Origin of the sequence: Sinorhizobium sp. CB7, from assembly GCF_041357635.1 — a bacterium.
GTDB lineage: Bacteria > Pseudomonadota > Alphaproteobacteria > Rhizobiales > Rhizobiaceae > Rhizobium.
Genome location: NZ_JAULLL010000004.1, coordinates 114,610 through 171,259 on the forward strand (window position 1 = coordinate 114,610; position 56,650 = coordinate 171,259).

General features: G+C 61.1%; 53 protein-coding genes and 1 pseudogene (2 of these 54 running past the window's edge). 28 read left to right on the forward strand and 26 right to left on the reverse strand.

Annotated features, from left to right (window positions below; translation table 11 throughout):
* Both AAE029_RS09620 and AAE029_RS09625 read right to left on the reverse strand, forming a co-directional pair.
* Positions 1-1,193, reverse strand: the 5' portion of a protein-coding gene (locus tag AAE029_RS09620; protein WP_371072604.1) for a PAS domain S-box protein. It extends 730 nt beyond the left edge of the window; the window shows 1,193 of its 1,923 coding nt (coding positions 1-1,193); the start codon lies at positions 1,191-1,193; the stop codon falls past the left edge of the window.
* A 22-nt stretch (positions 1,194-1,215) separates the two neighbouring features.
* Positions 1,216-1,962, reverse strand: coding sequence for a helix-turn-helix domain-containing protein (locus AAE029_RS09625; RefSeq protein ID WP_371072605.1), 747 nt, complete (start codon positions 1,960-1,962; stop codon positions 1,216-1,218).
* Between the two features lie 138 nt (positions 1,963-2,100).
* On the opposite strand from AAE029_RS09625, the gene AAE029_RS09630 reads away from it, so the two are divergent.
* A complete protein-coding gene (locus tag AAE029_RS09630; protein WP_371072606.1) occupies positions 2,101-2,832 on the forward strand; it encodes a response regulator in 732 nt (243 codons plus the stop codon).
* Between the two features lie 44 nt (positions 2,833-2,876).
* Here AAE029_RS09630 and AAE029_RS09635 read toward each other — a convergent pair.
* A pseudogene (locus AAE029_RS09635) lies at positions 2,877-3,218 on the reverse strand (acetyl-CoA hydrolase/transferase C-terminal domain-containing protein); the annotation flags it as partial.
* A gap of 77 nt (positions 3,219-3,295) precedes the next feature.
* On the opposite strand from AAE029_RS09635, the gene AAE029_RS09640 reads away from it, so the two are divergent.
* From AAE029_RS09640 to AAE029_RS09650, 3 genes are all read left to right on the forward strand, one after another.
* A complete protein-coding gene (locus AAE029_RS09640) occupies positions 3,296-3,532 on the forward strand; it encodes a DUF1127 domain-containing protein (RefSeq protein ID WP_371072607.1) in 237 nt (78 codons plus the stop codon).
* Positions 3,533-3,580: 48 nt separating this feature from the next.
* Positions 3,581-4,417: a helix-turn-helix transcriptional regulator gene (locus AAE029_RS09645; protein WP_371072608.1), complete on the forward strand. Its 837-nt coding sequence runs from the start codon at positions 3,581-3,583 to the stop codon at positions 4,415-4,417.
* Positions 4,418-4,618: 201 nt separating this feature from the next.
* A complete protein-coding gene (locus AAE029_RS09650; protein WP_371072609.1) occupies positions 4,619-4,774 on the forward strand; it encodes a hypothetical protein in 156 nt (51 codons plus the stop codon).
* Positions 4,775-4,826: 52 nt separating this feature from the next.
* On the opposite strand, the gene AAE029_RS09655 is transcribed toward AAE029_RS09650, so the two are convergent.
* The 3 genes from AAE029_RS09655 to AAE029_RS09665 are packed head-to-tail and all read right to left on the reverse strand — an operon-like array spanning position 4,827 to position 8,975.
* Complete coding sequence (locus AAE029_RS09655) at positions 4,827-5,897, reverse strand: lipocalin-like domain-containing protein (RefSeq protein WP_371072610.1); 1,071 nt, start codon at positions 5,895-5,897, stop codon at positions 4,827-4,829.
* Positions 5,887-8,295, reverse strand: coding sequence for an ABC transporter permease (locus AAE029_RS09660; protein WP_371072611.1), 2,409 nt, complete (start codon positions 8,293-8,295; stop codon positions 5,887-5,889). The genes AAE029_RS09655 and AAE029_RS09660 overlap by 11 nt, the downstream gene beginning before the upstream one ends.
* Positions 8,295-8,975, reverse strand: a complete 681-nt coding sequence (locus AAE029_RS09665; protein WP_371072612.1) for an ABC transporter ATP-binding protein — start codon at positions 8,973-8,975, stop codon at positions 8,295-8,297. Before AAE029_RS09665 ends, AAE029_RS09660 begins: the two co-directional genes overlap by 1 nt.
* 264 nt (positions 8,976-9,239) lie before the next feature.
* On the opposite strand from AAE029_RS09665, the gene AAE029_RS09670 reads away from it, so the two are divergent.
* Complete coding sequence (locus tag AAE029_RS09670) at positions 9,240-9,443, forward strand: hypothetical protein (protein ID WP_371072613.1); 204 nt, start codon at positions 9,240-9,242, stop codon at positions 9,441-9,443.
* Positions 9,440-10,408 (forward strand): oxygenase MpaB family protein, encoded by a 969-nt coding sequence (locus AAE029_RS09675; RefSeq protein ID WP_371072614.1) that lies wholly within the window; start codon positions 9,440-9,442, stop codon positions 10,406-10,408. Before AAE029_RS09670 ends, AAE029_RS09675 begins: the two co-directional genes overlap by 4 nt.
* A gap of 134 nt (positions 10,409-10,542) precedes the next feature.
* On the opposite strand, the gene AAE029_RS09680 is transcribed toward AAE029_RS09675, so the two are convergent.
* Together AAE029_RS09680 and AAE029_RS09685 are read right to left on the reverse strand one after the other, a co-directional pair.
* Entirely contained in the window at positions 10,543-11,529 is a 987-nt protein-coding gene (locus AAE029_RS09680; protein ID WP_371072615.1) for a zinc-dependent alcohol dehydrogenase family protein, read from the reverse strand.
* A 163-nt stretch (positions 11,530-11,692) separates the two neighbouring features.
* A complete protein-coding gene (locus AAE029_RS09685; protein ID WP_371072616.1) occupies positions 11,693-12,139 on the reverse strand; it encodes a pseudoazurin in 447 nt (148 codons plus the stop codon).
* A 274-nt stretch (positions 12,140-12,413) separates the two neighbouring features.
* Here AAE029_RS09685 and hemN point away from each other — a divergent pair, with 274 nt between their 5' ends.
* From hemN to AAE029_RS09700, 3 genes are all read left to right on the forward strand, one after another.
* Positions 12,414-13,766, forward strand: a complete 1,353-nt coding sequence (hemN, locus tag AAE029_RS09690; RefSeq protein WP_371072617.1) for an oxygen-independent coproporphyrinogen III oxidase — start codon at positions 12,414-12,416, stop codon at positions 13,764-13,766.
* 83 nt (positions 13,767-13,849) lie between these two features.
* The gene (locus tag AAE029_RS09695; RefSeq protein ID WP_371072618.1) at positions 13,850-14,143 is read left to right on the forward strand and encodes a type II toxin-antitoxin system Phd/YefM family antitoxin; all 294 of its coding nucleotides are present in this window, start codon (positions 13,850-13,852) and stop codon (positions 14,141-14,143) included.
* Positions 14,140-14,613: a type II toxin-antitoxin system VapC family toxin gene (locus AAE029_RS09700; RefSeq protein ID WP_371072619.1), complete on the forward strand. Its 474-nt coding sequence runs from the start codon at positions 14,140-14,142 to the stop codon at positions 14,611-14,613. The genes AAE029_RS09695 and AAE029_RS09700 overlap by 4 nt, the downstream gene beginning before the upstream one ends.
* Before the next feature lie 129 nt (positions 14,614-14,742).
* On the opposite strand, the gene AAE029_RS09705 is transcribed toward AAE029_RS09700, so the two are convergent.
* Both AAE029_RS09705 and AAE029_RS09710 read right to left on the reverse strand, forming a co-directional pair.
* Positions 14,743-16,392, reverse strand: coding sequence for a peptidoglycan D,D-transpeptidase FtsI family protein (locus tag AAE029_RS09705; RefSeq protein WP_371072620.1), 1,650 nt, complete (start codon positions 16,390-16,392; stop codon positions 14,743-14,745).
* A 15-nt stretch (positions 16,393-16,407) separates the two neighbouring features.
* Positions 16,408-18,828: a penicillin-binding protein 1A gene (locus AAE029_RS09710; RefSeq protein ID WP_371072621.1), complete on the reverse strand. Its 2,421-nt coding sequence runs from the start codon at positions 18,826-18,828 to the stop codon at positions 16,408-16,410.
* A 223-nt stretch (positions 18,829-19,051) separates the two neighbouring features.
* Between AAE029_RS09710 and AAE029_RS09715 the strand changes: the two genes are divergently transcribed.
* Entirely contained in the window at positions 19,052-19,927 is an 876-nt protein-coding gene (locus tag AAE029_RS09715; protein WP_371072622.1) for a LysR substrate-binding domain-containing protein, read from the forward strand.
* Between the two features lie 162 nt (positions 19,928-20,089).
* Here AAE029_RS09715 and AAE029_RS09720 read toward each other — a convergent pair whose 3' ends face one another.
* Positions 20,090-21,172 carry an ABC transporter ATP-binding protein gene (locus AAE029_RS09720; protein ID WP_371072623.1) on the reverse strand — a complete coding sequence of 361 codons (1,083 nt, stop codon included), beginning with the start codon at positions 21,170-21,172 and terminating at the stop codon, positions 20,090-20,092.
* Positions 21,173-21,272: 100 nt separating this feature from the next.
* Between AAE029_RS09720 and AAE029_RS09725 the strand changes: the two genes are divergently transcribed.
* The 7 genes from AAE029_RS09725 to AAE029_RS09755 all read left to right on the forward strand — a co-directional run bounded on the left by AAE029_RS09725 (position 21,273) and on the right by AAE029_RS09755 (position 28,011).
* Entirely contained in the window at positions 21,273-21,962 is a 690-nt protein-coding gene (locus tag AAE029_RS09725; RefSeq protein WP_371072624.1) for a GntR family transcriptional regulator, read from the forward strand.
* A complete protein-coding gene (locus tag AAE029_RS09730; RefSeq protein WP_371072625.1) occupies positions 21,959-22,942 on the forward strand; it encodes an alpha/beta hydrolase in 984 nt (327 codons plus the stop codon). Before AAE029_RS09725 ends, AAE029_RS09730 begins: the two co-directional genes overlap by 4 nt.
* Positions 22,943-22,962: 20 nt before the next feature.
* Positions 22,963-24,168 carry a sugar ABC transporter substrate-binding protein gene (locus AAE029_RS09735; RefSeq protein WP_371072626.1) on the forward strand — a complete coding sequence of 402 codons (1,206 nt, stop codon included), beginning with the start codon at positions 22,963-22,965 and terminating at the stop codon, positions 24,166-24,168.
* Between the two features lie 93 nt (positions 24,169-24,261).
* Positions 24,262-25,185, forward strand: coding sequence for a carbohydrate ABC transporter permease (locus tag AAE029_RS09740; protein ID WP_371072627.1), 924 nt, complete (start codon positions 24,262-24,264; stop codon positions 25,183-25,185).
* Positions 25,182-26,015 carry a carbohydrate ABC transporter permease gene (locus tag AAE029_RS09745; protein ID WP_371072628.1) on the forward strand — a complete coding sequence of 278 codons (834 nt, stop codon included), beginning with the start codon at positions 25,182-25,184 and terminating at the stop codon, positions 26,013-26,015. The genes AAE029_RS09740 and AAE029_RS09745 overlap by 4 nt, the downstream gene beginning before the upstream one ends.
* A gap of 122 nt (positions 26,016-26,137) precedes the next feature.
* On the forward strand, positions 26,138-27,019 hold the full coding sequence (locus AAE029_RS09750) for a sugar phosphate isomerase/epimerase family protein (RefSeq protein WP_371072851.1): 882 nt from the start codon (positions 26,138-26,140) through the stop codon (positions 27,017-27,019).
* The gene (locus tag AAE029_RS09755; protein WP_371072629.1) at positions 27,016-28,011 is read left to right on the forward strand and encodes a Gfo/Idh/MocA family protein; all 996 of its coding nucleotides are present in this window, start codon (positions 27,016-27,018) and stop codon (positions 28,009-28,011) included. Before AAE029_RS09750 ends, AAE029_RS09755 begins: the two co-directional genes overlap by 4 nt.
* Before the next feature lie 79 nt (positions 28,012-28,090).
* Here the strand turns inward: AAE029_RS09755 and AAE029_RS09760 are convergent, their stop codons facing one another.
* Positions 28,091-28,756: an HAD family hydrolase gene (locus tag AAE029_RS09760; protein WP_371072630.1), complete on the reverse strand. Its 666-nt coding sequence runs from the start codon at positions 28,754-28,756 to the stop codon at positions 28,091-28,093.
* Between the two features lie 200 nt (positions 28,757-28,956).
* Between AAE029_RS09760 and AAE029_RS09765 the strand changes: the two genes are divergently transcribed.
* Positions 28,957-30,246: an amidohydrolase family protein gene (locus tag AAE029_RS09765; RefSeq protein WP_371072631.1), complete on the forward strand. Its 1,290-nt coding sequence runs from the start codon at positions 28,957-28,959 to the stop codon at positions 30,244-30,246.
* 23 nt (positions 30,247-30,269) lie between these two features.
* On the opposite strand, the gene AAE029_RS09770 is transcribed toward AAE029_RS09765, so the two are convergent.
* Positions 30,270-32,222 carry an FAD-binding monooxygenase gene (locus tag AAE029_RS09770; RefSeq protein ID WP_371072632.1) on the reverse strand — a complete coding sequence of 651 codons (1,953 nt, stop codon included), beginning with the start codon at positions 32,220-32,222 and terminating at the stop codon, positions 30,270-30,272.
* Positions 32,223-32,485: 263 nt separating this feature from the next.
* Between AAE029_RS09770 and AAE029_RS09775 the strand changes: the two genes are divergently transcribed.
* Positions 32,486-32,959 carry a MarR family winged helix-turn-helix transcriptional regulator gene (locus AAE029_RS09775; protein WP_371072633.1) on the forward strand — a complete coding sequence of 158 codons (474 nt, stop codon included), beginning with the start codon at positions 32,486-32,488 and terminating at the stop codon, positions 32,957-32,959.
* Between the two features lie 67 nt (positions 32,960-33,026).
* Here the strand turns inward: AAE029_RS09775 and AAE029_RS09780 are convergent, their stop codons facing one another.
* The 5 genes from AAE029_RS09780 to AAE029_RS09800 form a co-directional block, all read right to left on the reverse strand.
* Complete coding sequence (locus AAE029_RS09780) at positions 33,027-34,643, reverse strand: ABC transporter substrate-binding protein (RefSeq protein WP_371072634.1); 1,617 nt, start codon at positions 34,641-34,643, stop codon at positions 33,027-33,029.
* A 32-nt stretch (positions 34,644-34,675) separates the two neighbouring features.
* Positions 34,676-35,788: a mandelate racemase/muconate lactonizing enzyme family protein gene (locus tag AAE029_RS09785; protein WP_371072635.1), complete on the reverse strand. Its 1,113-nt coding sequence runs from the start codon at positions 35,786-35,788 to the stop codon at positions 34,676-34,678.
* A gap of 24 nt (positions 35,789-35,812) precedes the next feature.
* Positions 35,813-37,282, reverse strand: coding sequence for an NAD-dependent succinate-semialdehyde dehydrogenase (locus AAE029_RS09790; RefSeq protein ID WP_371072852.1), 1,470 nt, complete (start codon positions 37,280-37,282; stop codon positions 35,813-35,815).
* Positions 37,283-37,361: 79 nt separating this feature from the next.
* The gene (locus AAE029_RS09795; RefSeq protein WP_371072636.1) at positions 37,362-38,603 is read right to left on the reverse strand and encodes an iron-containing alcohol dehydrogenase; all 1,242 of its coding nucleotides are present in this window, start codon (positions 38,601-38,603) and stop codon (positions 37,362-37,364) included.
* Between the two features lie 20 nt (positions 38,604-38,623).
* Entirely contained in the window at positions 38,624-39,628 is a 1,005-nt protein-coding gene (locus AAE029_RS09800) for an Ldh family oxidoreductase (protein ID WP_371072637.1), read from the reverse strand.
* Between the two features lie 82 nt (positions 39,629-39,710).
* Between AAE029_RS09800 and AAE029_RS09805 the strand changes: the two genes are divergently transcribed.
* Positions 39,711-40,409 carry a GntR family transcriptional regulator gene (locus AAE029_RS09805; protein ID WP_371072638.1) on the forward strand — a complete coding sequence of 233 codons (699 nt, stop codon included), beginning with the start codon at positions 39,711-39,713 and terminating at the stop codon, positions 40,407-40,409.
* A 39-nt stretch (positions 40,410-40,448) separates the two neighbouring features.
* Here AAE029_RS09805 and phnF read toward each other — a convergent pair whose 3' ends face one another.
* On the reverse strand, positions 40,449-41,207 hold the full coding sequence (gene phnF, locus AAE029_RS09810) for a phosphonate metabolism transcriptional regulator PhnF (RefSeq protein WP_371072639.1): 759 nt from the start codon (positions 41,205-41,207) through the stop codon (positions 40,449-40,451).
* A 226-nt stretch (positions 41,208-41,433) separates the two neighbouring features.
* On the opposite strand from phnF, the gene AAE029_RS09815 reads away from it, so the two are divergent.
* From AAE029_RS09815 to AAE029_RS09830, 4 genes are read left to right on the forward strand one after another with little or no spacing between them, the layout of a single operon-like run.
* Positions 41,434-42,681: an extracellular solute-binding protein gene (locus tag AAE029_RS09815; RefSeq protein ID WP_371072640.1), complete on the forward strand. Its 1,248-nt coding sequence runs from the start codon at positions 41,434-41,436 to the stop codon at positions 42,679-42,681.
* Between the two features lie 11 nt (positions 42,682-42,692).
* The gene (locus AAE029_RS09820; RefSeq protein WP_371072641.1) at positions 42,693-43,577 is read left to right on the forward strand and encodes a carbohydrate ABC transporter permease; all 885 of its coding nucleotides are present in this window, start codon (positions 42,693-42,695) and stop codon (positions 43,575-43,577) included.
* Positions 43,574-44,419 (forward strand): carbohydrate ABC transporter permease, encoded by an 846-nt coding sequence (locus AAE029_RS09825; protein WP_371072642.1) that lies wholly within the window; start codon positions 43,574-43,576, stop codon positions 44,417-44,419. Before AAE029_RS09820 ends, AAE029_RS09825 begins: the two co-directional genes overlap by 4 nt.
* Positions 44,420-44,429: 10 nt before the next feature.
* Positions 44,430-45,233 carry a PfkB family carbohydrate kinase gene (locus AAE029_RS09830; protein WP_371072643.1) on the forward strand — a complete coding sequence of 268 codons (804 nt, stop codon included), beginning with the start codon at positions 44,430-44,432 and terminating at the stop codon, positions 45,231-45,233.
* On the opposite strand, the gene AAE029_RS09835 is transcribed toward AAE029_RS09830, so the two are convergent.
* From AAE029_RS09835 to AAE029_RS09860, 6 genes are all read right to left on the reverse strand, one after another.
* Positions 45,230-45,958, reverse strand: a complete 729-nt coding sequence (locus tag AAE029_RS09835) for an SDR family oxidoreductase (RefSeq protein ID WP_371072644.1) — start codon at positions 45,956-45,958, stop codon at positions 45,230-45,232. The two genes, AAE029_RS09830 and AAE029_RS09835, sit on opposite strands and share 4 nt — an antisense overlap.
* A gap of 87 nt (positions 45,959-46,045) precedes the next feature.
* Complete coding sequence (locus AAE029_RS09840; RefSeq protein ID WP_371072645.1) at positions 46,046-47,176, reverse strand: ABC transporter ATP-binding protein; 1,131 nt, start codon at positions 47,174-47,176, stop codon at positions 46,046-46,048.
* Between the two features lie 4 nt (positions 47,177-47,180).
* Entirely contained in the window at positions 47,181-48,026 is an 846-nt protein-coding gene (locus AAE029_RS09845; protein WP_371072646.1) for a carbohydrate ABC transporter permease, read from the reverse strand.
* Positions 48,026-48,967 (reverse strand): carbohydrate ABC transporter permease, encoded by a 942-nt coding sequence (locus AAE029_RS09850; protein WP_371072647.1) that lies wholly within the window; start codon positions 48,965-48,967, stop codon positions 48,026-48,028. Before AAE029_RS09850 ends, AAE029_RS09845 begins: the two co-directional genes overlap by 1 nt.
* A gap of 63 nt (positions 48,968-49,030) precedes the next feature.
* A complete protein-coding gene (locus tag AAE029_RS09855; protein ID WP_371072853.1) occupies positions 49,031-50,314 on the reverse strand; it encodes an ABC transporter substrate-binding protein in 1,284 nt (427 codons plus the stop codon).
* Positions 50,315-50,447: 133 nt separating this feature from the next.
* On the reverse strand, positions 50,448-51,464 hold the full coding sequence (locus AAE029_RS09860; RefSeq protein ID WP_371072648.1) for a hypothetical protein: 1,017 nt from the start codon (positions 51,462-51,464) through the stop codon (positions 50,448-50,450).
* A 494-nt stretch (positions 51,465-51,958) separates the two neighbouring features.
* Here AAE029_RS09860 and AAE029_RS09865 point away from each other — a divergent pair, with 494 nt between their 5' ends.
* From AAE029_RS09865 to AAE029_RS09875, 3 genes are all read left to right on the forward strand, one after another.
* Positions 51,959-53,215 (forward strand): ADP-dependent glucokinase/phosphofructokinase, encoded by a 1,257-nt coding sequence (locus tag AAE029_RS09865; protein ID WP_371072649.1) that lies wholly within the window; start codon positions 51,959-51,961, stop codon positions 53,213-53,215.
* Between the two features lie 11 nt (positions 53,216-53,226).
* Positions 53,227-54,000 carry an SDR family NAD(P)-dependent oxidoreductase gene (locus tag AAE029_RS09870; protein WP_371072650.1) on the forward strand — a complete coding sequence of 258 codons (774 nt, stop codon included), beginning with the start codon at positions 53,227-53,229 and terminating at the stop codon, positions 53,998-54,000.
* Positions 54,001-54,062: 62 nt separating this feature from the next.
* The gene (locus tag AAE029_RS09875; RefSeq protein WP_371072651.1) at positions 54,063-54,896 is read left to right on the forward strand and encodes a DeoR/GlpR family DNA-binding transcription regulator; all 834 of its coding nucleotides are present in this window, start codon (positions 54,063-54,065) and stop codon (positions 54,894-54,896) included.
* Positions 54,897-54,908: 12 nt separating this feature from the next.
* Here the strand turns inward: AAE029_RS09875 and AAE029_RS09880 are convergent, their stop codons facing one another.
* Positions 54,909-56,141, reverse strand: a complete 1,233-nt coding sequence (locus tag AAE029_RS09880; protein WP_371072652.1) for an ROK family protein — start codon at positions 56,139-56,141, stop codon at positions 54,909-54,911.
* Between the two features lie 167 nt (positions 56,142-56,308).
* On the opposite strand from AAE029_RS09880, the gene AAE029_RS09885 reads away from it, so the two are divergent.
* Positions 56,309-56,650: the 5' portion of an FGGY-family carbohydrate kinase gene (locus AAE029_RS09885; RefSeq protein ID WP_371072653.1), read on the forward strand. 1,215 nt of this gene lie beyond the right edge of the window; the window shows 342 of its 1,557 coding nt (coding positions 1-342); the start codon lies at positions 56,309-56,311; its stop codon lies beyond the right edge, outside the window.

Below are 56,650 nucleotides of genomic sequence, written 5' to 3' on the forward strand. Positions count from 1 at the left end.
CGCGGCATCGCATCGCGGGCGTTGAGCACGAGGTTCAGAAGCGCGTTCTGGAGCTGGGAACCGTCGACCAGCGCTTCGTTTGCAGCGCCTGTGACGACCGTGCGGAATTCGACGGTTTCGCCAAGCGTCCGCCGGAGCAGGTCGGAGAAACCGGAAACGAGCTGGCCGACATCCACGAGCTTGGGATTGAGCGGCTGGCGGCGACCGAAGGCGAGCAACTGGCCCGTAAGCCTGGCGCCGTCTTCGGCTGCTCCCTGCGCCTCTCGCAGCAGCGACCGAAGCTTTTCGTCCTGCAGCTTCATCTCGATCATTTCGAGATTGCCGCTGATCACGGTGAGCAGATTGTTGAAGTCGTGAGCGAGGCCACCGGTGAGCTGGCCGATCGCCTCCATCTTCTGCGACTGTCGCAGTTCCTCCTCGATCTTGTGACGGCTGGTGAGATCGCGGATGAAGCCGGTAAAGATGCGCTTTCCATTCGCTATTGCCTCGCCGACAGACAGTTCCATTGGAAAGATGGAGCCATCTTTGCGCTGCCCACTCACCACGCGGCCGTAGCCGATGATCCGGCGCTCACCGGTGGTCAGGTAGCGCGAAAGATAGCCGTCATGCGCCTCACGATCCGGCGAGGGCATCAGCATCCGGACATTCTGGCCGCAGACCTCATCGGCGGCATAACCAAACAGGCGTTCGGCCGCCGTGCTGAAGGAAGAGATCGTCCCGTTGTCGTCGATCACGATCATCGATTCAGGCACCGTATCGAGGATCGAGCGCAGATGCGCCTCCCGTTCTGCCAGATCGTCCTGAATTCTCTTCATATCGGTTACATCGTTGTTGGTTTGAATGATGACCGGCTCGGAAGCGAAAGACGGGTTGATAATCACCCATCGCGTCGCAACGAAAATGGTCCGGCCGTCCTTGTGCCTGTGGACTATCTCTCCCTGCCAGGAACCCCGGTTTCGGACCTCGGCATGTATTTCGTCCAGAGCCTTCGGAAACGTCGTCGAAAGGAGTTTGTGAACGACCTGCCCCAGGGCTTCCTTCCGCGACCATCCGTAAAGGTTCTCGCATCCGCCGGTCCATCGGCTGATGACGCCGTCGAAGCCGTGAACGATGAGATTGGCCTCATCCAGGACACGAGCGATCTCGTCGAGTTCAGTTTCGGTCGTGAGCTTGGTCTTCAGTTCGCCGTCCATTATGCCTTCATCGTTGACAGTCTCAGTGGTGCTGCCGACCTCCGCAGGCGATCAGATCGCCGCGACCGTATTCATCATCATCTCCGGAGAGTTGCGCAAGGGCTCCCTGCTTCAGAATGCGAACGGTGTGGCGGCCAGAGGAAGCGACTATCCCTTTGTTGGCAAGCTTTGTCATCGTACGCGATACGGTCTCGATTGTGAGGCCAAGATAATCAGCGATATCGAGCCGCGTCATCGGCAGATCGACAGTCGCGTTCATACGGCCTTGGGCGAACCCGCGGCGTAGTTCCTTGAGAAGAAAAGTACAAACCCTTTCCTCGGCATTCTTGCGCGACAGCAGCACCATCTGATCCTGCGCGGCGGCCAATTCGTCACAAAGGCGCGCATAAAGCTCGGGACGAAGCTGCGGAGAGTTGTTGACTTCGCTGTCGAAGGCCTTGCGCGAGAAGCGGCGTACCTTCGTTTCGGTGATCGCTTCCGCGCTGTAGAGATAATGGTCCTTCAAAGAGACGCCGACGATATCGCCGGCATTGAGAAAGCCGGTAATCACCCGCCGGCCATCGGAGATGATCTTGAAGACGCGCAGCGTACCTTCAGTCACCTTGAAGAGATGCCGGGCGGCATCGCCTTCGAAGAACAGCGCCTGTCCCGCATCCAGATGTTCGACAGGCTGCTTCCTGAAAATTGCCCGCCAGCAGTCCGGTTCGGAGCCAAGCACGGCTACGTTCGTGATGTCCTTTGCCTGATGAAGCGCGCTTGTCTGCAACATGATTCGTCTCTCCGCTTTGTCGATGAGGACAAATGACCGCACTCAGGTGACATGCGGATGCGCTGCGTGTTAAACACGGTGCCATCGTGTAACAGCGTGTAACAAATCTGCGCCTCGAAGCATTACCTGGACCTAATAATGTCTGTTTCCCGCCGTTACGACGCACATCTTCTTGTGGTCGACGACGATCCCCGAATTCGCCAGATGCTGAGCCACTACTTCGAGGATGAGGGTTACGCGGTGGTCGGTGCGGCAGATGGCGCGGAAATGCGCGCGCATCTGCGCCAGCGGAATTTCGACATCATCCTGCTCGATCTGGTGCTGCCGGGCGGACAGGACGGCCTCGACCTCGCCCGAGAGATCCGCGCACAGTCCGATATCCCGATCATGATGCTGACGGGACGGGACGACGTTGTCGACAGGATCGTCGGGCTCGAGGTCGGAGCGGACGATTATATTGCCAAGCCCTTTCACCTGCGGGAGGTTCATGCCCGCCTGAAATCGATTCTGCGCCGTCGCCAGGCGCCTGCGCGAAATGCCGTAGAAGCTCCAAGAGAGGAAATCATCGGTTTCGAGGATTGGAAGCTGAACCTCATCCGGCGGCAATTGCTTGATCCGGCAGGCGTCGAGGTCGAGCTGACGACCGGCGAATTCGATATGCTGACGGCCTTCCTGCATCACGCGGGCCGGGTCCTCACCCGCGAGGTCCTGATGGATCTGACGCGCGGGCGCAACCTGGAAGCCTTCGATCGGACAATCGACGCCCAAATCGTCAGGCTGCGCAGGAAGATAGAGACGGATCCCAAGCGTCCGCACTTCATAAAGGCAGTCCGCGGCGTAGGTTACGTCTTCACCGGCAAGCTGGACTGACCACATAAGTGCGTTCGATTTGGTCCGCCTGCAACGGGCCGATTTCAAAACCTGGGCTCATGTCGTCCTCCCGGCAGCATGCGTCCGATCCGGCGCAGATTATCGTGCCAGCCGAGCGCTTCCTCGATCAGGTGCGGCATGTGGCCGCCTCGGGCGGCGGCACGCTTGTAGAAATCCACCAGTGCCTCGCGATATGTGTGGTGAATGCAGCTGGCAATGATCGTTGCCGCGCGTTCGCGCGGGGCCAGTCCGCGAAGATCGGCAAGGCCGATTTCGGTGGCGAGGACATCGACATCGTGCTCCGTATGATCGACATGACTTACCATCGGCTCCGGACATCGAAGAGCTGCCGCCTTCCTCTCTCCCTCAATGCACAACGATCCGCTTCCGTTGGATGATCGCTAAATAATCTGACAGCGGAGTCCTCTGCGAAGGGTCAAACTATCTCATCAATACAAGTTCGATGGAGATGATGATGACGATCAGAAGTGCCAATTCCGCGTCTTTCTTCCGGCACGAGGGAACGGGGTCCCCAGCGGCACGCGGGCTGATCTCCATATCGATGTGGCTTGCCGCAAAACTGCAGGCGCGGCGCAACCGCAATGCCCTGCTCGCGTTGTCCGACGATCAGTTGAAAGATATTGGTCTCTCGCGCGGTCAATCCTTTAGCCATGAGCATATTTACACCCGTTACAAGTAAACTGTGCTAAAACCGGAGCGCCCACGCCGCATCATGTCGGAATGCATCATGTCAGGTCTTTCAGTCGACCTTCTTCTTAAAACAAAGACCGTCGCGTTAAGAGACGTCGTCTGTGACGGTGCATGCCGGCATAAGAGCGACGAGGAATGCGCCCATTCGACAAGCCTCGTCTATCCCTATCGCGGCGCCTTCATACGTCATGTCGGGCGCAAGGATTCCGTGGCCGAGGCCAACCAGGTTCTGTTTTTCAACAAGCAGCAGGGATACAGGATCAGCCATCCGATCGAGGGGGGCGATGCTTGCCTCGATGTCGCGATTGACGACGCGCTGCTTGCGGAACTGGTTCCGAAGGATCAACAGCAGACGGCAGATGGGCTCATCTTTCGCCGCCAGCGCCGGAGGATCGATCCACGGGCACAGGCCCTTGTCGCCCTGCTGCGGCATAGCCTCAAGCGCGGCGCAATTGAGGCGCTTGAGGCCGAAACGCTTGCCCTGACGCTCGTCCGGCGCTCGCTTGGCGAAGGGACCTCGCATGCCGCCGGCGCATCAGTGGGCCGGCAAAAGCTGGTTGATCGCGCCAAACTCGTGCTGTCTTCCGACCTCACCCGGCGATGGACGCTGGCCGATATCGCCAATGACGTTGGCGTCTCTCCAGTCTACCTGACCCAGGTTTTTCAGCAAGTCGAGGGCATTCCGCTTTATCGCTACCAGTTGCGCCTGAGGCTTGCGCGCGCGCTTGACCTGCTTGGCGAGTACGACGATCTGACGGCACTTGGCCTGGATCTCGGCTTTTCAAGCCATAGCCATTTCAGCTCCGCCTTCAAGCAGGCCTATCATCGCACACCTGCGGAATTTCAGCGGCTTGCCTCATTGCGTGACAGGTAAATCGCTAAAGAATCTGACAGCGGCGACGCGGGCAAAATGATCTCCTTGCCTCACCCCTAGATCAGGATGATTTCAGGCTGAATCGGCTTGAAATCTGAATCCTGATCTACATCAAGGAGTTAGAGCGGAATTTCAGCCGAAAACCGCGCACACTTTTCGGCACCCCGCTCTATAGGGGAACGTCAAAATGGAGGAATGGAAATGGATCTGCGTACATGCGCTGCCTGCGACTGCGAACTCGATGTCGAGGCGATCAAAGTCAAGCTTGGCGGCAAGATCGTTGAGGTCTGCTGTGAGGAATGCGCTCAAGCACTCAAGGAAGCGGAGACCGCGACCAATACCGGTGATGAGATCTGAAAGGAACGTTCGAAGTGGTTGAGAGCGCCCGAGGCGCCCTCGGCCTTTAAACTTATCTGTAGCCGGTCATTTCCAGGTAGCCCAGTCCCGTCGAGCTCCCGGATATTCGTATCGGCCCTTCCCAATATGGAAACTGGGTTGCGACCCATGCGCCGTCATTGAGCGCCTTAACCGTCGCGTCCAACCCTCGGCTCGGCAGTTCCAGTTGCCATCGGACCGGAACCTTCCTGCCGGCGACAGTCGCGGTGTCCAGCGGCGTGATCTTGAGTTCATCGGCCGCTAGAGGAGAAGGCTTGCCTTCTGCAGATATCCATGTGCCGGACGTGAAGCCGCCGCCGGATGTATCGCGAAGGCGGAACGCCATCAGCTTCTCCCCGTCGTCGAAGTGGAGGGAGAACCAGTCCCAGCCGGTCTGGTTTGAGGCCAACGGCTGGCTCGACCATTCCCGGTCCAGCCAAGCCTTGCCGGTGACCGCCACATTCCTATCCGGCAGGTGCAACGTTCCGGAAACGGCATAGAACGGCTGTGAATAATAATAGCTGGCTTGACCTTCCTTGGACTTCACAGAATAGCCGCGCTCGCCCTGCGGCACGATCGGACCATTGGCATCAAGCTTCAGCTCATAGGCGAAGTCCGCGCCACTTGCCGACATCGTCAAATGGTTGAGCTCGTCGCCTGAGGCGAAAGGCTGGTGCGCCGCCATCGTCCACTCGTCGATCCAGGCTGAAAACGGAGACGTCGTCACGCCCGCCTGGCCCACGCCGCCACGCGCCATGCGCTCGGTCGAGAACTGCTTGTCGGGGGTGGTAACGGCGGCGTTGCCCATCCAGACCTGCGGACTGGACCAGCCTGCACTCTCGCGCGGAGCGACCGCCGAGCGGAACAAGGTCCACTGTGCCCCGTAATTGAGGCCATCGGCCCCTCTGAGGTTGGCCGTCACATACCACCATTCGATACGGAAATCGGGATGCGCTCCATGATCTCGCGGAAACTGTAACTCGACACCCGGCTTCGCTATGGAAAAACCTTCCGCCCTGGTTCCAAGTCCCGCGAAACCCTGGGCATTCGCGCTTCCGAACAGGCATAGCAGTGCTACGAAAATAGCTGGCAGCCTACCGTTCATTGGAAAAGACCATGAGAAGCATGGATGGCGTCACCTTCGAAAGCCGTATCAGAGGAACAGCGATTGACAGAAGTGCTGCGACAAGAGCCAAGCCGGCGAGACGAACCCAATCCGCGGGAAATATGAGCAGCGGCAGGCGCCATCCGAAGGCTTCCACATTCACCACCGCAAGCAACACCCACGCAAGAACGAGACCGACGGGCACCGCCAGGACGAGCGTGATTGCGACGAGAAAAAGCGTACGCCAAAGCTCGAGAAGAGCAAGCTGCCTTCGAGTGAGCCCCATGGCCCAGATCGGCGCGAGTTGCGGCAAACGCATTCCTGACAATGTCGTCATGCTGGCAAAGAGGGCGATCCCGGCGACCGTCAGCGTCAGCACGTTCAAGGCGGCAGTCACTGAGAAGGTCTGCTCGAAAATCTCGATCGACCGGCGTTTCAGTGCCGCCTGGTCGGTGATGTTCTGCGCCGGCAGACCGAACTGCTGTGTGAGAGCCTCTTTCAGGAGATGGACCTTGGCGGGGTCGATCCTCACTCCGAACCGGAGCCGCGGCACCTCCGGAAAATGCCGGATGAGGGCGGAAAGGCTGACAATCGCCTGGGCGGTGGGATTTCCGTAGTCGGAGTATACGCCTGCCACCTTCACTTTCCAGCCACCCGGAAGCGATACCGTGTCCCCAAGGTCGAGATGCTGACGGCGATAGAGCTGTTCGTTGACAAATGCGGCGTCGCCTTTTGAGATCTGTTCCCAGGCATCGGGCTCCGCCAGAATGAACGGCCAGTTGTTCCGATACGTCGGATGGTCGACAATACCGAAGACCTGGCCGGGTTGGCCTTCGATTTCCCCCTCGCTGCTCCATATGGGCAGAACCGCGTCAACGCGCGGCTTCAGCCAGGCGGCCAGCGCATCGCCCTCCGCATCATTGCGCGCCATCATGTAGAGTTCGGCGGCAAGTCGCTGGTCGAGCCAGCCTGTAAACGTGGACCTGAAGCTCGCGACCATGGTGCCGACACCGACATTTGCCGACAGCGCCAGGAGGAGCGCCATCAAGGCCAGTGCAAGCCCGGGGAGCTGCTGCTTCGTGTCCGCCCAGAACCACACGGCCACGGGCCTGGAGGACACGGCCGCCATCACGAGAAGGAACAGCGCAATCAGCCCGGGAAGGAGCAGGGCAGCTCCAAGGAGCAAGCAGCCAAGCACGGCAAAGCCCATGACAAGGCCGCTTCCCCAGACGTTCAAAGCGCCCGCTGCAAGGAACAGCGTGACCGCCGCCACGCCTTGAACCACCAGATCGCGTTGAGACGCCATCGCCCAAGCCCGCGGTTGTGCGGGAGCAAGCAGCGGCATGCGGGCAATACGCCAAAGGCTCTGTGCGGCTGAGACAAGGGTACCGAGGACAGCAATCGCCAGTCCGCTTGCGATCCATGCGGGCCTGAACGCCAGAGCACCCTCGACACTTGCACCGTACAGCGCGCGCAGCGTCGCTGCGACCCCCGGAAGAAGAAACGAAGCGAGGAGATAGCCGAGCGCCACGCCGATGATCCCTGCCAACAGCGCAAACGTGGCAAGCTCGAAGAGCAGCAAACCCATCAGGGTCGATGCGGGAATCCCGAGAGAGCGCAGCGTCCGGAAAGTCGTACGCCGCTGCTCGAAGGCGAGACCGATCGTCGAGTAGACGATGAAGAGGCCGACGGCGAAGGCGAGAAATCCGAAAGCGGTCAGATTCAGATGGAAACTGTCGGTCAGGCGGCTGATGTCGCTGGATGCCTCGGGCTTGCGCAAAACGAGGTCAGGCGCGACGGCCGAAAGCTCTTGGCGCCCCATCGGTTGATCCGGCGAGACGATGAAGCGGGATATCCGCCCCGGCCTGTTGAGGAGCTGTTGGGCTATGCCGATATCGGCAATCGCCGTTCCCGGAAGCATGTCCGCGGCAAGATGCAGCGGCGGCGTCGGCTCTCGCTCCAGTGCGCGGGCAGTCGAGGGAGAGACATAGACAAGGCCGGGCGGCGTGATGAAAGCCAGCAGATCCGATGCCTGTCCGAGAGCGCCTGCCTGCGCGCCCTTGGGAAGACTGACCGGCTCGATCCCGATCAGGTGGATGCGGACCGTTCCCACCCTCCAGTCTCCTTCGAGGACGGGCGAAACCCGCCAGCCTGCGCGGCTCAAGCGGGCAAACACGTCGTCCGCAACGTCCTCGCCGTATGCCGGAAGGAGCTGATCGAAGCGATCCTGGCCAAGGAGGGCGGCTGCGCGATCATAACTTGCCCTCGCCTCCGCATTAATGGCCTGCACGCCCGACCACAGCGCCGTGGCAAGCGACAGCCCAAGAAAGAGCATGGCAAGCTGGAACGGATGACGCCGCCAATGGGAAAGCAGGGCCACGAGTCCTGACGCAACCATCAGACGATCCGCCCGCCGGTCAGCCTGACCTGCCGGTCGAGGCGAGCGGCTATCTTGGCCGAATGGGTCACCATCAACAGCGCCGCTCTCGTTTCAGAGATTAGGCTGAGCATCAGTGACAGAACCGCATCGCCGTTCACCTCGTCGAGGTTTCCGGTCGGTTCATCCGCAAGGATCAATGGAGGGCGCATCGCAAGCGTGCGCCCGATGGCAACGCGCTGCTGCTGGCCGCCGGAAAGCTGTTCCGGATAGCGTGTGAGAAGCGCACTCAGGCCGAGCCTGTCCGCCAGGGTCGCCTCCCAGGAAGGATCCGATCGCCCGGCGAGACGAGCGTGGAAAGATAGGTTCGCGGCGATATCGAGAGAGGGGATAAGGTTGTATTGCTGGAATACAAGCCCGACGAGGCTGCGGCGAACCCGCGCCCTTCCCTTGTCATCCATTTCGGAGACGGCTTGTCCCGCCACTTCGATCTGTCCTGCATCCGGACGATCCAGCCCGGCGGCGAGGTGCAACAGGGTGCTTTTGCCACTTCCGGACTCGCCCGTCAGGGCAAGACTCTGGCCGCTATCGAGGGTCAGATCGATCTCGCTCAAGACGTCGAGCCTGCCTTCCGCAGTATCATAGTGCTTGCTGACGCTCTTCAGCGATAACAGCGTCGGCGATCCTGCATTCGCGGCCATCCGCACCTTCCTAAGAATTTCGAAAGCGTCGATCCGATCTGATCTACATAGACTGCGGGCTGCGCCACAGGAAGCGTTTCTGCCAACGTCCTATCGCCATTTCTCATATGCGGTGCGCACTCGGCTCGCGCCTGGTTATAGGGCTGCAGAGACATTTGCGGATGACCGGGACCGGTCCAGATTCGAAAGCTGACGCCCAAGCTGCGCATGGAACCGAGAGCGGCAGCAGGGATTACCTTACAGAGCATGAAGGGAGAATATCCAATGCCTGACAAGAAATCGCCTGCCGTCAAATCCGTGGAACAGGAGCGAGCCGCTTCGCGCAAGCGAGACAAGAAAGGTGAGCTCGATAAGGGACTGGAGGACACCTTCCCGGCGTCCGACCCGATCTCGACGACCACAACTGCCGTCTCAAGCGGCCGCGCGGACACCGAGGAAGCCGAAAGGGTGAAGCGTAGGGCCGAATGAGGACTCTGTTCCAGCACGGCTTTCGATCACAGATCGTCCGCCACCTCGATGCTTTGGCTGTCCGACTGATGTTTCCTGAGGACCGGCCAAATTTCGACTTCACCCAGCCTGCCGGCGAGCGCGCGCTTGTCGGCCCCGACTCCATTTCGTGGCGTATCTTCAAGAACCCGGTCTCCCTGGTCGTCGGGGGGATCGCGGCCGTCATCCTGGAATTGGCGGAACCTGCTGTCCGCACAGGCGTGTGGGAGCACAGCTCTTTCCGAACTGCTCCGATGAGGAGACTGCAGCGCACCGGGCTTGCAGCAATGATTACTGTCTACGGGCCTCGCAGTGCGGCCGAGAAGATGATCGCCGGCGTCGTGCGCCGGCATGAAACCGTATCTGGAACAACGCCTGCCGGCGAGCTTTACCACGCAAACGACACGCCTCTTCTTGACTGGGTACAGGCAACGGCCACCTTCGGGTTCGCCAAGGCCTACAGCCGCTATGTCTCGCCACTTGGCCGCGAAGAATTCTCGCATCTCTTTTCGGAGGGGCGGGAGGCTGCCCGACTTTATGGAGCCGTCAATGCACCGACTTCGCTCAGCGAATGGGAGCGACTTTTGGAATCCATGAAAAAGCGACTGGAGAGGTCGCCGATCATCTTCGAGTTCCTCGAGATAATGCAGCAAGCCGCGATCCTCCCCAGACCATTTGGACCGCTCCAAAGGATCATGGTCCGCGCCGCGGTCGATATCACACCTCAATGGGTTCGCGAGCGTCTCGGGCTCGGGTCTGTTCATGGACTGCGTACAGGTGAGGACATCTTTCTGCGGTCGGTCGGAGGTGTGGCCGACGAGATCGCACTTCCTTCGGTTCCTCCTGTACAGGCATGTCTTCGGCTCGGGCTGCCCGCGAACTACCTCTACGGCAATTCGCCGGGTCGCGATCGTCGTAGCATGGCGCCTGCAGCGCCGCGCGTCTGATGAGACGCTCGGTCCCGATTTAGGCAACCATCTAATGCATGTCGCGCAAAAGTGTGCAGCGTTTTGCGGCAACGACATGCATGAAAACAACAATCTAAAGCCTGTCGCGTGAATCTCTTTTCACGCGACAGGCTTTAGTCGGGCTTTAGAACGGCCGCACCGCTCAGACGACCCGCGCGCAAATCGCCGAACGCGGCATTGGCTTCACTCAGCGGATAGATAACCGTGTGTGTCTTCACATTCGCCTGCCGAGCGATCGGCAAGAATTCTGCAGCATCCTCGCGCGTCAGGTTCGCAACCGAGACCACGCATCGTTCGCCCCAGAGGAGCGCATAGGGCATTGCAGGAATGTCGCTCATGTGGATTCCGCCGCAAACGACACGGCCGCCCTTTCTGACGGCCTTCAATGCCGCCGGGACGAGATTGCCAACCGGCGCAAAGATGATTGACGCATCGAGCAAGACAGGCGGAGCCTCGTCCGAGCCGCCAGCCCAGGTAGCGCCGAGATCGCGTGCGAAACGCTGCGCCGCCTCGTCTCCGGGGCGCGAAAAGGCGCAGACTTCCCGCCCCTGCCAGACGCAGATCTGCGCAATGATATGAGCCGCCGCACCGAAGCCATACAGCCCTATCCTTCTGCCGTCACCGGCCTTTTTCAGCGAACGCCATCCGATGAGACCGGCGCAAAGAAGCGGCGCCAGTGCAACCGGATCGGCATCCTCGTCGAGAGCGAAGGCATAGTCGGCATCCGCGACGACGTGCGTCGCAAAACCTCCGTCGCGCGTGTATCCCGTGAATTGCGGCTGATCGCAAAGGTTCTCCTGGCCCGTCTGGCAGAAGGAGCAGCATCCGCATGTGTGGCCAAGCCAGGGCACACCGACCCTGTGCCCGATCCGTGAAGGCTCCACACCGTCCCCGACCGCTTCGACGATCCCGACGATTTCATGCCCGGGAACGAGCGGAAGCTTCAGGTTCGGCAGTTCGCCGTCGAAAACATGGAGGTCGGTCCTGCAGACGGCACAGGCCTCCACCCGCAGCATGAGCTCACCCTTTCCGGGCAAGGGATCAGGGCGCTCAATCAGGCGCAAGGGAGCGCCTGTCTCTTCAAGCACCATCGCCTTCATAATCAGGTCACCATAACTGTCAGCCTGGCAAAGAACAGGCTGCGACTACCAGCAAAATACCTCTCGTCAGCATTTCTGACATCTAACAAAATAGTGTCTTTGGCAAACCGCTTCGATGAGCGAACGGGATCGATCTCCGGTCCCGTTCGCCGGTGCAGTCAAGCTATTGGCCAATTTGGGCGATCGCCGCCTCGATCCTCTCCTGCGCCTTCTTCGGCAGCTTCCCGGCCTTGATCACCTCGAGATTGGCAGGCGCATCGCCCACGACAATGAGCCCAACCATACCCATGGCAAAATGGGGAGTGCATTTGACGAGATATGCACCGGGAACGTCGAACGTCACCTTGAGCGTCTCGTTCATCTTGCTTTTGAAGGCAGGCGCGCCATCGGGGATCATATCCTTGACCGTTTCCGCATTGTGCCCCTTGTCCGTCGGGATGAAAGTGACAGTGTCACCCGGGCCAACCTTGGTAAGGGCAGGCTCGAACACCATCGCGCCATCAGCGCCTTTATTCAGCATGTGGACTTCAAAATCGGCTGCCATGGCCGGCACCGCAAAGACCGCCAGTAAAGTCGCAACAGCAATATGTTTTGTCGAAAGAATATGCATCACTTTCTCCTTGATATGGAAATCTTGCGGGATTTCCGTGATCACTGCTTAAGCTGATGCAGAGACCGCTTCTTTGACGTTGCGCAAATTGCGGGGCCGATCCTGGCTGAATGGTCTTGCTGACTGGCGTGGTTTCGATGGTGGAGAATGTCCCGATGCGATCGCGACGTCGGCGCTGAAGACGCCGAAACCGGCCGGTTCATTGAGCTTGCGCAATGTTAAGACGATCAAGCTCTCCTAGGGTGTTTCGATTGAAACGAACAAAGGAGACCGCATGTCACAGGCTCTTATCGAAAAATATGGCGAGGCGCGCCTGCCGCGCTATACCAGCTATCCGACCGCGCCGGGCTTTTCGCCGACCATCGGGCCGGGAACATACGGCGATTGGTTGGGCGCGACGACAGCCAGCACACCTGCCTCGCTCTACCTCCATATTCCGTTCTGTCGCTCGATGTGCTGGTATTGCGGCTGTCACACGACGATCACCCAGCGCGACCAGCCGATCCTCGACTACCTCGACTCGCTGCGCGATGAGATCCGCATGGTCTCGGGCATGATCCCTGAGCGGCTGAAGATCAACCATATCCATTTCGGCGGCGGCACGCCGACGATCATGCAGCCGAAGGAATTCCTTGAGCTCATGGAATTGCTGCGCACTTCTTTTGGCGTCGGCGCGGCAGCCGAGATCGCTGTTGAAATCGATCCGCGGACGCTCGACGACCAAATGACGGTGGCGCTTGGACAAGGTGGTGTCGACCGCGCGAGCCTGGGCGTTCAGAGCTTCGATCCGGTGGTCCAGAAGGCGATCAATCGAATCCAGACGGTCAGGCAAACGGAAAAAGCCGTGACCGGGCTGCGCAAGGCCGGCGTCGGCAGCGTCAACTTCGACCTTATATACGGCTTGCCGCATCAGACAGTCGCATCCTGCGTCCAAACGGTGAAAACCGCCATCCGCATGCGGCCTGAGCGCTTTGCCGTTTTTGGCTATGCTCATATTCCTTCCTTCAAGAAGCATCAGCGGCTGATCAACGAGGAGGTCCTGCCGGATGCAAAGGCCCGCGACGCGCAGGCTGAGGCGATCGCCGATACGCTCGTCGAGGCCGGATATCAGCGCATCGGTCTCGATCACTATGCGCTGCCGGATGATGATCTGGCCGTCGCACAGACGATGGGAAGGCTGCATCGCAACTTTCAGGGATATACGACGGACGGCTGCAAGACGCTGATCGGCCTCGGCGCTTCGGCGATCGGTCGCCTGCATGAGGGCTACGTGCAGAACGAGGTGGCGCCCGGCCCTTATGCGCAACGCATCGCATCGGGACGGCTGGCAACCCTCAAGGGGTACCGATTGACGGCAGAAGATCGGTTGCGCGCCACTGTCATCGAACGATTGATGTGCGATTTCCGGGTCGACATTCCCGCGGTTGCCGCCGCCCACGGATTCGAAGCGGGACCGCTGCTCGACGACAACACGAAGCTCAAGATGCTGGAAGCCGACGGCGTGCTCGATCTTCAGGACGGCGTCATCCGGGTCCGGCAGGATCGTGGCTTCGTCATCCGTGCAGTGGCCGCCGCCTTCGATGCCTATCTCGACCAGGCGGGCCGGACGCATAGCAAGGCAGCATGACCGCATGCGGCTCCGCCAAGCAACAGCTGGCACATTGGCCGGTGATGCATTATATAACTGACTATCTGACTAGGTCGCGAGCGATGGCAAAACACACGGAACTGACAAGAGCAAAAGGCCGGCCGCTGGCGGGACGCTGGAAACTTCAGGACGCGAAGGCACGCTTCAGCGAAGTCGTGCGGCAAGCGCGCGAGGATGGGCCGCAACGCGTCACCATCCGCGGGCACGATGCCGTCGTGGTAATGAGCGTCGAGGAATTCGAGCGACTTGCACCCCAAAAGGCCAGGATGCCATTCGTGCAGTTCATGGAGAGCCTTCATCTAGACGGACTCGATCTTGAACGCGAGCCGGACTTCGGCCGGGATATTGAACTTTGAGGGGCTGGCTGCTCGACACTAATGTGGTGGCCGCATTGATCAATCCGCAGGGAGCGCCATCGGTTAAATCCTGGGCCGCGCAACAGGCCGAAGAGACACTCTACATCAGCGTCCTGACTCTCGTGGAATACGACAAGGGCATTCACAATCTTGCAGAAGATCACCCCGACCGACCTCGCTATATGGCCGCACGCGACGCATTGGCCGGGCGCTTCGGAGAGCGAGTATTGTCACTCACCGATCGCGCCGTTCGACACTGGGGACGGATTTCCGGCGAGGTAAAGCGGACCACTGGTCATCCACCGCCCGTCATTGACACCATGCTGGCCGCAACGGCGATTGAATATGATCTCTGCCTTGTGACACGCAATGTGAGAGACACCAGGCCTTCGGGCGCTGTCGTATTCGATCCATGGAACGATGATCCGGCGCAGTTCCCCTTGAGCCTTCGCACCGGCCGCTCGAGCTAAAACAATTTACGTAAAAACAAATGGTTAGAGCGGTTCTGCGCTTCTATGGAAAGCGGAGCCGCCCTAGGAGCAGATCAGAAACGATAGGCTCCAGCCGTCGTCCCACCTCTTGTTGCAGCCACATAGCCGTTAGCGCAGCGCATGGAAAGGATCGGGCCGCGCGTCAAATGAGGGCAACTCACCGAGAAGTGGGAGCACCCGGCCGAAGACGGCGCCACCAAGGGGGGCTGCGTTCCAGCCGGCGGTGCGGAAGCCGTAGGTTTCCGGCAGCGCCTTCGGTTCGTCGAGTATGGTGAGCAGCAGGAATTTCGGATCGTCCGCGGGAACGATGCCCATAAAGGAAGTAATGTTCAGCGTCTTCGAATAACGGCCGGCAACGACCTTTTCGGCCGTACCGGTCTTGCCGCCGATCAGATAGCCGTCGACCCGGCCGTTTTTCGCTGAGCCGACCTCTGCGTTCAACGTGAAGAGATAGCGCATCACCTCGCCGGTCTGCGGCCCGATGAGATCCGAGGCGATCAGACGCGGCGCGAGCGGCGACGCCTTGATGAAGGTAGGCCTGATCAGACGCCCGCCATTGATCAGCGCCGCCACGCCCATGCTTGCCTGAAGCGGCGTCACGGCGATCCCGTGGCCGAAGGAGGCGGTCGCGATTTCGACGTCGTTCCATCGCTTCGGAAGAATTGGAATGGCCGTCTCGGGCAGTTCCGTGCGCAGCACATCCATCTGCCCAAATTGCCGCAGGAACAACCGGTGGCGCTCCTTGCCGACCGCCATCGCCATCTTGGCCATCGAGATATTGGATGAATAGATGAAGGCTTCGGGCAGCGAAAGCGGCCTGTATTTGCCCTGGAAGTCGTGGATCCTCATGCGGCCGAAGGCGAGCGGCCTGCTTGCGTCAATCATCGAGCGGATCGAGAACTGGCCGGATTCGAGCGCCATCGCCGTCGTCAGCGCCTTGAATGTCGAGCCCATCTCGAAATCAGCGGCCGCGATGCGGTTGATCCGGTCCGGCTTCAGCGCATCGGCGGGGTCGTTGGGATCGAAGCTGGGCAGGGATGCGAGCGCAAAGACCTCGCCCGTCTCGACATTGAGAACGAGCCCCGCACCGGCCTTCGCGTCATATTTCCTCATCGCTCTCTCGATCTCCGCTTCGAGCGCGTGCTGGACGCGAATGTCGATGGTCGAGACGACAGGGGCAAGTGCCTCGCTGGAAAGATCCATGCCGCTTTGGCGAAGGGTCGAAAGCCCATCCGTTTCGATCCATCTCTCAAGACCGGATATGCCGACATTGTCGATATTCACTGTGCCGAGCACATGCGCAGCGAGCGTCCCATTCGGATAGAAGCGCCTTTTCTCCTTCTGAAAGCTCAGGGCGGGAATGCCTGCATTCCACAGCGCCTGCTCCTCCGATGGCGTGATATGCCGCTTGATCCAAGCAAAGTGGGCATCGGATGACAGTCGGTGATAAAGCTCCCGTCGGTCGAGATCAGGAAGGACCGCCGTGATGCGCTCCACCGCCTCATCAACATCGACGATGAAGCGCGGGGCGGCAAAAGCACTGGTGACCGGCACATCCATCGCCAGAACCTGGCCATTTCTGTCCAGGATCGCCGGCCGTCCGTTCTCAATATTCCTGGGCACCTCCTGGGAAGGCGGCGGCGCAAGCAAGCCGAGATAGATCAGACGGCCGATGACCATCAGGAAGGCGGCGCAGAAGACCGACATCAACAATGCGATGCGGACATGCGCGGATTTGTTTCGGAATACCAAATTCATGATCCGCACGCGTGACTAGTAAAGGCCGCCGGTGCTTTGCAGCAGCCGGTCGCGCAGGTCCTCATCGAGACCTGCTCCACCGCCGGCAACATCGAGCTCACCGTCGCCGTCAATCACTTCGCATGACGCCGCGCAGGGGCCGGTACCCGGCTTGAAGGCTTCCAGAATGGAGCCCTCGACCGCATCCGTCTCGTGGCCGCTGCGCCGGTCTATACGGTGCAGGACCATGCCATCAGGAGAATGGAACGGGAGTGCTTTGCGGCCGGCGAGCGCCGTCTTCATGAAATCGATGAAGATCGGGGCGGCTAGGCCGCCGCCCGTTTCGCCGTAACCCATCGGTCGCGGGGTGTCGTAGCCCATGAAGACCCCGGTCACCAATTCGGGCGTATAGCCGATGAACCAGACGTCCTTTTCATCGTTCGTCGTGCCTGTCTTGCCGGCGATCGGCACACCGAGCACCCTGACGCTTCGCGCGGTTCCGCGCTCGACGACGCCCTGCAGCATCGACGTGATCTGATAGGCGGTCATCGGATCAAGCACGTAGTCCTTGTCGTCCACCAGCGTCGGCTCGGCTTGCCCGTGCCATTGCTCCGCGTTGCACGCCTCGCAGGTTCTGCCGTCCTGCTTGAAGATGGTACGCCCGTCGCGGTCCTGAATCCGGTCGATCATCGAAGGATGCACCTCCCGGCCGCCGTTGGCGATGACCGCATAGGCCGAGACAAGCCGCAACAGTGTCGTTTCACCGGCACCAAGCGACATCGGAAGATATTCCTTGAGATCGTCATAAAGGCCGAAGCGCTTGCCATAGTCGGCAACGACATCCATGCCGACGGCGCGGGCAAGACGCACGGTCATCTGGTTGCGGCTGTTCTCCAAGCCGACGCGCAGCGTCGAAGGCCCGTCCGAGCGGCCGTCATAGTTCTTCGGCCGCCATACCCGGCCCGGCCCGTCAGGGATCGCAAGCGGCGCATCGAGCACGAGTGTCGCCGGCGTATAACCGGTGTCGAGTGCCGCTGCGTAAACGAATGGCTTGAACGCAGAGCCAGGCTGGCGATAGGCCTGGGTTGCCCGGTTGAACTGCGACTGGGCGTAGGAAAACCCTCCGGCAACGGCGACAACGCGGCCTGTGCGCGGCTCCATCGAAACAAGCGCGCCTTGCACCTGCGGCGGCTGTCTCAGCCGATATCCGTCGCTAGTCTTCTCGACATAGACGATATCGCCGATCGCGAAGACCTGCGTTGCGTCCTTGAAGCAAAGTCTGCGTCCTTCCGACAATCTGCACAGCGCCCAGCCGATCGCCCGCCGGTCCATGGTGATGGAGGGGGCGCCGCCTTCGAGGCGCAATTCGACATTATCGACATCAACCTTGGAAACGGCGGCAAGCTGCCATTCCGGCACGTCGTCAAGCGGGGCAATTTTGCGAACTGCATCTGGCCACGCTTCGCCGGGTGCAAGGCGCCCGATCGGACCGCGATATCCCTTTGCCTGGTCGTACTCGATGAGCCCCTTGCGCAAGGCCCGCATCGCCGCCTGCTGGAGCAGCGGGTCGAGTGTCGTGCGGACGGAGAGGCCGGACGTATAGAGCGCTGCCTCGCCATACTTCGTCATAAGGAACCTCCGGACCTCCTCGGCAAAGTACTCGGCATCGGTGATCGGCGACCGTCTTTCCTTGAACGCGACTTGCAGCGGCTCAGCGGTGGCCTCTGCCGCCTCGGCTATGCTGATGAAGCCGTTGCGCTGCATCTGTTCGATAACCCAGTTTCGACGGGCAACGGCCCGGTCGTGGCCCTTGATGGGATCGTAGTTGTTCGGCCCCTTCGGCAAAGCCGCAAGATAGGCCGCTTCTGCAATGCTGAGTTCGTCGACCCCTTTGTCGAAATAGGTGAGCGCTGCCTGTGCGATCCCATAGGCCCCTGCGCCGAGATAGATGTCGTTGAGATAGAGCTCGAGCACCTGGTCCTTGGTGAAGGCCTGGTCCATCCTGACGGCCAGAAGCGCCTCCTTCAGCTTGCGCTCGAAGGTGCGGTCGGCGGTCAGCAGAAAATTCTTTGCGACTTGCTGGGTTATCGTGGATGCGCCGACGAGACGCTCACCCGACAGGGCATTGCCGACATTCGACAGGAACGCACGGCCGATACTGATCGGATCGATGCCCGAATGGCTATAGAAGTTCTTGTCCTCGGCAGAGAGGAACGCTGCCTTGACGCGCAGCGGCACCGCCCCGATCGGCATGAAGAGCCGCTTTTGCCTGGCGAATTCCGCAAGCAACGTCCCGTCCCCGGCATAGAGCCGCGAGGTGAGCGCCGGCTGCCACTCTGCGAGAGCGTTATAGTCCGGAAGGCTAGCGGCAAGATCCTCGATCAAGACGAAGGCCGCAAGAGCGAGAACCAATCCCGCGTTGACGGCAAGACTCAAGAACAGTGCAATCAGCTTCATCCCGCGCTCCGCTTCCGCAAGGGGACAACACCCCTTCCGCACGCAGCCACCCACGGCCTAGGGAAGGCCGTGCCGCGTCCTTGAGGAAACGAGGCTGCTGTTCATCTGCATTTGCCCCGACCCCTCAATGGAACGGGCGCTCCGGTGAAGTTTGAGTACAGGGCTTGATAGCGAGGCACAAACGACGTTATTTGGTATCAGATATAAATTTTTTTAGGCTATCATGGTCCGTCCGCATCTTCCGCTCAATGCACTTCGCGCATTCGAGGCCTCCGCACGGCATTTGAGCTTCACGCGGGCCGCGATCGAACTCTGCGTCACACAGGCAGCCGTCAGCCATCAGGTGAAGCTCCTGGAAGACCGGCTGAAGGTCAGCCTGTTCAAGCGCCTTCCGCGCGGCCTCAAGGTGACGGCGGAGGGTGAGGCATTGCTGCCGGTCGTGCGCGACTCCTTCGACCGCATGGCCGATATGCTGGAGCGTTTCGAAGGCGGGTATGTCCGCGATATCCTCTCCGTCGGCGTGGTCGGTACCTTCGCCGTCGGTTGGCTTCTGCCTCGTCTCAATCATTTTCACGACCGCCATCCGCATATCGAACTCAGGCTTTCGACCAATAACAACCGGGTCGACATTGCTGCGGAAGGCCTGGACTATGCCATCCGCTTCGGCAGCGGGGCATGGCACGACACGGATGCGGATCGCCTCTTCGAGGCGCCGCTTTCGGCACTCTGCATTCCCGAGATCGCAAAGAGGCTGCACCGTCCGGAAGATCTCGTCGGCGAGGTGCTGCTGCGATCCTACCGATCGGATGAGTGGACCGGCTGGTTCGAAGCCGCCGGAATGAACAGCGATCCGCCGATTGCGAAGGGCATGATGTTCGATTCCTCGCTCGCGATGATCGAGGCCGCAATACAGGGTGCCGGCGTCGCACTCGCTCCGCCTTTGATGTTCGACCGGCTGCTCACGTCGGGATCCCTGCGCCAGCCGTTCAATGTCTTCGTTTCGCGCGGAAGCTACTGGCTGACATCCCTGAAATCGCGAGGCGAAACGCCGGCAATGCATGCCTTCAAGCAATGGCTTTTCGAAACCGCCGCAGTCTGAAGGCTTTCATGTGCCGCTTCGATGCCTCGACCACGCATGCCTGACGAAGGAAACTTTGGTCAGGCATTAGAAAAATTATTGGGTATTATGCAGAGAGTGCCGGTGATCGTACGGGCCTAAACCCGCTCGGGGAGACATCGATCGCCTGGACCCTCGACGCCGTCAGCGGCAGCCAATCCGTTTGCCGCTGCTCTGCTCGAATAGATGCACGGCATCATTATTGCCTTTGACGTCTACCTGCTCACCCACGCGAATTTCCGCGTTGCGTGGAAATTCCACCGTCAACATTGCTTCGGCACCGATGTCGATATAGCCATAGGTCTGGCTGCCGAGCCTTTCGGCAACGACCAATTCGCCGCTGAACCAGGCTGCCTCCGGCCGACAGGCCGTGAGGTCCTCCGGCCTTATTCCCAGGACGATCTTTTCCTCGGAAAGCTTCGCACTCTGTGGCAGCGATATCCGTCTTCCAAGGATATTGAGCGCCAGACCTGATTCATCCGACGAAAGGACATCGGCGGATATCGTGTTCATGGTGGGACTGCCGATGAACCGCGCGACAAAGAGACTTGCCGGCCGATGGTAAAGGTCGAGCGGTGGCCCTACCTGCTCGATCTGGCCGCCGTTCATGACGACGATGCGGTCGGCAAGCGTCATGGCTTCGACCTGGTCGTGGGTAACATAGACGGTCGTCGCCTTCATCCGGTTGTGCAGCTTGGCGATCTCCAGGCGCATCTCGACGCGAAGCGCGGCGTCGAGGTTGGAAAGCGGCTCATCGAACAGGAAGGCAGCAGGTTCGCGGACGATCGCACGGCCCATCGCCACGCGCTGGCGCTGGCCGCCCGAAAGCTGGGCCGGCCGGCGTTCGAGGAAAGGGCCGATTTTCAGGATATCGGCCGCCTGAGCGACGCGTTTTTCGATGCGGGCGACATCGGCACCGCGCATCTTCAGCCCGAAGGCCATGTTCTCGTGCACGCTCATATGCGGATAGAGCGCATAGTCCTGGAAGACCATTGCGATGTCGCGTTCGGCCGGCGGCAAGTCGTTCATCACCTTGCCGCCGATGTCCAGCGTGCCGCCGCTGATCTCCTCCAGCCCCGCGATCATGCGTAGAAGCGTGGACTTTCCGCAGCCTGAGGGGCCGACGAGAACCAGGAATTCGCCGCTTGCGATATCGATGTCGATATCATGGATGACCTGCAGCGAACCGTAGGATTTCCTGATCTGCCTCAAACTGATTGCTGTCACGACATGCCTCCCGAATGCGCTTTTGGCCCTTGACGCCAATTATCGATATCAATATCAATAATGATAACGCATGCAAATGGAAATCTTCGAAGCGAGATCGATGTCCTATTTTTCCGCCAGACCCCCGGGCAGACCGGCGACGGCAAAGCCGGCAAAATCCACCGGCGCCTTCAACGCGCTGAAGCGGGATATCCTGCTCGGCGCGCTGCCCGCCGGCACGGCGCTGACGGAGCTCGATCTCGCCGCCCATTTCGGCTGCAGCCAGGGCACGGTACGTGAAGCGCTGCTGCAGTTGCAGGAAGAGGGTCTCGTCCTTCGCCAGGGCCATCGCGGCACGCAGGTCTCCGCCTGCACCGAGGACGAAGCCGTCGAGATGTTTCGCGTGCGCCAACAGGTCGAGTGCAATGGTATCGTGCGCGTGCTGAAGGCGCCGAGCCGGACGCTGATCAAGGATCTGCATCAGCTCTTCGAGGACATGCAAGAGGCCGCCCGCCAGGACGACGAGCTGGAACTCGCCTCCTTCGACCGCGATTTCCATCGCCGCATCTTCCAGGATGCCAACTTGCCTGCCCTCGACCCCATCCTGCATCGCTGCCTGGTGCATAACCATCGCTTCAAGATTTCGCGCAGCACGACCCCGCGCGACCTGATGGCGACCGCTCTGCGCCACGGCTCAATCATCGAGGCGATCGAAAGCGGGGATGCGGCCAGGGCGACCGCCGCTCTTCATCATCATATCGCGACCATTGTCGATCTCGGTCCCGATGTCTTTCCGGATGCCAGTCAATGACGGTCACCTCTCCCAAGACCGGCCAGCTGTCGCCGGAAATGGCAGCCCTCATGGCGCGCGTGCTTGCCGAGGACGGTCCGCAGCCGGATTTGACGATGTTGCCCTCAGCCGAAGGCCGAGCGATCTCGGAAAGGAACAATCGGCGCTGGAACCGGGACCTTCCCGTCATGGCATCCGTCCAGGATCTATGGCTTGAGGCCGATGCCAGGCTCGGAGCCGCCCGCACGCGTGTTCGCGTGCTTGTTCCGGAGAAGAGAGCTTCCGGTATCCTTGTATTCGTGCACGGCGGTGGCTTCGCCTTCGGCAGCCCGGAAAGCCACGAGCGCTCCGGTCGCGTGCTGGCGCTTCAGACCGGCATGCCGGTGCTGATGCCGGATTACCGCCTGGCGCCGGAGAACCCCTACCCCGCCGGCCTGATGGATGTCGTCTCCTGCCTGCGCCGGATCGAGGCGGAGCCGTCGGCCTTCGGGATCGAGCGGGGCCCGGTCATCATCTCGGGCGACTCTGCCGGCGCCAATCTCGCCCTTGCGGCCATGCTGCATGAGCAGGCAGCCGGTCGCCCGGCGCTTGCCGGCGCGCTGCTCTTCTACGGCACCTTCGCGCATGACTTCGCAACGCCGTCCTACGCGGAATTCGCCGAAGGGCCGGGCCTGACGCGCGGCAAGATGGAGCGCTACTGGCAATGGTATGCCGGCGATCGCAACGTGACGGCCGATCCGTTTGCCTCGCCGCTTGCCGCTTCCGACGAAGCCCTGCTGGCGCTGCCGCCCCTGCATCTGATGGCTGCGGCAATCGACCCGCTGCTCTCGGACACCCTGCTGCTGCACGCGCGCCTGAAGTCACTCGGCCGCGGCGAAGACGTGACCGTTATCCCCGGCGTCACGCACGGTTTTCTTCAAAATACGATCGACCTGGCTGCAGCGCGGGAGGCGCTGGGGGCCGCAGGACGACAGGCAAAGGAGATGGCGGCGCGTATCTGACCGCCAGGAGGAGGAGAGAAATGAGGAAATTTTTAAAGAGTCTGACGCTCGGCGTGGCGCTTGCGGCAGGCATGGCGGCAAGTGCTGCCTATGCCGAAACGGTCCATTTCTGGTACCATTTCGACAATCCCGAAAACCCGATGGACGAGCTGGTCGCCAAGTTCGAGAAGGCCAATCCCGGCATCACGATCGAGGCCGAGAACGTTCCCTGGAACAGCTATTACGACAATCTCTATACCTCGATCGTCGGCGGCAATGCGCCGGATGCGGCGATGGTTAAGCTCTTCGCGCAGCCGCGCCTCGTCGAGATGGGCGCATTGGAGCCGATCGGCGAACGCATTAATGCCTGGCCGGGCAAGGCCGATCTGCTCGACAACCTCGTCGAAATCAACAAGGGACCGGACGGGCAGCAATATTACCTGCCGATTCAATATGTCGTCCTCTATCTCTATTACCGCACCGATCTCTTCGAAGCCGCCGGCCTGAAGCCGCCGACGACCTGCGAGGAATTCCGCGACGCGGCGATCAAGCTCACCAAGGCGCCCGATGTCTATGGCTTCGGCCTGCGCGGCGGCAAGGGCGGCTGGGACCAGTGGGGCGCCTTTGTGCTCTCCCAAGGCGCGGAGCTGAAACCCGGCGGCCTTACCAAGCCGGAGGCGGTCGCCGCCAATCAATGGCTGATCGACCTCTTCCAGAAGGACAAGGTCATCCCGCCCTCGGCGCCGAATGACGGCTTCCAGGAAATCATCGCCGCCTTCAAGGCCGGCAAGACCGCCATGACGATCCACCACATCGGTTCGTCCAAGGATCTCGTCAAGGCGCTGGGCGACAAGGTCTCGGCCGTGCCGGTGCCAAAATGCGGCGGCGGCCAGTGGACCTCCTATGGCGACGAGTCCTTAGCGATCTTCTCCAGTTCCGAGGTCAAGGATGCCGCCTGGAAATGGATCTCCTTCCTCGCCGAAGGCGACAACAATGTCGAATTCAACAAGGCGACAGGCCAGATGACGGTCACCAAGAGCGGCTCGGAACATTGGACCCTGCATGAGCGCCGCTTCGTCGACGCAACAGTTCAGTCCCTGCCTTTCGCGCACGTGCTGCCGCAGAACACGGCGACTTCGGAATTCGTCAACACCGCCTGGCAGACGGCCATGCAGCAGGCGCTGACGGGCCAGATCACCTCTGAGCAGATGATGCAGCAGCTCGAAGGCCTCTTCGCGCAGCAGTAACAGCCCTTCGGGTGCTCGCTCTGGACGATATCTTTCGCGCCGTTTCGGCGGCGCGGAAAGCTCTCATCGGAATGACAGGTCAGGAAATTCGAAATGTCCGTCAGCACGCTCAGTCCGGGCCGGAATATGGCAAGGCCAAAACTGCTGAACGCCAGGCTGCTGCCCTATATGCTGCTGGCGCCTTCGGTCATCGTCACGCTCGTCATCGTGTTCTTCCCGATGATCCAGGCGGTCGTCACGAGCTTCTACGATCTCGTTCTGTGGAAGCCGAATGCGACGCGCTTCGTCGGCTTCAACAATTACATCAAGCTCTTCCACGATCCGGTCTTCTGGACTGCGCTCTGGAACACGGTCATCTGGATCGGCCTCACCGTGCCCTCGCAGATGCTGCTCGGTCTGGTCACTGCGCTTCTTTTGCAGCGCGAATTTCCCTGGCGCGGCCTTGCGCGCGCCCTCATCATCATCCCCTGGGCGCTGCCGAGCGTGGTCATCGCTCTGATGTGGCGCTGGATCTATGACCCGACCACGGGCGTGCTCAACGACATCCTGCTCTACACTTCCGTCATCCACAGCGCAGTGCCGTGGCTCGCCGACCCAAAATTCGCGCTCTATTCGATCATCGCGACGCTGACCTGGCAGGGCTTTCCCTTCTTCGCGGTCATGATCCTTGCCGGCCTGCAGGGTATTCCGCGCAGCCAGTACGAGGCCGCCTCGATCGATGGCGCCTCGCCCTGGCGCCAGTTCGTGCACATCACCCTGCCCGGCATCGCGCCGGTGCTGGCGACCGCGGGTCTGCTGCGCGTCATCTGGGTCGCGAATTCGATGGATGTCATCTTCGTGATGACCGGCGGCGGGCCTGGCTACGCCACCCACACGCTGCCGCTCTACGCCTTCATTCGTGCCCGCCAGAATGTCGACTTCGGCTACGGCACGACGATCGCTGTTACCTTCACCATCCTGCTCGGCGTCGTTGTCGCGGTCTATCTCGCCAGAACGATGCGGGAGGTCGAACGATGAGAAAACAGAGCACGCTTCGGCGCATCCTGACGACGGACATCCCCGTTCTGATCATTCTGCTCTTTGCCATGGCGCCCTTCGTCTGGATGATCCTGACTTCGCTGACGCCGACAGCCGTCCTCAGCGCCACCGGCGTGTCGCTGACGCCGGGCGGCTGGAGCTTCGACAACTATACCCGGCTGCTCGCCCATACCGCCTTCCTCGGAAATATGCTGGACAGCCTGATCATCGCCGCCGGCACCGTCGTCGTCGGCCTGGTGGTCTCGGTTACGGCGGCCTATGCCTTCTCGCGATTTCGCTTCATCGGCCGCAAGCTGCTGATGCTGCAGTTCCTGCTGATCAACATGTTCCCGGTCGTCCTCCTCATCCTGCCGCTCTTCGTCATGATGCGCAAAGCAGGCATCCTCGATACCCATATCGGCCTGATCCTCGCCAATTCGACGGTCGCGATCCCCTTCGCCGTGTGGATGCTGACGAGCTATATTTCAGCCATTCCGAAGAGCCTCGATGAGGCGGCGATGATGGACGGCTGCTCACGGCTGACGGCGCTCCGCCGTGTCGTCCTGCCGCTCACCATGCCGGGGATTGTCTCGACAGGCATTTACATCTTCATCACCGCCTGGAACGAATATCTCTATGCGCTGACCCTCGGCGGCCGCAACGTCCGCCCCGTTACCGTCGCGATCCAGACGCTGATCGGCGAATACCAGATCGAATGGGGGCTGCTTGCCGCCGGCGCCGTCGTCGGCGCGCTCCCCGCCACCGTGCTTTTCCTTCTCGTCCAACGACGCTTGATCGGCGGCCTGACCCAAGGGGCGGTGAAGGGCTAAGCAATCCAGGAAAAGTGCGAAGCGGTTTTCCGTCCGGATTGCGTGAAAACAGAAGATTAGAGCGGTTCTGCGCTTCCGTGAAAAAGCAGAGCCACTCTGATGCCAAAGAAAGAGGAATGATCATGAACCCCGTCGGGTTGATATCGATGCAATATGCCAGGCCGTTTACGGCCGAGCATTTCCCCCTGTTTAACCGCATGCGCGAACTCGGCTACGATTTCGTCGAGCTGCTGGTGCCCGAGCCTGGCGAGCTCGATCTTACCGAGACGAGAGCCGCCCTCAAGGACGCGGGCCTCGACGTCGTTCTGGCCGCACGCGTCAATCTGCAGCGCAATCTTTCCTCCGCCGAGCCGGAGGCCCATCGCGCCGGCATCGACTATCTGAAATATGCCGCCGATTGCGCGGCAGCCCTCGGCGCGAAGATCGTCGGCGGACCGCTCACGGGCAATCCCCTGGTCTTTGCCGGCCGGCCGCCGCAGCCGGTCAGCGAAGACGAACGTCTCGCCCGCAAGGAGAGGAGCGTCAAAGGTCTGAAGGAGGCCGGAGATCATGCCGCGAGGGCCGGCATCCTGCTTGCCGTCGAGCCGCTCAATCGCTTCGAAAGCGACGTGCTCTGCACGACGCAGCAGGCCATCGAGCTCCTCGATGCCGTCGATCACCCGGCCGTGCAGCTCATGCTCGATACTTTCCATATGCATATGGAAGAGGCTTCCATCGCCGAGGCGATCCGCCTCGGCGGAAAGCGGGTCGTGCACTTCCAGGCCAATGAGAACCATCGTGGTTTTCCCGGTACCGGGGCCACCGATTGGATCGAGGTGTTCCGCGCACTGCACGAGATCGGCTACCAGGGCCCGGTTTCGCTCGAACCCTTCCGCCGCAACGACGACCGGTTCGGCGTTCCCTTCGCGCAATGGCGCCCGCCGCATGAAGACGAAAGCGAGCGGCTCGCCTCCAGCGCCGCCTTCATCAAGTCCCACATCACACTGACGGAATATCGCCGATGACATTGAAGATTGGTTGGATCGGGTGCGGCGTCCACGCGACCCAGATGCTCTTGCCGCAACTCGTTCGCCATAATGTCGAGCTCGTTGCACTTTGCGACATCGACACCAAGCGCCTGGCATCCGCCGGCCGCCAGTTCGGCGTTGCGAGGCTGACGGCCGATGCGAACGAACTGATCCGCACGCCGGGCATCGATGCTGTCGGCATGGCCGTCGGGCCTGACCAGCACCTCGCCTTCGGCAAGGCGGCGCTAGAGCGCGGCCTGCCGGTCTTCATGGAAAAGCCGCCATCGGGCAGTGCTAGCGGCGCCCGCGAACTTCGCGCCGCCTCAGAGAAAGCCGGCAAGCCGCTGCTCGTCGGCTTCATGAAGCGCTATTCCGCCGGCAACAAGATCGCCGCCAACATCCTGCGTTCCGGCCGCTTCGGCAGCGTGCTCGGCCTGACCGGCTATTACATGACCGCACCTGGCTATTTCGTCGGCAATGTCGACTATACCGGCTTCTTCCTGCATCACTGCGTGCACTACATGGACCTTGTCTCCTTCCTGGTCTCGCCGGTGACGAAGCTTTCCGCGCGCAAGGTCGAGAAGGAGCCGGGCAAGGTGCTCTTCCACATCAATTTCGATTTCGAATGCGGTGCGATCGGCACGATCGCCATGGGCACGATCCAATCGCGAGGCGCGCCCGTCGAGCGCATCGAGCTGATGGGCGATCATCAGCGCATCGAGGTCGACAATGTCATCGAAGTGCGCTGGAACCGCAATCCGCCCTTCAAGATCGATGACCCCGAGGCGACCCTCTCCGATACGGTCGACAATCTGACCTGGAAGCCGAACTTCACGGCGGCTGCCAACGAGGATCCCAAAGGCTACTATTCGCTGCTCGCCGATGTCGTTCCGGCCCTTGGCGGTGCTACGACAGCGGCACCTGACATCCATGACGGAGTGATCGCCATGGAGCGGTTGGAAGCCCTTCGCCGCGAGCTATCTCTTTAGCGCCAGGCGCGGCGTGCTGCTGATGCAGCCGCGCCCCGCCTTCCACCATCGTTGTCCGGGTCAGCGCACATGTCCGGTGTCAGGACCCAGCTCGTCGGATGAGCTCTATGACGTCAGCCATTGAATTGGAAAGATCAGCGGCACCGGCGTCGCAGAGCCGTTCCGCCAAACCGTCATAGGCATGCCCGCCGCCGGTAAATCCTATGGCTCTCATCCCAGCGCGCCTCGCTGCCGTGATGCCCGCGAAAGAGTCCTCGATGACAATGCATTCATCCGGATCGAAGCCCATCTGTGACGCCGCGTATAAAAAGACGTCCGGGGCGGGTTTCGGACGCCTGACCTGGCTTACCGAATACACATGCGGCTGGAGGAGATGCAGAAGTCCTGCCTTCTCCAGGTTCGCCGTTAAGCTGGGCAAGGATGTCGACGAGGCCGTGCACACCTGATGACCGAGCGCGGCGACTTCGGAGAGCGCAAGGTCGGCGCCAGGGACTATGGCCAATCCAGTCTCGAATCGGCGGACAGATTCCAGTCGTAGCTGCTCAAACCAGTCATCGGGCGGTTGAAAGCCAATTTCCTCCGAAATCGTCGCCCATGCGTGCCGGTGCGCCATCCCCGCAAACCGCTTTGCGATATCGGCTGCAGTCGTAGGATGGCCAAGCCGGGTCAACGCCTCGGCATCGACCGCGCAGTAGACCACTTCCGAGTCAATCAGAACGCCGTCACAGTCGAAGATCACTAGCATCCGCGATCCTTGCTTCAATATCTGGTGACAAATCTTCTATGCAATTGCGATGGGCCGATCAAACCTTCAGTGGAGCGTTCCCTGTCCGGGACCATATTCTTCGTTGTCGTCGCGCAAATCGAGCGAATCTTTTACCGCTTGTACCTGCGGCAGAGCTGAGCGCGCGACACCTGCGCGCGGTCAAGACGAAAGGAACACGCATGACCTTCGATCTGATCATCCGAAACGCGAACCTTCCCGACGGCCGGACCGCCATCGATATCGCAATCCAGGGCGGCAAGATCGCGGAGATCGCAACCAAAATCGAAGCGCCCGCCGGCGAAGAGATCGACGCCACTGGCCGCCTCGCCACGCCACCCTTTGTCGATCCGCATTTCCACATGGACGCGACGCTGTCGCTCGGCCTGCCGCGCATGAACCGTTCCGGCACCCTGCTCGAGGGCATCGCGCTCTGGGGGGAATTGCGCCCGACGCTCACCCGCGAGGCCGTGGTCGAACGGGCCTTGCGCTATTGCGACCTCGCGGTCTCGCAAGGACTGCTTCATATCCGCAGCCACGTCGACACCAGTGATCCGAGACTGGTAACGGTAGAAGGCCTTCTCGAAGTCCGCGAAAGGGTGGCTTCCTACATCGACCTGCAGCTCGTCGCCTTTCCGCAGGACGGCTACTACCGTTCACCGGGGGCGATCGATGCGCTGAACCGGGCGCTCGACATGGGCGTCGATATCGTCGGCGGCATACCGCATTTCGAGCGCACCATGCAGGAAGGCACCGCTTCGGTCGAGGCACTCTGCCGCATTGCCGCCGATCGCGGCCTGCCGGTCGACATGCATTGCGACGAGACCGACGATCCGATGTCACGCCATATCGAGACCCTGGCGGCTCAGACGATCCGCTTCGGCCTGCAGGGCCGCGTCGCCGGATCGCATCTCACCTCCATGCATTCGATGGACAACTATTACGTTTCCAAGCTCATCCCGCTAATGGCCGAGGCCAGGATCAATGTCATCCCCAATCCGCTGATCAACATCATGCTGCAGGGGCGCCACGATACCTATCCGAAACGCCGCGGCCTCACACGGGTGCGCGAATTGATGGAAGCCGGGCTCAATGTCTCCTTCGGCCATGATTGCGTGATGGATCCCTGGTATTCCATGGGCTCCGGCGACATGCTGGACGTCGGCCACATGGCAGTCCATGTCGCCCAGATGGCGGGCGTCGAGGACAGACAAAAAATCTTCGAGGCGCTGACCGTCAATTCGGCAAAGACGATGGGCCTGGAAGGCTACGGGCTGGAGAAAGGCAAGTATGCCGATCTCGTCATCCTGCAGGCGCGCGATCCGATCGAGGCACTGCGATTGAAGGCAAGCCGCCTCGCCGTGATCCGCCGCGGGAAAATCATCGCCCGTTCCGCCCCGCGCGTAAGTGAACTGTTTATTGATGGCCGGCCGGGGCGGCTCGACGGAGCAGACTATGCCCCGCAAAAATAAAGTCTCTGACCGGATCAACGCACTCAGCTCTGCTGCAGCATGAAGCCCTCGAAGAATGCGGTCAGTTCGGCATAGGCATTGAGCGGAAGAACATGGGCGACATACTGGTCAGGCCGAACCACGACCATGCAGCCTTTTTCCCGGTCGATGCCCCGCATCTCAAAAATGTCGTTGCCGCTCTTCAGATCCGGACAGAAGATTTTTTCATAGTCGCAAAGGCCGTAACGACCCTTGCGCGGCAAAAGGAAGGCAGGCATGGCTTCGACGGCAAACTCGCGATGGCCCTGCTGAAAGATCGCCCGGACATCGATCACGGAATCGATATCTGCCGCGGCCGGCGTGTATCGCCTTCCAGGGGATTCAGGAGACTTGGCGAGAAAGTCGCACAGCGCGTTTATGCCGGAGGAACCAGCAGTCGGATCGTCCGCGCCGGAAAAGGCGAACAGCCGCCAGCGGCCATCGGCCTTGAGCACGTGGCCCAGATGGACCGGCTTGGCATCGGCCAGGCGGATGACCGGTGCGGAATGGAAGCGCATCCCAACCACCAGCCCCCTAGCCAGATTCTGATAGGTCGGCTCGGCGCAGATGATCGATGGAGCGTAGCGGGTTGCGGTCCCCGCCGTGAAGCGTCCCTGCTTGACAAAATATCTCTGAAATTCCGCGGGATCCACACCTTCACCGTCAGCATCGGTCGCTTCTTTGGGCGGGGCGCTGAACATCTTGGCGAATTCGCGATCGAAATCGATCAGTTCCTTGGCAATGGCCCTGCGTTCCGCCGAATAGCTGTGCAGAAGATGCGGCGCGCACCGACCCTGAATTACGGATGCCAGCTTCCATCCCAGGTTGAACGCATCCTGCATGGAAACATTCATGCCCTGACCGGCTTTCGGGCTATGGGTGTGGCACGCGTCGCCCGCGATGAAGACTCGCGGGAGCCGCCCGTCGACCTGCTCTTCCAGTACGTCGTCGAACTTGTCGCAAAGCCGCTGGCCGATTTCATAAACCGACCACCATGCGATCTCCTTCACCTCGAACGAATAGGGATGGAGGATCCGTTGTGCCGCCGCGATCAGATGATCGGCGGTGATATTGCGGCGAGCGATGCGCTCGTCATCCTTCAGCTTGTCGAGTTCGATATAGAGGCGGACCATATAGCCGCCCTCCCGGGGAATGATCAGGATATTGCCTTCATTCGCCGAATGAATGGCTGCCTTTAGCCGGATATCGGGAAAATCGGTCACCGCGAGCACGTCCATCACACCCCAGGCCTGATTAGCCGAATCTCCTTGCAGGGCCCGGCCGAGCGACTTGCGCACCGCGCTACGTGCGCCATCGCATCCGACGACGTAACGCGCCCTTACTGTTTCCACCTGCCTTTTGTGAGCAGGGTCGAGGCGTTCGAGACGCACCGTTACGGGATGATCGGTAGCCCCATCCCCACCGGACGCCGCCGGTTCGATATGAAGATCGAGCAGGCGCCGTCCGTAGTCGGGCTCAAGCCGCAGAGGCGAATGGCGCATCACATCCAGATAGAAATCATGCACCCGCGCCTGGTTCAGGATCACATGCGGGAATTCGGAGAGCCCGTCTTCCGTATCCTGGATCCTGCCGCTGCGGACGATGTCTTTTCGCTTGTTATCGTCGGGCTTCCAGAATGTGGTTTCATTGACCCAATAGGCCTCCCTCGTGACGCGTTCGGCAAAGCCGAAGGCATGAAACATTTCCATCGTGCGGCAGGCGATGCCATCGGCCTGGCCAACGAGCAGCGGACCGGATTTCTGGTCGACTATCCGGGTCCTGATGTCGGGAAAGGCTGCCAGTTGCGCCGCCAGTGTCAGGCCAGCCGGGCCGCAGCCGACGATCAGAACATCAACTTCGCTGGGAAGAGCCGCCAGCTCGGACGTCTCGGTGCGATTCTCAAGCGGCTCGGAGATATCTGGATCGCCGTGCCGAAATCCGTTGAGATGGAACTGCATGATACCCGTTTCCTCCAACCATTTCCCTTGAAGCCTCTTGAGCCACCCTGCGCAAAGTGAACGCTGGCGCTCTTCTTCACCGAGTCTTCACCGGGAAGTTTCCCTTGCGAGATGATGCCCTGAGCGCTTTCGCAGCCTGGGCCTGGAGCCATCACGCTTGAAATCGACCCGGCAATGCTCAAAACAAGCTCGACAGACATAATAGTTATTCAGTATACTGATCATCAGCATACTGTCAATCCAAGCGCACGTTGGGAGACTTCGTGAAAGACATCGAGGATATGCCAGGCCATTTGATACGCCGCTTCAACCAGATAGCGGTGGCAATTTTCCATGCCGAGGTCGGCGAAGCCGGCTCGGATCTTACGCCTGTCCAATATGCGGCGCTCGCAAAGGTTCGGACGCATCAGGGGGTCGATCAGGTTACCCTAGCCGGTCTCATCGCTTACGACCGAACGACGATCACTGGAGTGGTAGACCGCCTGGTGCAGAAAGGCTTCCTGAGGCGTGACGTGAGCGACAAGGACCGGCGCGCCCGGGAGCTACAGATAACCGAGGAAGGGGTGGATATCCTTCGAAGGATCGAACCGTCGGTCGAGGCCGCACAGCGGATCATGCTGAGCGGCCTTTCAGAAGAGGAGGCGGAAACATTCCTGCGGCTTCTCAGGAAAGCGACCACCGCTGTCAACGACCTAAGCCGGGCCCCGCTGCGGGCGGCGGGTACCAGCGACAAGTAGCCAGCAGACTGCCGACTTCCGCGGAGGAGCTCTTGTGGCAGCCGACTGGCCCGGGGTGATCCCCGCGTCAGGCGACGCGCTTGGCTTTGGCGAGCGACCAGTAGGCCGGACCCGACTCCACCTTGTAGCCGATGTCGATGCGAGGATTTCGGGCGATCACATAGGAGAGCGCGATAATGCCGAGCAGCGGCAGATCGGTCAGGACCTTCTTTTCGGCTTCCTGGATGATCGCGATGCGCTTGTCGAAATCCGGCTGGTCCTGCGCCTTGGCCAACAGGTCATCAATGCCCGGAATGGCCACGCCATAGTGACTGTAATTGCCCTGACCTTTTCCGTCGGACTTTACCTCGGCGGCCGCCGACAATTGTGAAGAAAGGGTCCATGTCGGAACCGGGGGGAAGCTGGACGAGTAGAGCGCCAGCGTATTCTTGTCGAGGCGGTTGTCGGAATGCATCGTGTTGTGGTCAATAATGCTGAGATCAAGCTTGATGTTGGACGCACGCAGCTGCTCCTGGACCATCAGCATGATCGAAGAATAGTCCTCGCGCTGGCTGACAAAGCAGGGAATCGTCATACCGTCTGGATGGCCCGCTTCCGCAAGCAGGGCTTTCGCCTTTCCGGCATCGGGCTTGTACTGCAATTCCGGCGGCAGGTCTTCGATCTTGACCGAGCCGGCAAACTGCGAGGCGATGACGCCGACCATCGGGGTCGCCATGCCGTTGAATGCGGCCGCAATCGCTGCATTGTCGATGCTGTACCGGATCGCCTGACGTATCCGCAGATCATCCAGCGGCTTACGGGTCAGGTTGATATGCAGCGTATTGTGACTTCCTGGAGCCGTTGCGTCGAAAATGGTCTCTGACGAGCGTTGTTTCATCGTGTCGATCCACCCTGGCGCGCGCACGCCCTCGATCATGTCGACCTGGCCGGAAGCGAAGGCGAGCGTACGGGCGGTGGTATCGGCGATATACGAGATTTGAAGGTTGGTCGTGGCCGGCGGTCCTGCGAAGTGGTCGGCAAAGGCGACGAAATGGATGCCCGCTGTCTGGTCGAATGTCTGGACCTGGTAGGGTCCTGTGCCGATCGGGTCGGTATTGAAGGCGTCGCCCCGTTCCTCGAATGCTTTCTTGCAGAGGATGGAGACGCTGAGGGTTGACGCGCAGCTGGCGTTGAACAGCGGGTCCGGGCTCTTCAGGGTGAAGCGCACGGTCATCGGGTCAACGGCATCGCAGGCGGCTATATTGGAATAGAGCACCTTGTTGGCTGTCACGAGCGTCGGATCGATCTGGCGTCCGAAGGTGAAGACAACATCGTCGGCGGTAACCTCGCCGTAGTTCTTGTGGAACTTGACGCCCTTTCGAATCCTGTAAGTCCAGGTCTTGGCGTCAGAGGAGGATTCCCAGCTCTCGGCGATGGAAGGGACGAAATCTTCCGGCTTTACCGCCCAGCGGCCGTAAGGTGCCCTGACCAGCGTGTCGTACATCTGGTAGACCGCCCAGTTGTCGCCGCCGTTCAGGCCGGTTTTCTGGGGATTGAGGCCGACAGGCCCGCGCGCTGCAAGCGCAATGCTGATGGTATCGCCATCGGCGGCAAAGGTAGGCGCGCTGCCGATACCGGAGCCTATTGCGGCAGCCGCAGTCGCCAGGCCGGTTTGAACGAGAAATTCTCTGCGTGTAACGCTCATCTTTCTTCCTCCCAGAAGTGTTCAAGCGACTTTCAGTTGTTTATCGGGATCTTCCGGCGCTCCATTTCCGCGGCGTCGAATTCCATGCCGAGGCCGGGGGCGGTCGGCAGCCCGAAGCGGCCGTTCTTCGGCTCGGACGGATTGACGAAAATGGAAGCTCCCCTCTCCCAGTTGTCCGCCAGTTCGACGGGCTTCGCCAAATGCATGATCGTGCTCAGGACATGGATGTTGGCGAGATGGCCGACCGTCGGCTGCGTCTGGTGGGGGACAAGTTCCACACCGGCCGCATGGGCAACCGCGGCGCATTTCATCAGGCCGGTAATACCGCCCATCTTGACGATATCCGGCTGTACCATCCGCACGCCGGCGTCGATGAGATCGCGCAGCGCCTGCAAGGTATAGGTTTGTTCGCCGGCCGAGACGGTGATATCAAGACGTTGCGCCACCTCGCCCATGGCGCGGACGTTATAGTGCTGCACCGGCTCTTCGAACCAGGTGTAACCGAGGTCCTCCAGCGCGCGGCCGACGCGCATCGCGCCGCCGACCGAATAGCCGTTGTTGGCGTCGAAGCCGAGCATGAAATCATCGCCGAGCAGCTTGCGGACCGCCTTGGCCTTGGCGATGTCGCCCGGAATGTCGACGTCCTGCCGGGTGCGGTCGCCGTCCCAGCGGATCTTGACCGCCGCCGGTTTTTCCTTCTCGACGCGCCGCTCGACGACGCGGACGACTTCGTCAACCGTGCGCCAGGCGTTGCCTCCGATCGATGCATAGCAGGTAAGGCTCGTCCGCCAGGCGCCGCCCAGCAGCTTGTAGACCGGCTGGCCGAAGTGCTTGCCCTTCAAATCCCAGAGCGCGATGTCGAGGGCGGCGAGGGCCGCGGTGGTGACGCCTTCCGGGCCAAGCTTGACACAGCGGTGAAAGAGCTCATCGAGCAGGACTGCGTGATCGAGGACGTCCTTCCCGATCAGGAACGGCGCCATGTCACGGGCAATAATGACAAGCGACGCATAGCCGCCCTGCATCGGCGAAGCCTCGCCGAGACCGAACTGGCCATCTTCCGTCTCTATTCTCACGAATGCGCTCTTCGAGGCGCCGGCGCCTTCGCCAAGCGTGACCTGGAAAGGTTCGACTTTGGTGATCTTCAATGCTCTTCCTCCCGTGCGCGGCCTTTACCAGGTGACCGCGATATATTTGGTCTCGCTAAATTCCAGGATGCCGTGATGAGCGCCTTCGCGCCCGAGACCGCTTTGCTTGACGCCGCCGAAGGGCGCCGCAGGGTCTGAAGCCAGCCCGCGATTGAGACCGATCATGCCGGCCTCCAGCCGCTCTGATACGCGCAGCCCGCGGGCGAGATCACGCGTATAGACATAGGAGATCAGGCCGTATTCGGTGTCGTTGGCGGCGGCGATGACCTCTTCCTCGGTCTCGAAGGTCGTCAGCGCCGCAATCGGTCCGAAGATCTCCTCGCCGGTGATCGCCGCATCGGCCGAGACATCACGCAGCACGGTCGGCGGGAAATAGAAGCCCTCCTGGGAAAGCGGCTTGCCGCCGGTCAAAACCTTGGCGCCGCGGTTGGTCGCATCGACAACGAGGCCCTCAATGCGTTCGAGTGCCTTCCTGTTGATCACAGGCCCGCATTGCGTCGCCTTGTTGTAGCCCGGGCCGACCTTCATGGCGCCCATGCGCTCGGCGAGGCGCTGCGAGAAGGCATCGACAATGCCCTTCTGCACATAGAAGCGGTTGGCGGCGGTGCAGGCTTCCCCGCCGTTGCGCATCTTGGCGACCATCGCGCCTTCGATCGCAGCGTCGAGATCGGCATCATCGAAGACGATGAAGGGTGCGTTGCCGCCGAGTTCCATCGAGCAGGAGATGATGGTGTCAGCCGCCTCATGCAGCAGTTTGCGACCGACTTCCGTAGAACCGGTAAAGGAGAGTTTGCGCACACGCGGATCGTGCAGCATCCTGCTGACAACAGGACCGGACTTCTCCGTCGTGATGACGTTGACAACCCCGTCCGGAACACCCGCCTCGGCATAAAGTGCCGCAAGCGCATAGGCGGTGAGCGGCGTTTCGGTCGCCGGCTTCAGCACGCAGGTGCAGCCGGCGGCAAGCGCCGGGGCGATCTTGCGCGTCGCCATCGCGGCCGGGAAGTTCCAGGGCGTCACCAGCACCGCGATACCGATCGGCTGGTGCTGGACGATGATCTTGTTAGCACCCGAGGGAGCGGTCGAGATCTCGCCGTTCAGCCGCACCGCCTCTTCGGAGAACCAGCGGAAGAATTCGGCGGCGTAGGTGACTTCACCATAGGCATCGCTGAGAGCCTTGCCGTTTTCCAGGCTGATGAGCTCGGCAAGCATGTCCTTGCGCTCGATCATCAGCTCAAAGCAGCGCCGCAGGATTTCGGATCGCTTGCGCGGCGCCGTTGCCGCCCAGGCGGGCCCGGCGGCATAGGCGGCAGTCACGGCTTCCAGAGCATCCTCGATCGTGGCGTCGGCGACCGCCGCGATAACGGTGCCGGTCGACGGGTCCAGGACATCGAGCCGCTTGCCGGAGGAGCCGTCCCGCCATTTGCCCCCGATGAAAAGGTCCGTCGGCACCGATTTGAGATCGAAACCGATCTGCGATGTAATCTTCTGCATGATGCTCATGGTCAGCTTGCCTTTCGATTCCAATAGGGTAGAGCCGAATGCGGGGCGGAAAACCGCAATACACCTTTCCTCATCCTGCTCTAGCGTCCGCTCTCAGGCGGCTGCGGTCGCCGGCGAATGCCGCCTCCACGAGGATCGCCATCGTCTTAAGGTCCAGAGGACGCGGATTGTTTTTCACCAGCCGGGCGCTGCCCATCGCCTGCTCGGCCACCTGTGGCAACTGCGCCTCGACGATGCCGAGATCGGCGATCGATTTCTGAATCCCGATCGATGCAAAGAGGGCGGCGACCGCATCGATCGTGGCGTCGGCCCGATCGGCGCTCGATTTGCCCGCCAGTTCCAAGCCCATGGCCTGCCCGATTTCGGCAAGCCCCGGTTCGCAATAGGCGCGATTGAATTCCATCACATAGGGCATCATCACCGCCACACCTGCTCCATGGGCGGTATGGGTCATGGCGCCGACGGGATATTGAACCGCATGGGCGGCGGCGGTGCCGGCCGTGCCGAAGGCAAGTCCCGCAGCCGTCGCTCCCAGCATGAGGCGCTCGCGCGCTTCGATATCGCCGCCATTCTCATAGGCGCGCTTCAGGCTTGCGGAGATGTGGGAAATCGCCATCAGCGCATAGGCATCGCTCAGCGCATTCTTGCCCAGGAAGACGTGCTCATGGACGATGGCCGGCGTCGGCTCACGGCGGATGGTCGTATAGGCCTCGATCGCATGCGTGAGCGCATCCGCACCGGAGACGGCCGTGAGCCCTGGCGGGCAGGAATAGGTCAGTTCCGGATCGCAGATCGCCGTATGGCAGATGAGATGGGGGCTGGCGATGCCGACCTTCACCGCCCGATCCGGATCGGTGATGACAGCGACGGGCGTCACTTCCGATCCGGTGCCGGAGGTCGTCGGCAGAAGGATAAGCGGCAGTACCGGCCCCGGGACCTTGAACTCGCCGTAAAAATCCGAAGCCTTCCCGCCATGGGAGAGCAGCAAAGCCGCGACCTTGGCGGCATCGAGGCAGCTGCCGCCGCCGATGCCGATCACGATGTCCGCCCCGAAGGACTTGCCGGCCTCGACACCCTGGGCGATGCATTCGAGCGGAAGCTCGGCGATCGTGCCATCAAAGACACGGGTCTCGATGCCGGCCGCCCGCAGCCCGTCGATGATCTCAAGGAAATAGGCATCCGCGCTGAGGCGCGCATCGGTGACAACGAGCGCGCGGCGGCCAAGACTTCCCGCGTAACCGGGCAGCGCGCCGCGCTGGCCGGCGCCGAAGACGAGATTGCGCGGCGTGCGCATGGTTCCAAACAGCGACAAATTCCAACCTCCCTGACTTGCTATGCCGCAGCCTTCGCACCGGCCAGAACCTGAAGGCGCTCCCAGACGTCATCGGCGATCGGGACGCCCTCCTTGAGGCGCTGGTCACGGCAGGTTCGGCCACGCTCCCCCGGAATCAGAACTTTAGAAAAACCCTCAGCCGGATCCAGATTGCGGATTTCTTCGAGATAGGCGCGCAGATCGCAGCGCGGCCCATCGATGACGATGAAGACGTCTCCCTTGCTGCAGATGCTGGTATCGTCGAGCGTTCCGTGCACGTCCCGGCCGATTGCCGCACCTGCCAGGCTGCTGACAAGAAGCTCGAAGGCGAGGCCGAGCGCATAGCCCTTGGCCTGACCAAAGGGCGCGATCGAACCTTTCTTGGCGGCCTCCGGATCGGTCGTCGGATTACCGTCGGCGTCGAGCGCCCAATGGGAGGGGATCGCCTGCCGGCGATTGGCGTGATCATGGATCTCACCCATCGAGACCAGGCTCGTCGCGGTATCCATCATGAAGGGCACGCCGCCGGTCGGCACGCCGATGGCGATCGGGTTCGTGCCGAGCATGGCCTTGCGCGCACCCCAGGGATGCACCAGCGCCTCGCTGGTCGACAGGGCAATGATCGTAAAGCCCTCAGCCGCCACCCGCTCGGCATACCAGCCGAGCATGCCGATATGGTTGGAATTTCGGATCGCTGCCACGGCCACGCCCGTCTCGCGCGCCTTCACCTTCAGCGCATCGAGCGCCGCATTGGCGACGACGGGTCCGAGCCCGCGCTCGCCATCGACCCCCAGAAAAGCACTGCCGCGCCAGACATGCTTGCCACGTGCCTTCGGGTCGGTGACGCCATTGCCGATACGGTGAATGATGCGGTCGAGCCGCAGGAGGCCATGCGAGGGAACGCCGCGCAACTCCGCTTCCATCAGGAGATCGAGTTGCTCGATCGCATGAGCAGCGGGCACGCCGGCGCGCTCCAGGGCGCGCGCTGCAAGATTTCTGAGATGGGAAGCGTCAACAACAGCCACGACATAAAATCCGATCGGATATCCGATTGCAGTCAGGGCACTATGCTGATAAGGAGATGAGGCGTCAAGGAGCATTTCGAGAATGATAAGAGACGGTAAGGGTGCGAGCCAGAATGCGACGGGTCTGTTGCGCCGGCCGCCGCGCCTGGGCGATGAGGTCTATAACGCGATCTACGCGCAGCTGATGTCTCTGAAGATCCCGCCCGGCGGCCGCATATTAGTCGACAACCTCGTGCGCGAACTCGGCGTATCCCAGACACCGATCCGTGAGGCGCTGTCACGGCTCGAGGCACAGGGCCTCGTCGTCAAGACACACCTCATCGGCTACAGCGCCGCCGCGCAGATGGACCGCGCGCGCCTGCAGCAGCTCTATGAATTGCGCCTGCTCGTCGAACCATTCGCAGCCGCGCGCGCTGCCGAAAACATGAGCAAGGAAGCAATCGCCGCGCTCGAAGCCGTCGACCGCGAAATGCGCGAGATCCGCCATGAGGACGCCCGGCTCGCCTATGGCCAATTCGCCCAAAGCGACGGTGCCTTCCACGAGATGATCGCGCTCGGCAGCGGCAATGCCCTGATCCATGAGACACTGGCGCGGCTGCACACGCATGTACACCTCTTCCGGCTCTACTTTCATGCCCGCGCAACGAGCGACGCCAATGATGAGCACGCCCGCATCATCGCCGCCATCAGGGAACGCAACCCCTCTGCGGCCGAGGCTGCGATGCGCGATCATATCGAACGATCACGCAAGCGTTTCATGGTGATCTTTACCGGCGAGTAAGCGTAGCTTTCTCGGCATAGGCACGCGGCCAAGCCATGATCAGGTGTCTTGGCTTTTCGCGAGCGCGTCGAGAAGCTGGTTCGTATTGTCGATCGAAAACTGTACCCGCTCGCCCGGCCAGACCGTTTCAGAATAGGCGATGGGCGTTCCCTTCATGTCGACGTCCACTTTCTTCAACGCGATGATCGGCTGGGACACGCTCTGGCCGAGCTGACGTGCCTCCTCAGGCGTCGGCATCCTGACCAGAATGTCGGTCCGCAAGCGGATGTAATCGGGAACACCATATTCTGCCAGGATCACACTGACGCTACGTCCGCTGCGCCGTTCTTTGTCAAAACCGGGAAAACGACGGACGGGGTAGTAGGCATTTGACAAATTGATTGGCTCGTCGTCGGCAAAGCCGCGCCGGACGATATGATAGACCGGCTCACCCCGCGGCAGCCGAAGCGCCTCGGCGACGCCGGCGGAAGCGGGTATCTCCTCTTCACGGATCGCCTGGCCGAAGGGCTCCCTGCCTTGGTCGAGCAGATTCTGCGAAAAGCGCGTGCGCTCGGAGATCCGGTATTCGAGGCGCCCGTCCCGCACGAAAGTGCCCTTGCCCTGCTCGACGTCGACAAGCCCACGACTCTGAAGACGAGAAATGGCCCGCCGGATCGTGTGGCGGCCGACGCCGAATTGTTCCATGAGATCGGCTTCCTTCGGAAGCTGCGCCCTGGGGGATAGTCGGCCGCTCAAGATGTCATCGGCGATATCCTCTTCGACCTGCTGCCACTGCCCGTGCGACGATTTTTTCTCCATGTCTCTCTTTCGTCCGACTCCGCTCATGTTGTTCGAATGTCTACCTTTCGATGCGCCGAGTTTCAATCGCGATAGCTGATCACTCTACTGTCATCCCTGCGTAGAACAGGCGCGATAAAAGGAAGACGCTCATAAATAGCGCCATCAACTTCATATGACTGTCATCGATCGCCGCTAGAAAATATTCGAATGTTTAAGAATAAATTCGAATGATTTGGAGCAAAAGATGATCGAGATCAGCCGCCGGAAATTTATGGCCGGAGTTGCCGCAGCGACAGGCGCGAGCATGATGGCTGCATCGCCGGCACGTTCCGCCGATGCCGCAGTCGAAATTTCGAGTACGTGGGGTTCCGACAAGCCTTTTCAGAAGGTCGTCGACGCATTCAACGCTAAGAAGCTCGGCGTGACCGTAACCAATCGCTTCGATGGCGATTACGAGTCGGCAACCGCCAAGGCCGTGGCGAGCACCGCCGCCGGCCGGCCGCCGGCGATGATGATCACCGGCTGGAAATTCGGCTATTTCGCCAAGCGGACGCTCGGCGCGCGGGATCTCCGCGAAATCGACGCCGCCAAGGCCGAGGCGATCCTTGCCAATTTCCGACCCTCCGTTCTGCCGCTCGTCACCATCGACGACTCCGTGATCGGCCTTCCCTGGGCCATGTCGACCCCGATCACTTTCATCAATAGCCAGCTATGGAAAGAGGCGGGCCTAGATCCAGCGTTGCCCGAGACCCCAGACACGAAGTGGCTTTATGAAAACGCCCGCAAGCTGGATGCGGCGCTGAAGGGCAAGCATCCTACCTATCGTTCGGCACTGGCGCTTTCCAACAATGAATGGACAAGCCAGTCGTTCATTCAGAATGCCGGCGGCTATATCATCGATCCGGATGGCAAGCTTGCCCTCAACAGCCCTGAAGCAATTGCCGGAATGACGGAATATTGCGCGCCGGCATCTGAGGGGCTCTGGCTCCCCGTCAGCGCCAAGGACCAGGACGCCGCCTTCGAATCCGGCGCACTCGCCATCTGCACGACGAGCTCGACGCGCGCCGCAACTTTCCCCTTCGGCGCAGCTAAGGCGATCACCACCAAGTTCCCAGGCCTGGCCGGGCATTCGCGCAAGATGAACAGCGGCGGCAACTTCCTCGCGATCTATGCCCGGAACAAGGAACAGGCCGAGGCCTCGCTCGCCTTCCTCGAATTCTGCGCTTCGAAAGAAGGCCAGACGATCTGGTCGGAGGTCGGTTATCTTAATACCTCGGTTCATGATGTTCCGCTGATCAACGACTTCATGAAGCCTGCGGCCGGTCAGCTGACCGACGGCCTGACGGCGGAAACCATCTGGCCGGGCAAGCGCGGCCTCGAAGGTCAGGCCGTCTGGCGCAAGTGGGTTTCCCGCATGCTGGTCAAGGAGGTGACGGTGGCTGAGGGCATGAAAGGTGCCCGCGAGGAGCTGGCAGCGCTGGTCTCGGCTTGATCGGGTGAATCATGGCTTCACGCCTCAGGATTCTGGTCCCATATCTCTTCGTGGGGCCAGCTGTGCTTTCGGTCGCGATTTTCCTTTACGGCCCGCTGATTGCCTCGGCGCTGCTCTCGGTGCTGGACTGGAACCTTCTCTCTTCCGACGTTCGCTTCGTCGGGCTCGACAATTACACGGACGTCATCGCCAATGTCGATTTCAGGACCGCCGCCTGGAACACCGTGCTCTATTGCGCGATCCTCATTCCCGCCCAGATCATCCTTCCGCTGATCCTGGCGCTCATGATCCATTCGGTGCGCCAATCACCCCTGCAGGGTCTTTATCGCGGCAGCTTGTTCCTGCCGACGATCGTCGCCTTTTCAGTGGCGGGCGTGGCGTGGTCCTGGCTGCTCAATCCGGTCAACGGCCTATTCAACGAGATTTTCGGGTTCTTCGGCTTTCCCAAGTCTCGCTGGCACACGGATCCGGATCTGGCCCTGCTCTGTGTCTCGTTGGTCACCTTCTGGAAGACCTTCGGGCTGAACATGCTCCTGTGGCTTGCCGCACTCGCCAACCTCCCCCGTGAGCTGCGCGAAGCCTCGCAGCTCGACGGCGCAACCGCCTGGCGCCACTTCTTCACGATAAGCCTGCCGCTGATGACGCCCACCGCCTTCTTCATCAGCGTCACGACGTTCTTCCATGTCCTCGATGATATCGTGGGCGTCATTGACGTGCTCACCCATGGCGGTCCGGCCGGACGAAGCTCCAGCCTGCTTTATTTTCTCTGGCAGCAGGGCTTGCAGTTCTTCCAGTTCGGACCGGCAAGTGCGGTCGCCGTCATCATTATCGTTGCCGTCCTTGTCGTCACCTGGCTGCAGTTCCGCGTGGGCGAAAGAAGGGTGCATTACGGATGAGCGCCCTCCCGCTTCGCATCTCGCTCCATCGCCTGGTGATCCACTGTGTCCTCCTCTTCACCAGTGCCGCGACCATTTTCCCACTCATATGGATCGTCTCCTCGGCCTTCACGCCCAATGAGGTTATCACCGCCAAGGCTTTCCGGCTGTGGTCCGAAGAGCCAACGCTCGCCAATTTCGAGATCGCGGCCAGCCGCCACCCAATCTGGATGTGGCTATGGAATTCCATCCTTACCGCCACCCTGATCACGGTCGGAAAGCTGCTGCTGGCTGTTCCGGCGGGCTTTGCCTTCGGCCGGATGAAATTTCCGGGCCGGCAGGCGCTCTTCTGGTTCGTGATCGCGACCATGTCGTTTCCAAGCGTGCTCGCCATCATCCCGACCTATATTGCTGTCGTGAAGCTGCAGGCTTTCGATACCTATGGAGCGATGGTTATTCCCTCCATCCCCTATATCGGCTTCTATGTCTTTTACATGCGACAGGCATTCCGCTCGCTGCCCCAATCGATGTTCGAGGCTGCACGGATGGACGGTTCCGGTGTGTGCCGGCAATTCCTGGAAATCGGCATTCCGAACGTCATTCCCGCGATTGCGGCCTTGTCGGTCATCTCTTTCATGGGGGCATGGAACATCTATTTGTGGGGTCAACTCGTTCTCGAAGACGGGTTCAAGAAAACCCTGACCACGGGAATCGCCACCTTTGCCGACCTTGAGGGAACCGAACGCGTCTGGGGGCCGCTGACAGCGACCAGCCTGTTGTCGATCCTGCCCGTCCTCATCGTATTTCTGGCCGCGCAACGTTTCATCGTCGACGCGCTCGCGCCCGGCCTCGACGACAGATAGGCACCGCAAAATGCATCGCATCATTGTCATAGGTTCCGTCAACCACGACCGTATCTGGCAGCTCGAGGATCGGCTCGTGCCGGGAGGACGGCTGCGCTTTTCCGGACGCGACGTTCACCTCGGCGGCGGCGCCTTCTACACCGGCTGCCAGCTTGTTGATCTTGGTGCCGAAGTGGCGCTCGTGACCCGCCTTATGCAAGATGAGCAGGGCCTTTCGGCATTGAACGCATTGGATGCCGCCGGCTTCGACACACAGCATGTGACGATGCTGCCAGGCGAAACCATGCCACTGGAAATCCTCCTTGAGCCGAACGGTGAAAGAACGATCCTGGCGCCGGCCGGCAGAGACCGCACAGCCTTTTCAGCCGGCGATGCGCTGACGGGCGATGCCGCCTATATCAACGCTCTTCTGCTTGACGAGACGCTCGTCGGCAGGCTCTGCGATATTGCTCTCGTGGTTTCGCAACTGCCGCTGCGACAGGCCACGCCGCGTCCAGCCGATTACGTCGTCACGTCACGTAACGATGCGGGCGAGGAACCACAACTCGCGTGGCGCCGCGCCGTCAATCTCGCCGGCCCGCGTTTGAAGATGCTGGTTCTGACCGACGGACCGCGCCCGATCACCCTTTATGGCGGCTCGCGGTCAATCCTTATCGACCCAGCACCGGCGGTCCAGGGTGTCAGCACGATCGGCGCGGGGGACCGTTTCAGCGGCGCCTTCCTCTTTGCGTTGCTCAACGGGCGGGACGCGGCTTCGGCTGCCGCAGAAGCAAGCCGGCTGACAGCGGACTGGCTGCGCCGGCGTCACCGCTAACGGCACGTGTACCCGCCGTCGATCGGCAGGGAAACACCGGTAATCATCGATGCGGCATCACTAAGCAGAAATACGATCGGGGCGGCGATTTCGTCCTCGGTCGCCCAGCGGCCGAGCGGCATCTGCTTCAGGAAAGGTTCTGCGACATGCGGCTGGCTCCAGTGACCCGAGGAAATCGGCGTCAAGACGACCGTCGGATTGACGCTGTTCACGCGGATTCCATACTTGCCGAGTTCAAGCGCCGAGCAGCGGGTAATATTCTCGAGGGCGGCTTTCGAGGAGCCGTAGGAAATGTGCCCCTCCAGCGCCACCAGCGCCGCCTGGCTGGAAACGTTGACGATCGCGCCGCCCTTGCCGATGCGGACCATCTGCCGCGTCGCATATTTGGTGACCAGCAGCGCGCCGCGTGCGTTGATGGCGATGACCTTGTCGAAGATGGCAATGTCCGTATCCATCGGCGTCGCGATCTCGCCGCCGAAGCCGCCGCAGTTGACGACGCCCCAGAGATCGAGACCTTCGAGCGCATCGCGAATTTCATCCTCGGAGGCGAGGTCGAAGGTCACAGTGCGGCAGCCGGTCTCCTTGGCGATTGCGTCGAGCGCCTCACGGGACCGTCCTGCTGCGATGACCTCGGCATTGGCGCGCACCAGATGCCGCACGGTTGCGCCGCCGATGCCGCCGCTGCCACCCGTCACCAGAATTCTGCGCCCTTGAAAATCTGTCATAGTCTCCTCCTCTTCCTATTGTTCAGCTCAAACCGTAGCACTCCATTTTCGAAGGCCGTCAGTCGTCGGATTTCAGTATATTCGTGGTCAGTTGACGCGCGTCCTGGCGGGCACCGCTTGCGCATATGCCGAACTGTCGTCCGAAATCCTGTTGCCGGACGTATCAAAGAGATGGCAGGCAGAAGCCGGCAGCGAGATCGCGATGCGATCGCCCGCCTGGGCCATACGGCCGCGGCTGTCGCGGATGATGAGGCTCTCCTCGCCGTCACGAACGTGGATGAAGGTATCGCTGCCGAGAAGTTCAACCATCGACGCCTTGAGCACATGGACGTCAGCCTCTCCCTCGCCGGCCAAAACAATATGCTCGGGGCGGATGCCAAGCGTGACAGCGCTCCCCGGCTCGATATGCCGTGCCAAGGGAATGTCGACGGTCGACCCCAGTGCAAGGGCAACGGTCGCGACCGCGTCTCTGATGGCGACAACCCTCCCCTTCAGGAAATTCATCGCCGGCGAACCGATGAAGCCGGCAACGAACAGGTTGGCAGGCCGGTGGTAGAGGTCGAGCGGCGTGCCGACCTGTTCGATGCGTCCGCCGTTCATGACCACGATGCGGTCGGCGAGCGTCATGGCCTCCACCTGGTCGTGTGTCACGTAGATCATGGTGGACGCCAATTCGGCCTTCAGCCGCGCGATTTCCACGCGCATGCCGACACGTAGCGCGGCATCGAGATTGGAAAGCGGCTCGTCGAGCAGGAAGAGCCTCGGCTTACGGGACATCGCGCGGCCGATCGCAACGCGCTGGCGCTGCCCGCCGGACAGTTCCCGCGGCTTCCGCTTCAGGTATGATCCGAGCCGCAATTTATCAGCGGCGCGACGCACGCTTTCCTTGATCTCGGCTGCGGGCGTGCGGGCAATCTCCAGGCCGAAGCCGATGTTGCGGCCGACATCCATATGCGGGTAGAGCGCATAGGACTGGAAGACCATGGCAACGCCGCGTTCCGGTGGTTCGGCATTGCTCATATCGGCACCATCGATCAGGATACGTCCGGAACTGATGGGCTCCAGCCCGGCAATGATGCGAAGTAGCGTAGACTTGCCGCAGCCGGACGGCCCTACCAGCACGCAGAACTCGCCGTCCTCGATCGTCAGCGACAGTTCCGGAATGACCGTAAGGCTGCCGAAGGCCTTGGTAACTTTATCGATCAGAAGGGTCGCCATGAGTCTAGCCTTTCACGGCGCCAGCGAGCAGGCCGCGCACGAAGGCGCGCTGCACCAGCACATAGAGCAGAATAAGAGGAAGCGCGATCAGCGTCAGAATCGCGAAGAGCGCGCCGGGATTGGCCATGTACAGGCCGGAATACTGCATGGGCACGATGGTGAGCGTCTTCATCTCGCTTTTGGTCAGAACGATGAGCGCGAGGAAGAACTCGTTCCAGGTGACGATGAACTGCCAGATCATGACGAAGACCAGCGCCGGACGAACGAGCGGCAGCGCCACGTGCCAATAGGTCTGCCAGGCGTTGCAGCCATCGACCCGCGCCGCCTCGAAGAGTTCGCGCGGTGCGTCCTCCATGAAGGATTTGAGGATGACCATGGCAAATGGCACCCCGAGTGCGGCATAGGGCAGGATCAGCCCGATATAGGTATTAATCCAGCCGAAATTCTTGAGCAGGATGGCAAGCGGCAGCACCATGGAGGCGAGCGGCACCATCAGTGTCGTCAGGAGCGTCGTGTAGAGGAACGTCGAGCCCTTCAGCCGCAGGATCGCGCAGGCGAAGGCGATGAGCGAGGCGGCGACCACCACGATCGCAACCGTCGCTACCGTCACAATCAGACTGTTCAGGAAGATGCCGCCAAGCGGGTTGTCGCGGATCACCGTGATGAAATTGTCAAAGGTCACCGGCCAGGTGAAAAGCTTCGCATCGAAGGCCTGCGCCGGCGTTCGCAGACCAATCGACAGCATGTAAACCTGCGGGATCATCCAGAAGCCGAGCACGATGAAGAGAACGGCATGAATGACGAAACCGCGAAGACGGGTGCGGACAAACGGCGTCATGAGCGGCGTCATTACGATCGTTCCTTTCCGGAAGGAGACAGACGGGCGCCGAGGGCTCCAATCTGAATGAGCGAAAGGCCGAGCGCGATGACGAGAACGATGACGGAGAGTGCGGCCCCGCTGCCCGTGTCGCCGAGCACAAAACTCTGCTTGAAGATGAAGGTGCCGAACACCTCGCTGGCGCGGTTCGGGCCGCCGCCGGTCATCAGGTGCACGATCGGGAAGGTCTGCAACGTACCGATGACACCAAGGAGCAGCAGGGATTTCGTCGCCGGCGACAGCATCGGCACGATGACATGGACGGCAAGCCGCCAGCCCCGCGCACCATCGACGCGAGCCGCGTCAAGCACTTCGCTCGGCAAGTTGGCGATGCCGGCGATGTACATGAGCATCGAAAACCCGGTCCATTGCCAGATATTGACGAGGATCACCGCATAGATCGCAGTCTTCGGATCGCCGATCGGCGAGGTGGCCATGACGATACCGACATGCTTCAGATATTCCTGGGCGATACCGTAATAGGGTGCGTAGATCTGCACCCACACCAGGCTGATGACCGACACTGAGGTCACCACCGGCAGGAAGAACATCGTGCGGAAGAAGCCGCGTAGGGCGTGGGTGTGGCGCTCGATGAAATAGGCGAGCAGCCCGCCGATCAGCATCTGCACCGGAATGGTGATGACGCCCCACAGAACCATGTTTCGCACCACGATCCAGAATGTCGGGTCGCCGAGAACCGCCGTGTAGTTGGCAAGACCGACGAAGGCAATGCCACTGCTTGCTGTGCCGCCGTAGAGGCTTTGGCCGACAACCCAGAGAATCGGATAGGCGATGAAGACGACGAAGAGAAGTGTTGCCGGAAGGGCAAAGAGATAGAGCTTCGAGGCTCTGGATGCCGATCGCCGTTCGACCGCCGCGATGACGGGTCCGGCTCGCATGGCTTCTGCGCGCATGATCTCACCATTGCAGACCGATGGGGACCGGGCGCACCATGGCGCCCGGCCGTTCGTTGCGGCTTACTTGACAGCAAGCGCCTTCTCGGTCGCCGCCTGCACCGCGGCGAGCGCGGCTTCCGGCTCGATGCTGCCGGCAGCGACACCGGCGAGCGCGTTGTCGAGCGCCTCGGCAACCGCCGGCGAGGCAAAGCGCTGGTTTTGCGCTTTCGGCAGGTCCGCCATGAAGCGTGCCGACATTTCCTTTACGTGATCGGTAATGTCACCCTTCGCGGAATTGCCGTCGAAAGCCGGAAGGTCATTGAGGTCGTTCAATGCCTCCTGCAGGCCGACGCCATTGGTCAGTTCCGCGAGGAAGGTCCAGGCTTCGGGCTTCTTGCCCCCATTCTTGGTCAGTCCATAGCCGATGTCGATGCCGCCGACGGGCGGGCTTGCGGCATTACCGTCCTTGACGGGCGGCATATAGAAGAAGTCGAAGCCGTCCATGTTCTGGACGTATTCGGAGAGCGGCGGCGGGAATTTGCTTTCCTGCATCCACCACGAGCCGAGTGCCATCATGCCGACCTTGCCCTGGGCAAACAGCTGAGCGCCGGTCGGATAGGCATGAGCCCCGAGTGCACCCTGCTGGAAGACGCCGTCATCAAAGAGACCCTTCCAGGCCTTCATCGCCTCGACGAACTCCGGCGCCGTCCAGGGCGTTTCGCCGGCCTGAGCCTTGTCGACGATGCCCGCGGAGAACTGGTTGGCAAGCATCAGGAAGACGTTCTCATTCTGCCAGCCGTCGGCCGCCCCCTGGAACATCGGGATGTAGCCGTTGTCCGACAGCGCCTTTGCCGCGGCCTTCAGCTCCTCATAGGTCTTCGGGACGGTTAGATTGAGCTTTTCGAAGATCTTGCGGTTGTACCAGATGCACAGAACCTGGGATTCCTGCGGGATGATATAATAGTTTTGGTCGCCCGCCGGATTCCCCATCAACATCTGCCTGCGGTTGACGGGGAAAACCTTCTCGGCCCAGCCGTCGCCCCACTGCTTGGCGGCGCGTTCGTTTACCGCTTCGAGGTGTTCGCGATATTGCTGGGTCAGCGAGCCGGGCTGCAGTCCGATCACATCGGGCAGGCTGCCGGAGGCTGCTGCAGCCTTCAACGCAGTGATGTATTCGGGCGAGTAATTGTAATAGGTATATTTGACCTTGACGTCCGGATGGGCCTTCTCGAAGGCCGCAATCGACTTGTCCATGGTGCTCTGGACGAACCAGGACCAGACAGTCACCTCCTTTTGCGCTGCATTCGCCGATGCGGAAAGAGCGGCGGCAAGGATTGTCGTCGCAAGAAACAGCATCTTTCTCATCATTATTCCTCCCTATTTTCTCCCACATGTTGCGCGCCGCAGGCCTCCTACCCGCGGGCGGCGACCCCGCTGTGGGGTCACATTCGATCGCAAGCAGCGGCTCCGACTTCCGCCGCTGCGCCAATTCGGGCGGTCAGGCGGCCTTGGCGGCCGCAACCTTCAGCACGTCTTCCGTGATCATGCGGTCGTCAGCGAGCGACCGGTTCGGCGTCAGGCCCAGCTTCTGAAGTTCGCCGTGATAGGCGCGCACGGCCTCCTCCGGCCCGATCGCGCCATCGGCAACGGCGCGCATGAGCACGATAAGGTGAAGCGGCGCCTCTGCGAGATTGATCTTGCGGCCGAACAGGGCCAACCGCGCGCCGTAGCGCTCGGACTGGGCGACGAGCTCGAAGGTGTCGCGCGTGGTACCTGCACCGCCGCCGAGCACGCCGACAATCAGTTCGGAGTCGAAATTGACGAGCTCTTCCAGCTCCTTTGGTCCGTTATAGGGTGTCTTCAGAAATAGCGGCCGTTCCGCCCGAGGCACACTCGCAAGTGACTTGATGATGTGATCGTTGACGAACTGGCCGATCTGCTCGCGATCGAGACCGATATCGATACTCGGATTGAAGACTTCATAGAAATACTTGAAGCCGATGCGTGCCGCCTCGGCGCGGAATTCGGCAAAAGCATTCAGCGTACGAATGTCGAGTTCGACATTGTTGCTGAAGGATACCGAGTAGAGCGCAAGATCGGTTCCGGTCGTTGGGTAATTGGCAATGGCGCGCGCAAGATTGGTATCGCGGAAGGGTACGGATGCCGTCTGGGTATAGACGCCATGGCGGACTGCGCCCCAGCACATCGTTTCCAGATTGCCGCGGATCGCAGGCTTCACCTCACTGCCGAAGAAGGCCCCGCGCTCGTCCAGGAGATCGAGGTTGGACTGCGACACCAGCATGATATCGACGATGTCCTGTTTGATGATTTCCTCGATCTGGGCGATGAACTCCTGACGACTGCGGCGGCGCGGAGGCCTCACGGAATAGTCGAAACCGGTCGCCGTCACGCCGGCGCCCACGTCACTGTCCTTGGCGTCAGCAATGATGAAATCGATGGGCCTGTAGCGGCCTGCGCGGATATTCGCCAGCTTCCTGTCGAGTCTCGTGACCATCGGTGTTCCTCGATAATGTTGTTAGGATCGGCCGCGGGCGATCATTCTCTCACCGCTGCAGGCTTGTCATCATATGCGGATATTTCTCATATTCTGTCAATAGCTATCTTTTTCTTTCTAATTTGGGCCAAACTGGCGATCTGCACCAACGCAAAATCAAGCGCAATCCATGGGTGAAAATATACAACTATCAAATGCTTGATATATTTAAGAACCTCCCCGACACGCATCGAACATCCTCTTGATCTCTCCCGGAGTTCCTTTCCCATACAATTGAATTGCCAGCAGTTTCCGCTGGCTATGTGCGCAAATTGGCAAATCTTCGGAAAAAAACTTGAGCACCCGCACAAAAATCTTTGCTGCAATTGCCCTCTCGCCCCTTCAAAATTACCGCAATTGCTCAATTTTGACGCGATCCGCGAAAATCATATTGACGATTTGGAAGATAATGATAGCAATTGACATCATTGCCGAGTGAGGAGGAAACTGCGGCCATGAGTGACGTTTTCACCGGATCGTGGGCAGACCGCTATGCCGCCCTGGCCGATCCGCTTGGCGAGGATGCGCTGTCGACGGCGGGTCTTTTCCTCTGCGGCATCAGCGCCTGCATCGATGCACGGATCGCCATGCACGATATGCAACCGCTTCTCGATGCTCCCGCCGAAAGCCCTGCGGGCAAGCTCGCCGACCTTCTTCTCGCCCGTGCTGCACAGGGCGTCGGTGGCGAGCTACGATTCGACTGGCCGGAAGGTCCAGCGTGGCTGCGCGAGCGCCTGGCGATACGCTACGCTCTCGGCGGCACCGGTCCCCAGGCTGCCTGGGTGCTAGGACAGCTCGGCGTCCGCTCCCTGGTCGCCATCGAGGACCGCCACGCGGCGATGCTGCGGGAGATACCGGCTGGCGTCCTCCTGGCGGAGAGGGGAGTGCTGAAGTCGGCCGACGCAGTCTCGGCCGTCGGCCCTCACATCCCCGAAATCTTCATTTTCGAGTTTACCGCAGGGCGGCCGATCGGCACCGTCGTGCCGGCCCGCTCATCGCGCGTCATCATTCGTTTCTGCGACCGCGGCATCCAGCATGACGGCGACTTCGAGACGATGTCGCGCCGACTGGCGCCCTCGGCCGCTGCGGGCCTTCTTTCCGGGCTGAACGATGAGGCGGTGGAGGATGTCGGCGCCGCGAGCCGACACGTCTTCGGTCTCAGTCGCGACTGGAAGGCAGCTGGCCTCAGGACCATACATTTCGAGTTAGCCGGCTATGCGACGCAACAGGCTGTCCAGGAGCTTCTCTCGCACGCCCGTGGGGCCATCACCTCGCTCGGGATGAGCCATTCCGAGCTTCTTGCGATGGATCCAACCGCCCGGCATCCCATGGAAGCCCTCGTCGCGCTCGGCGAGCGGCTCGATCTCGAACGGGTCTGCGTGCACGCCGATACATGGGCCGCTGCCGTGACCCTGAACGATCCGAAGGAAGAGGAACTCGCGCTGATGGCAGGCTGCGGGATCGCGAGCGCCAGGGCCGTGAATGGAGCCCCTGCCCGAACCATTACCATCGCACCTGCTGCCGAGTTCCATCCGCTTCCGTTCGAAACGCTTGTCCGCAGGGGACGCTGGACCTTCGTCGCCTGCGCCTCTCCCTATGTCGAAAAGCCGACGACGACGCTTGGTCTCGGCGACAGCTTCACAGCCGGCTGCCTGCTGATCCTCGGACGGCGCCGCCAAGCCGACGCCCATCCCGCGCTCCAACACGCATGAAGGACACGTCCATGTTTCTCGAACGATTCCGCCTTGACGGAAAAACCGCTTTCATTACCGGCGGCGGTCGCGGCATCGGCCTATCAACGGCCGAGGCGCTCGCGGAAGCCGGCGCAAGCGTCATCATTTCCGATATAAATCCTGACGTGCTGGAGGTCGGCCGAGACGAGCTGCGGCAGAAGGGCCACGATGTCGAGGCGGTGCAACTCGATATCACCGATTCAAAGGCCGTCGCTGCGGCTGCCCGGTCCGCCAACGAGCGCCACGGCGCGGTCGACATCCTGATCGCCAATGCCGGCATCGCCTGGCCCGACACGGCCGGAGAAGAGATGAGCGACGAGGTGTGGCTGAAGGTCGTCGATGTCGACCTCAACGGCGCCTACTGGTCCTGCCGGGAGTTCGCAAAGCCCATGCTGGAGCGCGGCAGCGGCTCGATCGTCACGCTTGGCTCCATGTCCGGCCTGATTTCCAATAAACCGCAGCGGCAGGTGCACTACAATGCGGCAAAGGCCGCCGTGCACCACATGACCCGATCTTTGGCCGGCGAATGGGCCGAACGCGGCGTGCGGATCAACTGCGTCGCGCCCACCTATGTCGATACGGTCATGTCCCGCGGCGGCTTCACCGACGACAAGCTGATGCCGGTCTGGATGGAGATGACACCGATGAAGCGCGTTGCACGTCCGGACGAGATTGCCGCCCCCATCCTCTTCCTCGCTTCGGACGCAGCGAGCGCCATGACCGGCTCCCTGGTGGTAGTGGATTGCGGCTATACGATTTGGTAGAGCTTGGCCGAATTTGGTTCGAAATGGGCCGACCGCGCAGTCGGCCACCAACCGGGTGAAGCATGGAGTCTCAGAGCAAACGCGTCGATATCGTTCCCGCCAAGCGGCGGGCTCTCATTCTGGAGCACCTGCGTATCAACGGCGCGGCCAGCATTCAGGAGCTTGCCGATACGATCGGCGGATCGCAATCGACCGTTCGGCGCGACCTCGAGCATCTGGTGGAGAAGGGCTATCTCGAACGCACCCACGGCGGAGCGCATCTGCTCCAGCCGATGCGCGCCACCTTCGAACGGGAAACGACCGTCAATGCCGAGTTGCAGCACGCAGAGAAGGTCGCGATCGGCCGTGAAGCTGCCCTGCGCCTCAGTGCCCGCGACAGCGTCATCTTCGATAGTTCCTCGACCGTGATGGAGGCCGTTCGCGCGGCCGCCGAGCGGGATTTGCCGCTGACGGTGGTGACAAACAGCCTGGAAATCGCCGATTTCGCCGCCGACATCAAATCCTGGCGCATCATCCTGCCCGGCGGCACCGTGCGTCCCGGCTATCGCCACCTTGCCGGCGAGCCGGGTGAGAGCTTCATCAAAACGCTTCATGCCGACCTCTGCATGACCGGCGCCTCGGCGGTCACAGGGACGCTATTGACGGAGACATCGCTGGAAGTCGCGTCGCTGAAGCGGGCGATGATCTCGTCTGCCCGCAAGACGATCCTGCTGGTCGACAGCTCGAAATTTACCGCGCCCGGCTTCTGCACGCTGTCGGATATTTCCGAGATCGACGAGGTGATCACCGACGAAGGAATTACGCAGGATGCCCTCGGTTCGCTCAAGTCAGCGGAACGCACGGTGACGATCGTCTCCGTCAAGGAGCTTAGTAGTGCGCAGCGCGTTCGCGCCTGACCCGCTTCGTTTTCAGCCGGCGTGCAGATATCGCGGCTGAGACTTCTCCCGCAAAAAGCGCTGCATCAACACTTCAATCTTCGATGGTGAGAACATGTCGTCCAGGAGGAGATAGGCGGCACCGAACATGGCGCTGTCCTCGCGCGAATTCGAAAGCACGATGGAAAGGTCGCGCGTGGCAAGCGGCAGGCAGCGCTGATAAACGAGTTCGCGAATGCCGGAGAGCAGGAATTCGCCGCCGCGGGCAAGCGTGCCTCCGACGACGATCAGGCTCGGATTGATGATGCTGACGACATCGGAGACGGCCTCGCCGATGGCGCGGCCAGCCGCCCTGAGCAGCATGATCGCCTCGGGCTTCTGCTGTTCGACGAGGTCGATCACGTCGCGTGCCGTTTCGGCCGTGAAGCCGCGCGCCGAAAGGTCACGCGCGATCGCCCATCCCGCCGCCCGCGCTTCCACGCAACCGAACTTGCCGCAGCGACAGAGCGGCGCGTCCTGCGACAGGAACTGGATATGGCCGATGTCGCCAGCCGCACCCTGCGCACCACGGAATATGCGACCGCCGGCGATCATGCCACTGCCTATGCCCGTGCCGACTTTGACGAACAGCATATCGTCCGCTGACGGAAAATTGCGTCGGTATTCGTAGATCGTCATCAGGTTCACGTCGTTTTCGACATAGACGGGAACGCTGAAACGATCGCGAAGCCGGCCGATGATGTCGAATTCGTCCCAGCCGTGCAGCACGGACGGGCCGACGACTCGGCCGCGCTTGAAATCCACGGGCGTCGGCAGACTGAGGCTGACGCCGAGAAAGAAGCCGTGGGTTCGCTCAGCTTCGGCGGCGAGCGATGCGAAAGCTTCGGCCATCTGCTCGAGCGTGACGTCCGGTCCGCTTGCGACCTCGAAGGGCAAGGTCTTGTGGACGATGACGGCCGGCGTCAGGTCCATGGCCGCCACATGGATGTGGGTCTCGCCTATGTTTGCGACCAGCATGAAACCGGCCGCAGCGTTGATCGCAAGCACGCGGGTCGGCCGTCCGCCGCTCGGAAGTGTCTCCTCCGTTTCACGTACCAGCCCGCAGGCGAGAAGCGCATTGAGGCGCTGGGTGACCGTGACGCGCGAGAGACCGGAGGCCTGGAGCAACTCGGCTCGAGATGATGCCGCCCCGGTCGCAATCAGCGACAGGATGCTACCTGCATTCTCAAGCGTCGGCAGGTCATGCCTCTCTCCCGTCTTTCCCATTCGCTTCTCCCATTCGTTTCACTGATGTAGCGACAAAACGCCCGAAGATAAAGCCGGCACGTCAGGCGCTGAAGGAATATTATGTAAAAAATCTTACATAAGATGGACAATTACATCTGTTTTTATATAGATGTTGTAGCGCGCGCCCTGTGCGCGGGAGGAACGAGATGGAAAATCCCTATATCATCGGGCTGGATTTCGGATCGGAGTCGGCCCGTGGCGTATTGATCGAGACGGAAACGGGCATGCAGGTGGACAGCCACGTCCATGCCTACCGTCAGAGCATCATGACGCGCAACCTGCCTGACGGCACGCCCTTGCCCCAGGATTTTGCTCTTCAGAATGCGGACGATTACACGGAAGCCGCTTTCGAGATCCTGTCGCGCCTCGGTCGAGGGAGGAACGTGGAAGGCATAGGCCTCGGCTTTACCGCCAGTTCGCCGCTGCCGGCGCGGGCCGACGGGACGCCTCTTTCGCGCCTCTTCCCGTCGGAGCCGCATGCCTATGTC

Bases quoted from the DNA above. Each gene is read 5' to 3' on its own strand.
- AAE029_RS09830 (WP_371072643.1), top strand. From the start codon at position 44,430: ATGCATCGCATCATTGTCATAGGTTCCGTCAACCACGACCGTATCTGG.
- AAE029_RS09740 (WP_371072627.1), top strand. From the start codon at position 24,262: ATGTCCGTCAGCACGCTCAGTCCGGGCCGGAATATGGCAAGGCCAAAA.
- phnF (WP_371072639.1), bottom strand. From the start codon at position 41,207: ATGGAGAAAAAATCGTCGCACGGGCAGTGGCAGCAGGTCGAAGAGGAT.
- AAE029_RS09815 (WP_371072640.1), top strand. From the start codon at position 41,434: ATGATCGAGATCAGCCGCCGGAAATTTATGGCCGGAGTTGCCGCAGCG.
- AAE029_RS09630 (WP_371072606.1), top strand. From the start codon at position 2,101: ATGTCTGTTTCCCGCCGTTACGACGCACATCTTCTTGTGGTCGACGAC.
- AAE029_RS09675 (WP_371072614.1), top strand. From the start codon at position 9,440: ATGAGGACTCTGTTCCAGCACGGCTTTCGATCACAGATCGTCCGCCAC.
- AAE029_RS09840 (WP_371072645.1), bottom strand. From the start codon at position 47,176: ATGGCGACCCTTCTGATCGATAAAGTTACCAAGGCCTTCGGCAGCCTT.
- AAE029_RS09665 (WP_371072612.1), bottom strand. From the start codon at position 8,975: ATGGCCGCGAATGCAGGATCGCCGACGCTGTTATCGCTGAAGAGCGTC.
- AAE029_RS09820 (WP_371072641.1), top strand. From the start codon at position 42,693: ATGGCTTCACGCCTCAGGATTCTGGTCCCATATCTCTTCGTGGGGCCA.
- AAE029_RS09710 (WP_371072621.1), bottom strand. From the start codon at position 18,828: ATGAAGCTGATTGCACTGTTCTTGAGTCTTGCCGTCAACGCGGGATTG.
- AAE029_RS09860 (WP_371072648.1), bottom strand. From the start codon at position 51,464: ATGGTCACGAGACTCGACAGGAAGCTGGCGAATATCCGCGCAGGCCGC.
- AAE029_RS09735 (WP_371072626.1), top strand. From the start codon at position 22,963: ATGAGGAAATTTTTAAAGAGTCTGACGCTCGGCGTGGCGCTTGCGGCA.
- AAE029_RS09625 (WP_371072605.1), bottom strand. From the start codon at position 1,962: ATGTTGCAGACAAGCGCGCTTCATCAGGCAAAGGACATCACGAACGTA.
- AAE029_RS09660 (WP_371072611.1), bottom strand. From the start codon at position 8,295: ATGGTTGCGTCAGGACTCGTGGCCCTGCTTTCCCATTGGCGGCGTCAT.
- hemN (WP_371072617.1), top strand. From the start codon at position 12,414: ATGTCACAGGCTCTTATCGAAAAATATGGCGAGGCGCGCCTGCCGCGC.
- AAE029_RS09685 (WP_371072616.1), bottom strand. From the start codon at position 12,139: ATGCATATTCTTTCGACAAAACATATTGCTGTTGCGACTTTACTGGCG.
- AAE029_RS09835 (WP_371072644.1), bottom strand. From the start codon at position 45,958: ATGACAGATTTTCAAGGGCGCAGAATTCTGGTGACGGGTGGCAGCGGC.
- AAE029_RS09750 (WP_371072851.1), top strand. From the start codon at position 26,138: ATGAACCCCGTCGGGTTGATATCGATGCAATATGCCAGGCCGTTTACG.
- AAE029_RS09645 (WP_371072608.1), top strand. From the start codon at position 3,581: ATGTCAGGTCTTTCAGTCGACCTTCTTCTTAAAACAAAGACCGTCGCG.
- AAE029_RS09845 (WP_371072646.1), bottom strand. From the start codon at position 48,026: ATGACGCCGCTCATGACGCCGTTTGTCCGCACCCGTCTTCGCGGTTTC.
- AAE029_RS09855 (WP_371072853.1), bottom strand. From the start codon at position 50,314: ATGAGAAAGATGCTGTTTCTTGCGACGACAATCCTTGCCGCCGCTCTT.
- AAE029_RS09850 (WP_371072647.1), bottom strand. From the start codon at position 48,967: ATGCGCGCAGAAGCCATGCGAGCCGGACCCGTCATCGCGGCGGTCGAA.
- AAE029_RS09725 (WP_371072624.1), top strand. From the start codon at position 21,273: ATGTCCTATTTTTCCGCCAGACCCCCGGGCAGACCGGCGACGGCAAAG.
- AAE029_RS09865 (WP_371072649.1), top strand. From the start codon at position 51,959: ATGAGTGACGTTTTCACCGGATCGTGGGCAGACCGCTATGCCGCCCTG.
- AAE029_RS09805 (WP_371072638.1), top strand. From the start codon at position 39,711: ATGATAAGAGACGGTAAGGGTGCGAGCCAGAATGCGACGGGTCTGTTG.
- AAE029_RS09670 (WP_371072613.1), top strand. From the start codon at position 9,240: ATGCCTGACAAGAAATCGCCTGCCGTCAAATCCGTGGAACAGGAGCGA.
- AAE029_RS09790 (WP_371072852.1), bottom strand. From the start codon at position 37,282: ATGCAGAAGATTACATCGCAGATCGGTTTCGATCTCAAATCGGTGCCG.
- AAE029_RS09730 (WP_371072625.1), top strand. From the start codon at position 21,959: ATGACGGTCACCTCTCCCAAGACCGGCCAGCTGTCGCCGGAAATGGCA.
- AAE029_RS09640 (WP_371072607.1), top strand. From the start codon at position 3,296: ATGGAGATGATGATGACGATCAGAAGTGCCAATTCCGCGTCTTTCTTC.
- AAE029_RS09755 (WP_371072629.1), top strand. From the start codon at position 27,016: ATGACATTGAAGATTGGTTGGATCGGGTGCGGCGTCCACGCGACCCAG.
- AAE029_RS09745 (WP_371072628.1), top strand. From the start codon at position 25,182: ATGAGAAAACAGAGCACGCTTCGGCGCATCCTGACGACGGACATCCCC.
- AAE029_RS09765 (WP_371072631.1), top strand. From the start codon at position 28,957: ATGACCTTCGATCTGATCATCCGAAACGCGAACCTTCCCGACGGCCGG.
- AAE029_RS09705 (WP_371072620.1), bottom strand. From the start codon at position 16,392: ATGAATTTGGTATTCCGAAACAAATCCGCGCATGTCCGCATCGCATTG.
- AAE029_RS09780 (WP_371072634.1), bottom strand. From the start codon at position 34,643: ATGAGCGTTACACGCAGAGAATTTCTCGTTCAAACCGGCCTGGCGACT.
- AAE029_RS09760 (WP_371072630.1), bottom strand. From the start codon at position 28,756: ATGCTAGTGATCTTCGACTGTGACGGCGTTCTGATTGACTCGGAAGTG.
- AAE029_RS09825 (WP_371072642.1), top strand. From the start codon at position 43,574: ATGAGCGCCCTCCCGCTTCGCATCTCGCTCCATCGCCTGGTGATCCAC.
- AAE029_RS09870 (WP_371072650.1), top strand. From the start codon at position 53,227: ATGTTTCTCGAACGATTCCGCCTTGACGGAAAAACCGCTTTCATTACC.
- AAE029_RS09880 (WP_371072652.1), bottom strand. From the start codon at position 56,141: ATGGGAAAGACGGGAGAGAGGCATGACCTGCCGACGCTTGAGAATGCA.
- AAE029_RS09680 (WP_371072615.1), bottom strand. From the start codon at position 11,529: ATGAAGGCGATGGTGCTTGAAGAGACAGGCGCTCCCTTGCGCCTGATT.
- AAE029_RS09770 (WP_371072632.1), bottom strand. From the start codon at position 32,222: ATGCAGTTCCATCTCAACGGATTTCGGCACGGCGATCCAGATATCTCC.
- AAE029_RS09695 (WP_371072618.1), top strand. From the start codon at position 13,850: ATGGCAAAACACACGGAACTGACAAGAGCAAAAGGCCGGCCGCTGGCG.
- AAE029_RS09715 (WP_371072622.1), top strand. From the start codon at position 19,052: ATGGTCCGTCCGCATCTTCCGCTCAATGCACTTCGCGCATTCGAGGCC.
- AAE029_RS09875 (WP_371072651.1), top strand. From the start codon at position 54,063: ATGGAGTCTCAGAGCAAACGCGTCGATATCGTTCCCGCCAAGCGGCGG.
- AAE029_RS09650 (WP_371072609.1), top strand. From the start codon at position 4,619: ATGGATCTGCGTACATGCGCTGCCTGCGACTGCGAACTCGATGTCGAG.
- AAE029_RS09655 (WP_371072610.1), bottom strand. From the start codon at position 5,897: ATGAACGGTAGGCTGCCAGCTATTTTCGTAGCACTGCTATGCCTGTTC.